The 56,281-nt window shown below is 72.3% G+C and carries 54 protein-coding genes, 1 other RNA gene and 1 pseudogene (1 of these 56 cut by a window edge); 36 read left to right on the forward strand and 20 right to left on the reverse strand.

Features of this window, described 5'->3' with window-relative positions; translation table 11 throughout:
- The 4 genes from ABZV00_RS27405 to ABZV00_RS27420 form a co-directional block, all read right to left on the reverse strand.
- The coding region (locus ABZV00_RS27405) for a DUF2637 domain-containing protein (protein ID WP_355611063.1) at window positions 1-221 on the reverse strand (221 nt) is incomplete at its 3' end.
- Window positions 222-1,099: 878 nt separating this feature from the next.
- Window positions 1,100-1,471: a hypothetical protein gene (locus tag ABZV00_RS27410; RefSeq protein WP_355611066.1), complete on the reverse strand. Its 372-nt coding sequence runs from the start codon at window positions 1,469-1,471 to the stop codon at window positions 1,100-1,102.
- Window positions 1,472-1,560: 89 nt separating this feature from the next.
- Entirely contained in the window at window positions 1,561-1,962 is a 402-nt protein-coding gene (locus ABZV00_RS27415) for a SigE family RNA polymerase sigma factor (protein WP_355611069.1), read from the reverse strand.
- An 89-nt stretch (window positions 1,963-2,051) separates the two neighbouring features.
- Complete coding sequence (locus ABZV00_RS27420; protein WP_355611072.1) at window positions 2,052-2,798, reverse strand: 3-oxoacyl-ACP reductase family protein; 747 nt, start codon at window positions 2,796-2,798, stop codon at window positions 2,052-2,054.
- A 192-nt stretch (window positions 2,799-2,990) separates the two neighbouring features.
- On the opposite strand from ABZV00_RS27420, the gene ABZV00_RS27425 reads away from it, so the two are divergent.
- The gene (locus ABZV00_RS27425; protein WP_355611075.1) at window positions 2,991-3,620 is read left to right on the forward strand and encodes an HAD-IA family hydrolase; all 630 of its coding nucleotides are present in this window, start codon (window positions 2,991-2,993) and stop codon (window positions 3,618-3,620) included.
- A 70-nt stretch (window positions 3,621-3,690) separates the two neighbouring features.
- Here ABZV00_RS27425 and ABZV00_RS27430 read toward each other — a convergent pair whose 3' ends face one another.
- Entirely contained in the window at window positions 3,691-4,626 is a 936-nt protein-coding gene (locus ABZV00_RS27430; RefSeq protein WP_355611078.1) for a phosphotransferase, read from the reverse strand.
- A gap of 127 nt (window positions 4,627-4,753) precedes the next feature.
- A complete protein-coding gene (locus tag ABZV00_RS27435; RefSeq protein ID WP_355611081.1) occupies window positions 4,754-5,383 on the reverse strand; it encodes a Pr6Pr family membrane protein in 630 nt (209 codons plus the stop codon).
- Window positions 5,384-5,439: 56 nt separating this feature from the next.
- Here ABZV00_RS27435 and ABZV00_RS27440 point away from each other — a divergent pair, with 56 nt between their 5' ends.
- Complete coding sequence (locus ABZV00_RS27440) at window positions 5,440-6,372, forward strand: phosphatidylglycerol lysyltransferase domain-containing protein (protein ID WP_355611084.1); 933 nt, start codon at window positions 5,440-5,442, stop codon at window positions 6,370-6,372.
- On the opposite strand, the gene ABZV00_RS27445 is transcribed toward ABZV00_RS27440, so the two are convergent.
- Window positions 6,257-7,552: a glycosyltransferase gene (locus ABZV00_RS27445; RefSeq protein WP_355611087.1), complete on the reverse strand. Its 1,296-nt coding sequence runs from the start codon at window positions 7,550-7,552 to the stop codon at window positions 6,257-6,259. The genes ABZV00_RS27440 and ABZV00_RS27445 overlap by 116 nt on opposite strands.
- Window positions 7,553-7,572: 20 nt before the next feature.
- Here ABZV00_RS27445 and ABZV00_RS27450 point away from each other — a divergent pair, with 20 nt between their 5' ends.
- Window positions 7,573-8,937 (forward strand): GNAT family N-acetyltransferase, encoded by a 1,365-nt coding sequence (locus tag ABZV00_RS27450; RefSeq protein ID WP_355611090.1) that lies wholly within the window; start codon window positions 7,573-7,575, stop codon window positions 8,935-8,937.
- An 8-nt stretch (window positions 8,938-8,945) separates the two neighbouring features.
- On the opposite strand, the gene ABZV00_RS27455 is transcribed toward ABZV00_RS27450, so the two are convergent.
- Window positions 8,946-9,152 (reverse strand): hypothetical protein, encoded by a 207-nt coding sequence (locus ABZV00_RS27455; RefSeq protein ID WP_328419047.1) that lies wholly within the window; start codon window positions 9,150-9,152, stop codon window positions 8,946-8,948.
- A gap of 82 nt (window positions 9,153-9,234) precedes the next feature.
- Between ABZV00_RS27455 and ABZV00_RS27460 the strand changes: the two genes are divergently transcribed.
- The 3 genes from ABZV00_RS27460 (at window position 9,235) to ABZV00_RS27470 (ending at window position 14,132) form a co-directional block, all read left to right on the forward strand.
- Window positions 9,235-9,756, forward strand: a complete 522-nt coding sequence (locus ABZV00_RS27460; protein ID WP_355611093.1) for a DinB family protein — start codon at window positions 9,235-9,237, stop codon at window positions 9,754-9,756.
- A gap of 93 nt (window positions 9,757-9,849) precedes the next feature.
- A complete protein-coding gene (locus ABZV00_RS27465; RefSeq protein WP_355611096.1) occupies window positions 9,850-13,197 on the forward strand; it encodes a DEAD/DEAH box helicase in 3,348 nt (1,115 codons plus the stop codon).
- Window positions 13,194-14,132 (forward strand): SWIM zinc finger family protein, encoded by a 939-nt coding sequence (locus tag ABZV00_RS27470; protein WP_355611098.1) that lies wholly within the window; start codon window positions 13,194-13,196, stop codon window positions 14,130-14,132. The genes ABZV00_RS27465 and ABZV00_RS27470 overlap by 4 nt, the downstream gene beginning before the upstream one ends.
- Window positions 14,133-14,136: 4 nt before the next feature.
- Here the strand turns inward: ABZV00_RS27470 and ABZV00_RS27475 are convergent, their stop codons facing one another.
- Entirely contained in the window at window positions 14,137-14,394 is a 258-nt protein-coding gene (locus ABZV00_RS27475) for a DUF3040 domain-containing protein (RefSeq protein WP_074313327.1), read from the reverse strand.
- A 431-nt stretch (window positions 14,395-14,825) separates the two neighbouring features.
- On the opposite strand from ABZV00_RS27475, the gene ABZV00_RS27480 reads away from it, so the two are divergent.
- The 5 genes from ABZV00_RS27480 to ABZV00_RS27500 are packed head-to-tail and all read left to right on the forward strand — an operon-like array spanning window position 14,826 to window position 21,090.
- Window positions 14,826-16,916 carry a DUF1800 family protein gene (locus ABZV00_RS27480; RefSeq protein ID WP_355611102.1) on the forward strand — a complete coding sequence of 697 codons (2,091 nt, stop codon included), beginning with the start codon at window positions 14,826-14,828 and terminating at the stop codon, window positions 16,914-16,916.
- Between the two features lie 8 nt (window positions 16,917-16,924).
- Window positions 16,925-18,307: a DUF1501 domain-containing protein gene (locus ABZV00_RS27485; RefSeq protein WP_328419042.1), complete on the forward strand. Its 1,383-nt coding sequence runs from the start codon at window positions 16,925-16,927 to the stop codon at window positions 18,305-18,307.
- On the forward strand, window positions 18,304-19,722 hold the full coding sequence (locus ABZV00_RS27490) for a ferredoxin reductase family protein (RefSeq protein ID WP_355611105.1): 1,419 nt from the start codon (window positions 18,304-18,306) through the stop codon (window positions 19,720-19,722). Before ABZV00_RS27485 ends, ABZV00_RS27490 begins: the two co-directional genes overlap by 4 nt.
- A gap of 11 nt (window positions 19,723-19,733) precedes the next feature.
- On the forward strand, window positions 19,734-20,318 hold the full coding sequence (locus tag ABZV00_RS27495) for an FMN-binding protein (RefSeq protein ID WP_355611108.1): 585 nt from the start codon (window positions 19,734-19,736) through the stop codon (window positions 20,316-20,318).
- Between the two features lie 49 nt (window positions 20,319-20,367).
- A complete protein-coding gene (locus ABZV00_RS27500; RefSeq protein ID WP_355611206.1) occupies window positions 20,368-21,090 on the forward strand; it encodes an FAD:protein FMN transferase in 723 nt (240 codons plus the stop codon).
- A 263-nt stretch (window positions 21,091-21,353) separates the two neighbouring features.
- Here ABZV00_RS27500 and ABZV00_RS27505 read toward each other — a convergent pair whose 3' ends face one another.
- Window positions 21,354-22,025, reverse strand: coding sequence for a bifunctional DNA primase/polymerase (locus ABZV00_RS27505; RefSeq protein ID WP_328426819.1), 672 nt, complete (start codon window positions 22,023-22,025; stop codon window positions 21,354-21,356).
- A 249-nt stretch (window positions 22,026-22,274) separates the two neighbouring features.
- On the opposite strand from ABZV00_RS27505, the gene ABZV00_RS27510 reads away from it, so the two are divergent.
- The 9 genes from ABZV00_RS27510 to mctP all read left to right on the forward strand — a co-directional run bounded on the left by ABZV00_RS27510 (window position 22,275) and on the right by mctP (window position 31,782).
- Complete coding sequence (locus tag ABZV00_RS27510; protein ID WP_328419039.1) at window positions 22,275-23,504, forward strand: helix-turn-helix domain-containing protein; 1,230 nt, start codon at window positions 22,275-22,277, stop codon at window positions 23,502-23,504.
- Window positions 23,505-23,520: 16 nt separating this feature from the next.
- Complete coding sequence (locus tag ABZV00_RS27515) at window positions 23,521-24,093, forward strand: flavoprotein (protein WP_355611111.1); 573 nt, start codon at window positions 23,521-23,523, stop codon at window positions 24,091-24,093.
- 129 nt (window positions 24,094-24,222) lie between these two features.
- Complete coding sequence (locus ABZV00_RS27520; protein WP_328426817.1) at window positions 24,223-25,059, forward strand: Nif3-like dinuclear metal center hexameric protein; 837 nt, start codon at window positions 24,223-24,225, stop codon at window positions 25,057-25,059.
- Window positions 25,049-25,786, forward strand: coding sequence for a C4-type zinc ribbon domain-containing protein (locus ABZV00_RS27525; protein ID WP_328419037.1), 738 nt, complete (start codon window positions 25,049-25,051; stop codon window positions 25,784-25,786). The genes ABZV00_RS27520 and ABZV00_RS27525 overlap by 11 nt, the downstream gene beginning before the upstream one ends.
- Before the next feature lie 3 nt (window positions 25,787-25,789).
- A complete protein-coding gene (locus ABZV00_RS27530) occupies window positions 25,790-26,914 on the forward strand; it encodes a bifunctional RNase H/acid phosphatase (protein WP_355611114.1) in 1,125 nt (374 codons plus the stop codon).
- Window positions 26,915-27,004: 90 nt separating this feature from the next.
- Window positions 27,005-27,085 (forward strand): putative leader peptide, encoded by an 81-nt coding sequence (locus ABZV00_RS27535; protein WP_350874228.1) that lies wholly within the window; start codon window positions 27,005-27,007, stop codon window positions 27,083-27,085.
- A 107-nt stretch (window positions 27,086-27,192) separates the two neighbouring features.
- Window positions 27,193-29,649, forward strand: a complete 2,457-nt coding sequence (locus tag ABZV00_RS27540) for a M14 family zinc carboxypeptidase (RefSeq protein WP_355611117.1) — start codon at window positions 27,193-27,195, stop codon at window positions 29,647-29,649.
- A gap of 241 nt (window positions 29,650-29,890) precedes the next feature.
- Complete coding sequence (locus ABZV00_RS27545; RefSeq protein ID WP_328419034.1) at window positions 29,891-30,133, forward strand: DUF3311 domain-containing protein; 243 nt, start codon at window positions 29,891-29,893, stop codon at window positions 30,131-30,133.
- The gene (gene mctP, locus ABZV00_RS27550; RefSeq protein ID WP_328419033.1) at window positions 30,133-31,782 is read left to right on the forward strand and encodes a monocarboxylate uptake permease MctP; all 1,650 of its coding nucleotides are present in this window, start codon (window positions 30,133-30,135) and stop codon (window positions 31,780-31,782) included. Before ABZV00_RS27545 ends, mctP begins: the two co-directional genes overlap by 1 nt.
- Window positions 31,783-31,983: 201 nt before the next feature.
- Here mctP and ABZV00_RS27555 read toward each other — a convergent pair whose 3' ends face one another.
- Entirely contained in the window at window positions 31,984-32,469 is a 486-nt protein-coding gene (locus ABZV00_RS27555) for a MarR family transcriptional regulator (protein ID WP_355611122.1), read from the reverse strand.
- A gap of 54 nt (window positions 32,470-32,523) precedes the next feature.
- On the opposite strand from ABZV00_RS27555, the gene ABZV00_RS27560 reads away from it, so the two are divergent.
- Window positions 32,524-33,756 carry an MFS transporter gene (locus tag ABZV00_RS27560; RefSeq protein WP_355611125.1) on the forward strand — a complete coding sequence of 411 codons (1,233 nt, stop codon included), beginning with the start codon at window positions 32,524-32,526 and terminating at the stop codon, window positions 33,754-33,756.
- Between the two features lie 35 nt (window positions 33,757-33,791).
- On the opposite strand, the gene ABZV00_RS27565 is transcribed toward ABZV00_RS27560, so the two are convergent.
- A complete protein-coding gene (locus tag ABZV00_RS27565) occupies window positions 33,792-34,553 on the reverse strand; it encodes a sulfite exporter TauE/SafE family protein (protein ID WP_355611128.1) in 762 nt (253 codons plus the stop codon).
- A gap of 152 nt (window positions 34,554-34,705) precedes the next feature.
- Between ABZV00_RS27565 and rnpB the strand changes: the two genes are divergently transcribed.
- Window positions 34,706-35,121, forward strand: an RNA gene (gene rnpB / locus ABZV00_RS27570) — RNase P RNA component class A.
- Window positions 35,122-35,186: 65 nt separating this feature from the next.
- On the opposite strand, the gene ABZV00_RS27575 is transcribed toward rnpB, so the two are convergent.
- Complete coding sequence (locus ABZV00_RS27575) at window positions 35,187-36,032, reverse strand: MOSC N-terminal beta barrel domain-containing protein (protein WP_355611131.1); 846 nt, start codon at window positions 36,030-36,032, stop codon at window positions 35,187-35,189.
- 175 nt (window positions 36,033-36,207) lie between these two features.
- A complete protein-coding gene (locus tag ABZV00_RS27580) occupies window positions 36,208-36,681 on the reverse strand; it encodes a hypothetical protein (protein ID WP_355611134.1) in 474 nt (157 codons plus the stop codon).
- 208 nt (window positions 36,682-36,889) lie between these two features.
- On the opposite strand from ABZV00_RS27580, the gene ABZV00_RS27585 reads away from it, so the two are divergent.
- Window positions 36,890-38,116, forward strand: a complete 1,227-nt coding sequence (locus ABZV00_RS27585) for an epoxide hydrolase family protein (RefSeq protein ID WP_355611137.1) — start codon at window positions 36,890-36,892, stop codon at window positions 38,114-38,116.
- Entirely contained in the window at window positions 38,117-39,070 is a 954-nt protein-coding gene (locus ABZV00_RS27590; RefSeq protein WP_355611140.1) for a redoxin family protein, read from the forward strand.
- Window positions 39,071-39,076: 6 nt separating this feature from the next.
- On the opposite strand, the gene ABZV00_RS27595 is transcribed toward ABZV00_RS27590, so the two are convergent.
- A complete protein-coding gene (locus ABZV00_RS27595) occupies window positions 39,077-39,952 on the reverse strand; it encodes a transglutaminase domain-containing protein (protein WP_355611143.1) in 876 nt (291 codons plus the stop codon).
- 66 nt (window positions 39,953-40,018) lie between these two features.
- Here ABZV00_RS27595 and ABZV00_RS27600 point away from each other — a divergent pair, with 66 nt between their 5' ends.
- The 4 genes from ABZV00_RS27600 (at window position 40,019) to ABZV00_RS27615 (ending at window position 42,891) form a co-directional block, all read left to right on the forward strand.
- The gene (locus ABZV00_RS27600) at window positions 40,019-40,591 is read left to right on the forward strand and encodes a GNAT family N-acetyltransferase (protein WP_355611146.1); all 573 of its coding nucleotides are present in this window, start codon (window positions 40,019-40,021) and stop codon (window positions 40,589-40,591) included.
- A 103-nt stretch (window positions 40,592-40,694) separates the two neighbouring features.
- Window positions 40,695-41,567, forward strand: a complete 873-nt coding sequence (locus ABZV00_RS27605) for an AraC family transcriptional regulator (protein ID WP_355611149.1) — start codon at window positions 40,695-40,697, stop codon at window positions 41,565-41,567.
- A 20-nt stretch (window positions 41,568-41,587) separates the two neighbouring features.
- The gene (locus ABZV00_RS27610; RefSeq protein ID WP_355611152.1) at window positions 41,588-41,920 is read left to right on the forward strand and encodes a helix-turn-helix transcriptional regulator; all 333 of its coding nucleotides are present in this window, start codon (window positions 41,588-41,590) and stop codon (window positions 41,918-41,920) included.
- Window positions 41,914-42,891, forward strand: a complete 978-nt coding sequence (locus ABZV00_RS27615; RefSeq protein WP_355611155.1) for a hypothetical protein — start codon at window positions 41,914-41,916, stop codon at window positions 42,889-42,891. The genes ABZV00_RS27610 and ABZV00_RS27615 overlap by 7 nt, the downstream gene beginning before the upstream one ends.
- An 11-nt stretch (window positions 42,892-42,902) precedes the next feature.
- Here the strand turns inward: ABZV00_RS27615 and ABZV00_RS27620 are convergent, their stop codons facing one another.
- Complete coding sequence (locus ABZV00_RS27620; RefSeq protein WP_355611158.1) at window positions 42,903-43,400, reverse strand: NUDIX domain-containing protein; 498 nt, start codon at window positions 43,398-43,400, stop codon at window positions 42,903-42,905.
- A gap of 59 nt (window positions 43,401-43,459) precedes the next feature.
- Window positions 43,460-44,734 carry a M48 family metalloprotease gene (locus ABZV00_RS27625; protein ID WP_355611161.1) on the reverse strand — a complete coding sequence of 425 codons (1,275 nt, stop codon included), beginning with the start codon at window positions 44,732-44,734 and terminating at the stop codon, window positions 43,460-43,462.
- A gap of 198 nt (window positions 44,735-44,932) precedes the next feature.
- Between ABZV00_RS27625 and ABZV00_RS27630 the strand changes: the two genes are divergently transcribed.
- The 4 genes from ABZV00_RS27630 (at window position 44,933) to npdG (ending at window position 48,586) form a co-directional block, all read left to right on the forward strand.
- Window positions 44,933-45,136: a hypothetical protein gene (locus ABZV00_RS27630; RefSeq protein WP_252417750.1), complete on the forward strand. Its 204-nt coding sequence runs from the start codon at window positions 44,933-44,935 to the stop codon at window positions 45,134-45,136.
- An 82-nt stretch (window positions 45,137-45,218) separates the two neighbouring features.
- Complete coding sequence (locus ABZV00_RS27635) at window positions 45,219-46,049, forward strand: histone (RefSeq protein ID WP_355611164.1); 831 nt, start codon at window positions 45,219-45,221, stop codon at window positions 46,047-46,049.
- Window positions 46,050-46,212: 163 nt separating this feature from the next.
- A complete protein-coding gene (locus tag ABZV00_RS27640; protein ID WP_355611167.1) occupies window positions 46,213-47,643 on the forward strand; it encodes an RNB domain-containing ribonuclease in 1,431 nt (476 codons plus the stop codon).
- 244 nt (window positions 47,644-47,887) lie between these two features.
- Window positions 47,888-48,586, forward strand: a complete 699-nt coding sequence (npdG, locus tag ABZV00_RS27645) for an NADPH-dependent F420 reductase (RefSeq protein ID WP_355611170.1) — start codon at window positions 47,888-47,890, stop codon at window positions 48,584-48,586.
- Window positions 48,587-48,870: 284 nt separating this feature from the next.
- Here the strand turns inward: npdG and ABZV00_RS27650 are convergent.
- The 3 genes and pseudogenes from ABZV00_RS27650 to ABZV00_RS27660 all read right to left on the reverse strand — a co-directional run bounded on the left by ABZV00_RS27650 (window position 48,871) and on the right by ABZV00_RS27660 (window position 53,193).
- Window positions 48,871-50,122 (reverse strand): annotated as a pseudogene (locus ABZV00_RS27650) (DUF222 domain-containing protein).
- 309 nt (window positions 50,123-50,431) lie between these two features.
- Window positions 50,432-51,277, reverse strand: coding sequence for a 3-methyl-2-oxobutanoate hydroxymethyltransferase (gene panB, locus ABZV00_RS27655; RefSeq protein ID WP_328419015.1), 846 nt, complete (start codon window positions 51,275-51,277; stop codon window positions 50,432-50,434).
- Window positions 51,278-51,435: 158 nt separating this feature from the next.
- Window positions 51,436-53,193, reverse strand: a complete 1,758-nt coding sequence (locus ABZV00_RS27660) for an NAD+ synthase (protein ID WP_355611173.1) — start codon at window positions 53,191-53,193, stop codon at window positions 51,436-51,438.
- A 369-nt stretch (window positions 53,194-53,562) separates the two neighbouring features.
- On the opposite strand from ABZV00_RS27660, the gene glnA reads away from it, so the two are divergent.
- The 4 genes from glnA to ABZV00_RS27680 all read left to right on the forward strand — a co-directional run.
- Window positions 53,563-54,912 (forward strand): type I glutamate--ammonia ligase, encoded by a 1,350-nt coding sequence (gene glnA / locus ABZV00_RS27665; RefSeq protein WP_328419013.1) that lies wholly within the window; start codon window positions 53,563-53,565, stop codon window positions 54,910-54,912.
- An 87-nt stretch (window positions 54,913-54,999) separates the two neighbouring features.
- Window positions 55,000-55,425, forward strand: coding sequence for a DUF350 domain-containing protein (locus tag ABZV00_RS27670; RefSeq protein WP_355611176.1), 426 nt, complete (start codon window positions 55,000-55,002; stop codon window positions 55,423-55,425).
- A 36-nt stretch (window positions 55,426-55,461) separates the two neighbouring features.
- Window positions 55,462-56,154: a YafY family protein gene (locus tag ABZV00_RS27675; RefSeq protein ID WP_355611179.1), complete on the forward strand. Its 693-nt coding sequence runs from the start codon at window positions 55,462-55,464 to the stop codon at window positions 56,152-56,154.
- A 124-nt stretch (window positions 56,155-56,278) separates the two neighbouring features.
- Window positions 56,279-56,281, forward strand: partial view of a VOC family protein gene (locus ABZV00_RS27680; protein WP_355611182.1) — the beginning only. It continues 381 nt past the right edge of the window; the window shows 3 of its 384 coding nt (coding positions 1-3); its start codon is at window positions 56,279-56,281; its stop codon lies beyond the right edge, outside the window.

Below are 56,281 nucleotides of genomic sequence, written 5' to 3' on the forward strand. Positions count from 1 at the left end.
CCGGCGGCGATCGACGTCAACTCCAGCACGACCGCGTCGGCCCAGGCGAGCCAGCCCGGCTGGCCGTGTGCCGCCGCGACGTCATGCACGTGCCGAAAGGAGGCAGCGCCGGCCGCGCCGCCGATCAACAACATGATCAGCACCTGGATGCGGTTTTCCAGCCGCTCCCGCCCCGACCGCTTATCGGCGGGGACGTCGCGGGATCGCTGTTCAGTTGTCACCAACGGCCCACCTCCCATGGTGAGGCAGCACGTGCGCAATCTTGACTACCGTCGTCGTACAGAGGCGGACCGACCTGGCAGTCGCCTTGGTGGGATTGATATGAGTTGAGGTCACGTCGTACTCCAGTTGATAGATGTTGAAGGTGCGGTGATGTGCGGTGCCGTCCGGGTCGCGCCGACCCTGCTCGGATCAGGGCCTGGGCAGGCGCGACCCGGCCGGGTGACGCCCGGCCGGACGGAACCCCTCGTGGAAAGGCGGGGGCCGAGAGAAGTCACTGTGGTCGAGTCAACGAACAAGCCAGACCCCGCGCAGGGGCAGGCACCAGGGCAGCAGGCGCCGCCACAACCTGCACAGCAGGCAGCGGTCAACAAGTCGGACACGGGGGCGGACGGCAAGTCGAACCACAACCACAGGGTCAGGACTCTGGCCACCGGCAGCGCTCGACAAGCGCCACGGTGGTGCGGCGGCTCAACTCGCCGACGAGCGATCCTTCATGTGGGGCCTCCTTCTCTCGACGGTCCCGTCGCCGTCGGCGCGAACAAGAGCAGACAACCCGACTCTGGGAGTGCCTGCCCGCCTCTCTCTGGCCGACCGCGCCGGTCGGCGGTGCGGGAACGTGTATCCAGTACGCCCCGCAGTCCGCCTGCGTCCAAGCAGCCACGGGCGAAAAACCTCCAGAACTGGCCACCTGACAGGACGGAGTCTCATCGACTGGACGGGCGTGGAATTGGCGACGAGTGCAGTCTGCCGCCATCACGGGCGTGGGTGGTGGGCCTCAGTCCTCGCTCAGCCTCAACCGCCGTCGTTGTTCGGATCGCTACGCCACAACACAACGGCCAAGTGATCCGCTGCCGAAGGTGAGGGCCCCGGCAGTGGCTCATGCGGCTGTCGCTGCCGGAGATCGCTCGAACGGCGACCGCAGCCGCGGAGCATCCACCCGCTGGACGGACAAGGTGGTGAACCAGCCGCGAAATGGCACCCGGACGACTGCTGTCGACGTGCGCTCGGGGGCCGGTCTCGGCTCCGGCCGGGCGGCGGATGGTCGGCTGGCGCGGGCCAGGGTCATGGCGCGCCGAGCGGCGCGGGCAGCGGCGCACATGCCGCGCTGGCCGACGCACTGCAGGTTGCGGCAGTTGCCGCGCTCGTCGGGCTGGTGCGCGGCGGCGACGTCGAGAGCGAGCCGCCACAGCAGCGGATCGATCACGTTGTCGGGCAGGGCGGCGAGGGCGCTGAGTCGTTCGCGGGGCACGGCGATACACCTTCCGTCGGCGGGTCGCGCCACCCCGCCCGATCAAGGCGGGACGGCGCGACACGATCGACACTCCCTATTCCTGAAGGTCAATCGAGCATCTCGGCGACCTTGGCCTCGGTGAGGTCCTCGTAGTAGCGCAGCACGATGACGGCCCGTTGGCGGGGGGTGAGGTGGCGCAGCGCGGCGGTGAGCGTCAGCCGCAGCGCGGTGGTCTCGCTGTGGTCGGCGCCGGCCCGTTCGGTCGGTTCGGCTTCGAGTCGTTCGGCGAGGCGGCGGCGTCGCCACCAGGAGACCTGCTGGTGGTACATGACGCGGCGCACGTACGCCTCCGGGTCCCCGTCACGGATCCGCCGCCAGTGCCGGTACGTCCAGGTCAGGGCGGTCTGCACCAGATCCTCGGCGAGCTGGTGGTCGCCGGTTGGCAGGTAGGCGGTCCGGGACAGGGCCGGCGAACGGTGCACCACGAACTCGTGGAACGTCTCGGTCATGCCCACCCCCTCGTCAGGGAAGACGCCTCCCACCCGGGAGATGGTTGAGGCCGGGCGCGCCGGATGGTGACCCGGCGCGCCCGGTGTCCTCAGCTGGTGAAGCCGCCGTCCACGTTGATCACCGCACCGGTCACGTAGCCGGCCTCCGGGCTGGCCAGGTGTGCGACGGTGGCCGCGATGTCGGCGGGGCGAGCGAAGCGGCCGACGGCGGTGAAGCCGGCGATGGCCGCCGCGTTCGGCCCGTCCGCCGGGTTGGCGTCGGTGTCCGTGGGCCCGGGGTTGACCAGGTTGACGGTGATGCCCCGGGGGCCCAGCTCGCGGGCCAGGCCCCGGGTCAGCCCGACCAGGGCGGTCTTGCTCATCGAGTAGAGCGCCAGGCCGGGAAAGACCGCTCGTTCACCGACGTTGCTGCCGATGCTGATGATCCGCCCGCCGTCGCCCAGGTGCCGCAGCGCCGCCTGCACGGCGACGTACGGCGCCCGGATGTTCACGGCGATCGTCTGCTCCACCTCCGCCGTGCCGAGCTCGCCCATGACGCCGACCAGGAACACCGCGGCGTTGTTCACCAGGATGTCCAGTCGGCCCAGCTCGGCGGCCGCCCGGTCGACCGCGTCCCGTACGGCGGTCGGGTCGGCGCCGTCGGCCTGGATGACCAGTGCCCGCCGGCCCAGTGCCTCGATCTGCTTCCCCACGATCGCGGCCTGCTCCGCGTTCTGCCGGTAGGTCAGCGCCACGTCGGCCCCGTCCTGTGCGAGGCGCAGTGCGATACCGGCCCCGATGCCCCGGGAACCCCCGGTCACCAGGGCGACCTTGCCGTCAAGTGTCATCGTCGTCATGCGAATGATCATGTCGCCGCGCCGACCCGCCGTCTGGCGGCCATCGGACGCCTCGCTCGCACCCCGAGGTCCGTTTTCCGCTACCTCGACGCCGTGTGGGTGGCTTCGCTGGTGACATCGGCGAGGCCGGCCCGGTCGCCGGAATTTTCGCCCCATATCCTCGTGAGACGAGCTTATTGGAGGTGCGTGGTCGTGGATCTGTCCGGCATCGACGCGGTGCTGTTCGACATGGATGGCACCCTGGTCGACTCCGACGCCGCTGTCGAGCGGGCCTGGCGTACCTGGGCGGCCGAGTACGGCGTCGCCCCTGCGGCGGCGCTGGCGATCGCGCACGGCAGACCCGCCGACCAGACCATTCGCCGGCTACTGCCCGCGCTCGACGACATCGTGGTCGCAGCGGCGGCGGCGCGGCAGTTGGCGTTGCAGTACGACGACCTGTCCGACGTGACGGCGACCCCCGGTGCCCACGAACTGCTGATGGCACTTGCCCGGTTGGGGTTGCCGTGGGCGGTGGTGACCAGCGCCGACGCCCGGCTGGCCGAGGCCCGACTCGGCGCGGCCGGCATCGTTGCGCCCGTGCTGATCACCGTGGAGGACGTCAGCGTGGGCAAGCCGGATCCGCAGGGCTACCTGCGGGCCGCCGAGCTGCTCGACGTGTCCACGGCGCGATGCCTGGTCGTCGAGGATGCCGAGGTGGGACTGCGGGCAGGGCGCGCGGCCGGCGCGATGACCGCGGCGTTGAAGGGCCTCGACGGCGATCTGCGCCTCGACGACCTGGCGCAACTGGCACACCGGCTGGAGTCGGCCCCGGCGACACCCTGACCGGTCAGGTCGAGCACATCACGGACGGTCTCCACGACCCGGCGGCGCGACAACAGCCGGACGAGCCGGGTCAGGGGAGGCGCTGGGCCAGCCAGGGAAGCAGGGCGTCGGCCTGGGCCTGCTGGAACGCGCGGACGGTGGGGATGCCGAGCGGCGGTGGACGCCGGGCGCCGTCGGCGAAGAAGCCGGCCAACCCGGCGTAGAACCCGGTGATCGTGGCCGGGTCGACACCGGCGGTCAGCGGCAACCGGCGCAGCAGCGCCTCCGTGTCGTGCCCGCCGTGCAGCCGGACGTTGACCAGCAGCAACGCGGTGTCCAGCCAGGCCGGCCCCCGGCAGGCCCACGGCCAGTCGACCACGGTGACCGTGCCGGCAGCGTCGACCAGCAGGTTGTCGGCCCGTACGTCCACGTGACAGAGCGTGTCACCGGTCAGCGCGGCGATCCCCTGGTCGGCGGCGGCGCGCAGTTGGTCCAGGTGCGCCCGAACCCATGGATCCAGCCGATCCGGCGGATCGGCGGCGATCCGGTGCCAGCCGGCGAAGTCCCAGGCCAGCCGCTCGGCTGCGGTCGGCACGTCCGCCACCGGGCTCGGGGTGAGTGCGACGGCCATCGCCTCCAGGGCCCTCAGCACGCGGGACAGTTCGTCGCTACGCCACGGCGTGGTCGGGTGCCGACCGTCCACATCCGAGAAGACCAGCGCCACCCACTCGCCGTCGTCGTGGCAGCCGAGCAGGCGGGGCGTCGGCGCCGAGACCGGCAGCGCTGCGGCGGTCCGGGCCTCCGCGCGGTGCATGACCGGGCTGTCCGGGTTCTGCGCCGGGCTGATCGCCTTGACGAACGCCCGCCGCCCGGTCGCGGTACGGACCCGATCGGCGGTGCCAGGCGAGTATCCGCCCGGCTGGGACACCGCCTCGACCACCCGATCACCGATGATCTCCTCCACCGTGGCCCGGACCCGCTCGGGCAGGTCCGTCCAACCGATCCGCGCAGTGATCCGCCCCGTCATCCCCCCACGGTGGGTCCCGCCCACCGCGCCAGACAACCCATTTCCGCGCCCACCCCACCCACCCCCGCCCCGGTGATCATGGGGTTGGCGTGCCTCACCGAGATCGAATCGCCCGTCAACCTCATGATCACGGAGGTGTGGGATCGGCCGGGGGTACGGGGGAAGGGGAGGGGGGACGAGGGCGGGTGAGGTGGACAGCGGTCAGGGCGATCAGGAGCAGGGTCAGGGCGAAGAGCAGGGCGTTGAGGACGACCGTGGGGTAGCCGAGTCGGGGCACGTCGAGGAACGGGTAGAGGTAGCGGTCCTCGTCCCCGCCGAGGGCGCCGCGGACCAGGATCACCGTCAGCCACACCAACGGATAGCCGAGCAGGCTGACCGCGTACACCGGGCGGAGGGCCGCTCGGGGACGGCGGGCGAGCCACTCCGCGGCGGCCAGCGGCGGCGCCACCGCGTGCAGCAGCAGGTTGCCGGCGTCCGAGACCGGCCCGCGGGCTTCGGTGGTCGCCACCATGGCGTAGCCGCTCCACGGGTTGGCCAGCACCAGGACGAAGACCAGCGCGGTGCCGACCAGGTAGACGGTGAGCGCGGTACGCAGCCGGTCGCCGCCGGCCAGCAGCGCCACCAGGTAGGCCAGGTTGACCTGCACGGTGAAGTAGAACAGCAGCTCGACGGGCTCGTCGCGCGCGGCGATCACGGAGAGCACCAGCCCGACGGCGACCACCACGGCGGCGCTCACCCGCAGGACCCGGCCGGACACGCGGCGGACGCTACCATCGCCGCATCGACGGACGCCACGACGAACGACTGCACCGGGTGCGCGAGATCCTGGCCGCCGACACCGAGCGGGAGCCGGATTCGGCGCTCGCGCTGCTCGGCGACAAGCGATTCCACTTCTCGCCGTCCGGGGCCAGCTTCCTGATGTACGGGGTGTGCGGCCGCTCGTGGATCGCGTTCGGCCCACCGGTCGGGCCGACCGCCGAGCGGTACGAACTGCTGGCCGACTTCTTCGTTACGGCCCGGAGGGCGGGCCGGCGCCCGGCGGTGTACCACGTCGGCGACCCGCTCCTGCCCGAGCTGCGCCGGCTGGGTCTCGCCGTGCACCCGGTGGGGGAGTCGGCGAGCGTGCCGCTGGCCGACTTCACCCTGACCGGGCCGGAGCGTGGGGCGCTGCGCCGCAACTGGCGGCGGCTGGCCCGCCGCGACGACCTGTCGTTCGCCGTGCTGCCCGGCGCCGGCCTGCTCGACGAACTGCGCCCGGTCTCCGACGCCTGGCTGGCCGGACGGCCGGACATGTCGTTCTCACTCGGCGGGTTCGTCCCCAGTTACCTGGCCGAACTACCGGTCGCGGTGCTGCGGCAGCGGGCGCGGGTGGTGGCCTTCGCCGCGCTGTTGCCGACGCCGCACAGTTGGGGCGTGGACCTGCTGCGGTACCACCCGGACGCGCCACCCACGGCGATGGACCACCTCCTCGTCGAGGTCCTGCACACGGCCCGGGACCGGGGCCTGGCCAGCGTCGAGTTGGGGTTGGCCCCGCTGTCCGGGCTGACCGGCGCGGACCCGCTGTGCCGGCTGGGCCGGGCGGTGTACGCGTACGGCGAGCGCTGGTACCGCTTCCGCGGGCTGCGCCGGTTCAAGGCGAAGTTCGCGCCGGTCTGGTCCCCGCGTCACCTCGCCGCGCCTCGGGGATGGCAGCTCCCTCTGGTGCTGGCCCAGGTGGGCCGGTTGTCGTCGCGTCCGCTGCGGTGACGGGCGGCAGCGCCGCGTACAACGCGGTCAGCTCGGCCAGGTAGCGCGGCCCGGACCAGGCCGCCACCGCCGCCCGGCCGTCCCGGACCACCGCCGCCCGCAGCTCCCGCTCGGTCAGCAGCCGGGTCAGCAACGCCCCGAACGCCGCCGCGGTGGGCTCGGCGACCGGCCGCGTGGTGCCGGTACCGGGCCGCTCGGCCAGCGCGGCGTCCACCATGGCCACCGGCAGTCCGTACGCCTCAGCCTCGCTGAGCACCAGGCCCTGGGTGTCGGTGCGGGAGGGGAACGCCAGCACGTCCGCCGCCCGGTAGTGCGCGCCGACCCGGTCGCGCGGCACCGGGCGCAGCAGGTGCAGTGCGTCGGCCACGCCGAGCCGGCGGGCCGTCCGGCGGACCGCGAGCCGGTGCCGCCGCGCCCCGAGCAGCACCAGCCGCGCCGCCGGCAGCTCGCGGCGGACCAGGGCGAACGCGCCCAGCAGCAGCTCCGGGTCCTTCTCCGGGGTGGCGCGGCCCACCGCGAGCAGCACGGGCGCGTCCGCCGCGATGCCCAGCCGGGCCCGCAGCCGCCGCCGGTCGTCGGCGTCGGCGCCCGGCGCGGCGACCGGGGTCGGCAGCACCACGATGGGGGTACGCCCGGCCATCGGGGCCATCAGCGCCGCGGTCTTCGCCGACGGGGCGATCAGCACGCTGGTGTGCGCCAGCAGGCACCGCCCGAGCGCGGCCAGCCGGGCCTGTCGGGCCGGCCCGGGGCGGGCCAGCGCCCACAGGTCCCGAGCCCGCCAGCGCAGGCCCAGCCGCAGGCCGGCGTACGCGGCGCCGATCGGCACCTCGGGATAGTGCGCCGCGTACGCCACCAGGTCGGTGTGCCAGGTGAGCACGGCGGGTACGCCCCGCCCGGCGGCCCAGCGCAGCCCGGCGATGCCGAGCGGGCCGGTGGTGTGCACGTGCACCACGTCGACCGGCACGTCCGGCGGCCTGGGCGGCGCCAGTCGGTACGGCCGGGTCGGCACCGGCAGCGACGGCACCTCACCCTCCCGGCGGCGCCGCCGGGACATTGGGCCGGGGCAGTGCAGGACGACCTGGTGGCCGGCGGCGCGCAGCAGCGCCACGGTCGTGCCGACCGAGGTGGCCACACCCTCCGGGTTGGCGAGATGGCTGTCGCTGACGTGGGCGATCCGCACCCCGCCATCATCGCGGGGTCGTGCTCGCCGGGCCGTCCCGCTGGGCCTGGATCCAGAACATCGAGGTCGATCCGGCACACCGGGGACGCGGCTACGCCCGGCGGATGATTCAGCTCGTCGAGGTGGAACTGTCCCGGTTCGGGGTCCGCGAGCCGCGCACCGGCCGGGAGGGTCTCCCCGGCAGGACTGTTCACCTACCCAGCGGGAACCCGGCCCGGACCGCACCTGGGGAGGAGCGACGGATGACGCACGGCGCCGGACTGACCATCGGTGTGCTCGGCTCGTACGGTGGCCGAAACCTCGGCGACGAGGCGATCCTCACCGGCCTGCTCACCGATCTGCGCGAGCAGGAGCCGAATGCCCGGATCATCGTCTTCTCCCGCCACCCGGAGCACACCCGGGCCGCCCACCCCGACGTGGAGGCGGTGCCGTGGGAGGGCGTCAGCCGCACCGACTCCGCCCTGGTCCTGGCCGAGCTCGACCTGCTCATCCTGGGCGGTGGCGGAATCCTCTACGACCGGGAGGCCCGCCGCTACCTTCGGGTGGTCCGGGTCGCCCAGGAACGCGGCCTGCCCCTGATCACGTACGCGGTGGGGGTCGGGCCGCTCAGCGACGGGGTGGACACCGGCATGGTCCGCGAAACGCTCTCCAGCGCGGTCCAGTTGACCGTTCGCGACCAGGAGTCCCGGATGGTGCTGGAGGAGGCCGGGCTGCTCAACCCGATCACGGTCACCGCCGACCCGGCGTTCCTGTTGCAGCCGGAGGACTTTCCGCCCCACCTGCTGGCCGAGGAGGGGGTGCCGGCCGGTAAGCGGCTGGTCGGGATCAGCGTGCGGGAGCCGGGACGGGCCGCCGAACGCCTCGACGTGGACGGCTACCACCGGCTGCTGGCCCAGATCGGTGACTTCCTGGTGCACCGGATCGACGCGTACGTGCTGTTCGTGCCGATGGAACGCGACGACATCCGGCACGCCCACGGAGTGCTGTCGCACATGGTCGCCGCCGACCGGGGACGGATCCTGCACGGCACCTACTCACCCGAGCAGGTGCTCGGGTTGATGCGCCACTTCGACCTGGCCGTCGGCATGCGCCTGCACTTCCTGATCTTCGCGGCGATGGTCGGCACACCGTTCCTGCCGCTGCCGTACGCCGGAAAGGTCTTCGACTTGGCCCAGCGGCTCGGCGTGCCGGCGCTGCGCGGCGTGGAGCGGGAGGTCGAGGGGCCGCTACTGGCTGAGGTCGACCAGCTCTGGGACGAGCGGGAGGAGCGCGCCGAAGCCACCGCCCGGCGGGTGGCCGAGGTCTGCGAGCTGGCCCGGGGCACCTCCGAGGTCACCCGCGGTGTGCTGGACAGCCTGCGCAGCCACACCCTCACCCGGGCCTGAGCCAGCGGTCACACCGCCGGGCCGGTCCACCGGTAGCGCCACTCGCGGTCGTCCTCGCGGGCGGACTCCAACTCGTAGATCTGCGCCTCGGCCAGCCCACCGGACCCGAGGTGATGGTGGGTCAGCGGTGGACGACCGTTGCTGTCCAACTCGACGGTGACGCTCTGCCCGTCCGCCGTGCCGCCGACGAGGAGGATCTGCACGGATGAAGCCATGCGCCCATCCTGCCCGTCGCGCGGCCACCTCGCAGCGGATAGCGGGGCAGCGGGACGGCAGGCGCGTGGCTAGGGTCGGCGAATGGCGGAGCCTTCCATCGATCCGACGCTCGGCCCGGTGCTCGCCCGCACCGGCGACGAGCGTGCCGTACTGGAATCGTTCCTCGACTTCCACCGCGGCGTGGTGCTGCGCAAGCTGCGCGGCCTGTCCGACGCCGAGGCCGCCCGCCGGCTGGTGCCCTCGGTGACAACGGTCGCCGGGCTGGTCAAGCACCTGGCGTTGGTCGAGCGGAACTGGTTCCCGGCCCTGCTCGCTCCCGAGCCCGGCGACGTCTACCTGACCTCGGAGCAGGACGCGGTGCTGAGCTTCACGCTCGACGAGCAGGACACCGTCGACGGCCTCGCCGAGGCGTACGAGCGGGCCTGTGCCCGGTCCCGGGCGGTCGCCGCGCGGTTCGACCTCGATCACGTGGTGCCGCACCCGCAGCTCGGTGAGGTGTCGCTGCGCTGGATCCTGGTCCACCTGATCGAGGAGACCGCCCGGCACGCCGGGCACGCCGATATCCTGCGGGAGTTGACCGACGGCGAGACCGGCGCGTTCTGAGTTCACGCGGGCGGTACGCGTCGGCCGGTGGGTGCGGTCGTTGGCCCATCGGGGCCGCCTATCCTGGGCACGGGCGGCGACGAGGGGGAGCACGTGCTGGTCATCCACGGGCTGTGGCTGCCCGGTGACGGCTCGACCACCGGCCTCGCCGTCTGGGCCGAGGACAACGCCGCCCCGGCTGCCCCGCCGCGTCGCCCCGGCCGGGCGCCCCGGGAGCGCCCGCACCCCTTCGCCGCCGGGCACGCCGCGTTGGCCACCGCCCTCGCTGACGCCGCCGAGCCGGCCCGCCCGGACACCGCGTTGCTCACCCTGCCCACCCGGGCCGGCGCGCCGACCGACTCACCCGAGCTGATCCGGACCGCCGTCGCGCCGCCGGCCCGTGGCCGGCTCACCCTGGCCGGGTGGCGGGTCCCCGTGCTGGTGTACGCCCCGGACGACGCGCTGCCGCTGCTGCGTGCCCTGGACGACCTCCCGGCGGTGCCCGGGGCCACCCTGCGCCACCTCGCCGAGCTGGCCGACTTCGCCGCCGACCTGGTGGCCCGGGGCCGTGTCCTACCCGGCGTCAGCACGACGGTGGGCACCGCGATGTCGGGTGCTGGCGTGGCCGAGCCGCCGCGCCCACCGGCCGTTGGACGCGGAGCGCCATCGGCCGACGCGGGCGCGCAGGTGACGGCGCTCGCCGTCTGGCGACCGCTGCTGACCGGCACCGACGCCGGCTGGGCGCGGTCGCTGGCGCTGGCCCTGCCGCCCGCCGCCCGAGCTGCTGTAACTGCGCCCGCCGCCCCTGCCGTTGCCACAGCACCGGCCGCGGCTGCCGCCCCGGACGGGATCACGTCGGCCGCGCCGCGCTCCGACGGCACCGAGCTGACGGCCGGTGTGCTGGTCGCGGACGCGCTCGACGCGTTGACCGACGCCGCCGCCCGCGCCGCACTCGCGACCACCACGCTGGCCCGAGGGCTGCGGCCGGGCGGCCCGGCGCCGGCCTGGCTGGCCGCGCTCGCCGGCCCCCGCCGCGACTTCACCCTCGACGCGGCGGCGCTGGCCACCCTCCGCAGCGAACTGGACGCCTGGCAGCGCGACGCCGCCGGCGGCCCGGTCCGGGCCAGCTTCCGCCTGGTGGAACCGGCCCCCGACGAGGTCACCGAACCGATCCTGGCCACCCGACCGCCGACGATCGGCCCCGCCGGCTCGGCGGGCACCGAGGCCGAGCAGGTCGCAACCGGCCCGGCCGACAGCGCCCTCTCCGACGGCGGCCCGGTCGTCGGCGAGCTGGCCGGCGGTGGGCGGTGGCGGCTGGAGTTCGGGTTGCAGGCGGCCGACGAGCCCAGCCTGCACGTCGAGGCGGGGCAGGTCTGGCGAGCGCCGCAGACGCTCGGTGGCCTGGGCGGCCGTGCGGCCAGCCCGCAGGAGACCCTGCTCGCCGAGCTGGGCCGCGCCAGCCGACTCTGGCCGGACCTGGACGCCGCGCTGCGGACCGCCGCGCCCGAGGCGATGGAGCTGGACGTCGAGGGAGCACACCGGTTCCTCAGCGAAGGCGCCCCGGTGCTGCACGCGGCCGGCTTCGGAGTGCTGCTGCCGTCCTGGTGGCAGCGCCGGTCGGCGCGGCTCGGCGCCCGGCTGCGCGCCCGCAGCCGGACCGCGCCCGGCACGGTGGCCGGCGCCGACGCCGGAGTCGGGCTGGACGCCCTGGTCGACTACCGCTGGGAGGTGGCACTCGGCGACCAGCCGCTGTCGGCCGAGGAGTTGGCCGCGCTGGCCGAGATGAAGACCCCGCTGGTGCGGCTGCGCGGCCGGTGGGTGGAGCTGGACCCGGGGCGGCTCGCCGCCGGGCTGCGCCTGCTCAAGTCAGCCGGCGAGCTGACCGTCGCCGACCTGCTCCGCCTCGGGCTGGCCGACGGCGCGGACACCGGCTCGCTGCCGGTGCTGGAGGTGACCGCCGACGGGGCGCTGGGTGACCTGCTCGCCGGTGCGGTCGAGCGTCGACTCACCCCGATGGACCCGCCGCCGGGCTTCCAGGGGACGCTGCGGCCGTACCAGCGACGGGGGTTGGCCTGGCTGGCCTTCCTGCGGTCGCTCGGCCTGGGCGGCGTGCTCGCCGACGACATGGGGCTGGGCAAGACCGTGCAGCTGCTCGCGCTGCTCGCCGGGGACACGCCGGACGCCGGGCCCACCCTGCTGGTCTGTCCTATGTCGCTGGTCGGCAACTGGCAGCGGGAGGCGGCGCGGTTCACCCCGGGGTTGCGCGTGCACGTCCACCATGGGGCGGAGCGGGCCCGGGGGGCGGAGTTCACGGCGGCCGCGCACGGCGCGGACCTGGTCCTCACCACCTACTCGGTGGCCGCCCGCGACGCCGTCGACTTGGCCGGCATCGACTGGCACCGGGTGGTGGTGGACGAGGCGCAGGCGATCAAGAACGCGTCGACCCGGCAGGCCGAGGCGGTCCGCGCGCTGCCCGCCCGGCAGCGGGTGGCGGTCACCGGCACGCCAGTGGAGAACCGGCTCGCCGACCTCTGGTCGATCATGCAGTTCGCCAACCCCGGCCTGCTCGGCCCGGCCGCGACGTTCCGCAAGCGATTCGCCGAGCCGATCGAGCGCAACGGCGACGCCGAGGCCGCCGAGCGGCTGCGCCGGATCACCGGTCCGTTCGTGCTGCGCCGACTCAAGACCGACTCCTCGATCATCTCCGACCTGCCGGAGAAGCTGGAGATGGAGGTGCTCTGCAACCTCACCGCCGAGCAGGCCGCCCTGTACCGGGTGGTGGTCGACGACATGCTCGCCAAGATCGAGTCCAGCGACGGCATCGAACGCCGAGGGCTGGTGCTGGCCACCATGACCCGGCTCAAGCAGGTCTGCAACCACCCGGCCCAACTGCTGCGTGACGGCTCGCCGCTGGACGGCCGCTCCGGCAAGTTGGCCCGGCTGACCGAGATCGTGGAGGAGGTGCTGGCGGCGGGGGAGCGAGCGCTGCTGTTCACGCAGTACGCCGAGTTCGGCGCCATGCTGCGCGGTCACCTGTCCGCACGGTTCGGCCGGGAGGTGCTGTTCCTGCACGGCGGGCTCGGCAAGGCCGAGCGGGACGCCATGGTGCAGCGGTTCCAGTCGGCGGACGGGCCACCGCTGTTCGTGCTCTCCCTCAAGGCCGGCGGCACCGGTCTCACCCTGACCGCCGCCAACCACGTGGTGCACGTGGACCGGTGGTGGAACCCGGCGGTGGAGGACCAGGCCACCGACCGGGCGTTCCGGATCGGGCAGCACCGGCGGGTGCAGGTACGCAAGTTCGTCTGCGCCGGCACCGTGGAGGAGAAGGTGGCCGCACTGATCGCCGACAAGCGCAGCCTCGCCGAGCGGGTGGTCGGCACCGGCGAGCAGTGGATCACCGAGCTGTCCACCGGGCAACTGCGTGAGTTGTTCACCCTGGAGGCCGGGGCGGTGGTGGAGTGAGTCAGCCGTCCGGTGACCGGTTCGCCGACTACGGCCGCCCCCGGCGGGTCGACGGCGGCCTGCGGGCGCGCAGCGCCCGGGGCGCGATCGGCCAGTCCTGGTGGTCGCGGCGCTTCCTGGAGGTGCTGGAGTCGTTCGCGCTCGGCACCCGGCTGACCCGTGGCCGGTCGTACGCGCGGGCCGGGCAGGTGCTCAAGCTCGACATCGCACCCGGGCTGGTCAGCGCCGTGGTCCAGGGCTCCCGGCCGCAGCCGTACCAGGTCTCCATCGCGCTGGCGCCGTTCCCGACCGGGCTCTGGTCCCGGATCGAGGAGGAGCTGGCCGGGCAGGCGTTCTTCAGCGCCCGACTACTCGCCGGGGACCTCCCCGACGAGTTGGAGGAGCTGTTCGTCGCCGCCGGTGCGCCGCTCTTCCCCACCAGAGTGGACGAGCTGACCCAGCGGTGCAGCTGCCCCGACTTCGCGGTGCCGTGCAAGCACCTCGCGGCCACCTTCTACCTGCTGGCCGAGGCGTTCGACGCGGACCCGTTCGAGCTGCTGCACTGGCGCGGCCGGGCTCGCGCAGAGCTGCTCGACCAGCTCCGGACCCGGCGTGCCGAGGCCACCGGCGCACCGGTGTCGCCCGGACCGGTCACCGCGTCGCCCGACCCGGACACGCAGTCCATTCCGGACGGAGGCGGGTCCGCGGTGGGCGTCGCCGCACCGCCAGCCGGCGCGGCCCGGGCGCTCGCCGGGCTGTCGGCCACCTCCCTGACGGAGGCGGTGGACCGGTTCTGGCTGCCGCCGGTGCCGCTGCCCGATCGGCCACCCCGGCTGGCGACCGGGCCGGATCTGCTGCTGCGCCAGCTCGGCCCGCCGGCGCCGGCAATCGGCGGGCCGGGACTGCTCGAACGGCTGCGCCGGGCGTACCGGGCGCTCGGCCCGACCGACTGGTGAGCCGTCACGTCCAGCGGCGGCGGAACCGCCACATGATCGCGGCGTTGGCCACCAGTACCACCGCGCAGATCGCACCGGCCAGCCGGCCGGCGAACACGGTCATCGCCGGTAGCGACGCCCACAGCACGATGGTCAACAACATCAGGTAACGGCCCCTGCGGGCTCGGACCCGATGGTCCAGCCGGTTGAAGAAAGCCGGGTCACTCTCGCGGAGCTGACGGGTGATCTGGTCGAACCTGCGCTGATCCTCTTTGCTGAGCATGGCGCTGCCTTCCCCTCACGCGTTCAGCGGTTCGGCGGCATACCCGCTGTTGCGGCGGCTCACGCTCACCCGATGCTGCTACTTTCCTCGGTCCCGAGGCAACCTCACGTACGGCTTATCCGGACCTTAAATTTCCCTGTGGTGGACAACGACGCTGAATGTGTCCAACACGGCGACGCGGTCCGATCCGTACCCGACTGCCGTACGTCCGCCCTGCTGGGAAGGTCCGGGTTCGGCGCCGGTACGCGGCCCGCCGCCAACGCGGCGCTGAGCGGTGTCTTAAGTGCCCTCACGGGGGTCTTCCGCCCACCTTGAAGGCACCTGAGGCCTTGGTTACTTTGCCGTAGCAACCCCCTCAGGCAACAGTCGCCGCACCTGCCGCACCTGCTCGGTCGCAGCTTTCGGCGCTCATCAGAAATCGGGATTGGTACATGGCCGACCAGAATGTGCCACCACGTCGACCGCGGGACGACCGCGGCTGGGACGGACGCCAGCACCACACCTCGGACGGGTACGGCGACCACAACCCGTCCGCGTCGTACGGGCACGACTCGCCCCACACCTACCAGGGCGGCTACCCGCAGGCCGACCCGCGCGAGCAGTACGCCGACGGGTACGCGCACGCCGGACACCCCGCTCCCGCCCCGCGTGGACCGCAGTGGGTCGGCCCGGAGGGTCTTGGCCGCCCGGCCCCGGCCCGGCCGGCCGGCACCGGACTGCCCACCTTGGACGATGACGACGAGCCGGGCCGCAAGGTCGGCCGGCGCAAGGCAATCGTGGCGCTCGGCGGCACCGCCGCCGTCGTCGCCGGTGGCGCGGCACTCGCCATGACCCCGCAGTTCCGCAGCCTGTTCGGTGACGAGGCGGCGGCCGACGCGACCGGCAGCACCGTCACCGACGGCACCGCGGCTCGGCCCAGCGGCCAGCAGCCCAGCACGGTGCGCACCTACACCGAGCAGAACGAGAGCTACATGGGCTCCCGCGCCGGCGAGGCGCTGAAGAAGAACTCGCCCACCGGTGGGCGCAGCTTCTCCGGCCCGGCCGCGGCCGCGGCGGAGACCACGGTGACCGTCAAGACAGTGCTGGCCAAGGACCCGATCCTGCACCTGGCCCGGCGGGCCACCTTCGGGGCGACGCCCGCGGTGGTCGCCGACATCAAGAAGCTGGGCATCGACGGCTGGATCCGCGGGCAACTGGACCCGGACAAGCTCGAACCCAGCAAGGCCGAGCTGAAGCTCGCCGAGCTGCCCACCCAGAAGCTCAGCGTGCAGCAGCTGCGCGACCAGCGCGACACGCTCAACGACCAGGGCGCCCAGCCGGAGCGGGAGATGGTCGACGCCACCATCGCGCGGCAGATCTGGTCCAAGCGCCAGCTGTTCGAGGTGATGGTCGACTTCTGGAACGACTTCCTGCACGTCGCCGCCGACTTCGACGGCGGCGAGGTGTACCGCAACTCGTTCGACAAGGACGTCGTGCGGGCGCACGCGCTGGGCAGCTACCCGGAGATGCTGGTCGCCGCGAACAAGCATCCCGCGCTGCTGATCTACCTGAACCAGAAGGACTCCCGCAAGGACGCGATCAACGAGAACCTCGCCCGGGAGAACCTGGAGCTCTACTCGGTCGGCGTGGACGGCGGCTACAAGGAGCCGGACGTGCGCCAGGCAGCCCTGCTCCAGACCGGCCGCGGCGTCCAGGACGGCAAGTACGTCTTCAGGCCCGAGCAGCACTACGTCGGCAAGGTGAAGATCCTCACCTTCACGCACGCGAACAACTCGTCGGACCCGAAGAAGGCCGAAGCCGCGATCGACGCGTACATCACCTACATCGCGCTGCACCCGTCGACCGCGAAGTACGTGGCGCAGAGCCTGGCGACCCGGTTCGTCTCGGACACCCCGCCGAAGTCCCTGGTGGACCGGCTGGCCAAGACGTACTCCACCAACAACGGCATGATCAAGCCGGTGTTGATGACGCTGTTCAGCTCCTCGGAGTTCTGGGCCGCGGTGGGGCAGAAGGTGCGCCGGCCGATGGAGTACCTGGCCGCCACGTACCGCACCCTGGGCGTCTCGCCGGACGCGTCGCCGAAGCACAACAACGGTGACAGCAAGCGCACCCCGTACGCCCGCGGCCTGCGGCAGATCCACGACAAGCTGCGCGAGTTGGGCCAGTACCCGATGGGCCAGCCCACCCCGGACGGCTACCCGGACGTCTACGTCGCCTGGACCTCGGCCGGCACCATGGTCAACGGCTGGAACGAGGCCGGTGAACTCCTCGCCGGCTACCGCACCGTCTTCACGTACACGGCGCCGGAGAAGCTGGTCGCCAAGCCGCCGGCCACCGCCGGGGCGTACGTGGACGCGCTCGCCCAGCGGCTGGTGAACCAGAAGTTGACCGCCCGCGAGAAGAACCTGGTCCTCGGTGTGGCCGGTGTGCCGGCGAGCGCCAAGGTCGACGCCACGTTCAACGGGGCCATCACCGCCGTCGCGCGGGCGATCCTCGCTTCCCCCCAGCACCACCTCCGGTGAGGCACCCGATGGAGAAGACTGTGTACAACTCTTTCCCCCTGCACCCTGAATGCCCCGACCTGCGGCGGCTGGCCGACAACCCGGCCGAGGCGCTGCTGCGGGCGGAGGCCGACCTCGTCGCCGCCGAGAACGCCGCCGAGGCCGACCGCTACCGCACCCTGGAGGATCTGGAGGAGGCCCAGCAGGACGGTCGCGGTGTCACCCGGCGGACCTTCGTCGCCGGTGCGGCGGCCACCGCCACCGCGCTGGCCACCGCCCAGTTCGTCACCACCTCGGCGTCGTTCGCGGCGACCAAGACCGGCACCCTGATCCACGTCTTCCTCTACGGCGGGTTGGACGGGCTGAGCCTGGTCGCACCGGACGGCGACGCGGTGCTCGCCAAGGCCCGCCCCGACCTGCTGCTCGGCAACGACTCGCTGGCCCTGGGCCGCGGCTTCAAGCTGACCAGCGCGTTCAAGCCGCTGGAGCAGTGGCTCAAGGCTGGCCAGTTGGGCTTCATCCCGGCGGTCTCCGACGAGCGGCTGTCGCGCAGCCACTTCCAGGCCGCGGACGCCTGCAACCTGGGCGGGCTGCCGAACGAGACCGGCGGCCGGGGCTGGCTGGACGGCCTGGTCGACAACCTCGGCAAGGGCACCGCCTTCCGGAGCGTCGGCATCGGCAGCACGCTGCCCCGCTCGCTGGTCGGCAACAACGGCGCGCTCTCGCTGAACAACGTCGGCTCGCTGCGGCTCAACGGCGACGAGCGGTTCCGGGCCGCCACCGAGAAGGCGATCAAGGGGCTCTTCACCGGGATCAACCACCCGGTCGAGGAGGCCGTGCAGGAGGGCATGGGCGCGCTGGCCACGGCGCAGAAGCTCGCAGCCAAGCCGTACCAGCCGGCCGCGGGGGTCACGTACGAGGGCGTCGGCAACGCGTTCAAGCAGCTCGCCCAGCTGATCAAGGGTGGCGCCAACGTACGGGTCGCCACCGTCGGCATGGGTGGCTACGACACCCACGAGAACCAGGGCACCCGCGAGGGCGGCCAACTGCACCGCCGGCTGAACGAGCTGGCCAGCGCCATGGCCGCGTTCTTCACCGACCTCGGCCCGCAGGCCGCCGACGTGACGATCATGGTGTCCAGCGAGTTCGGGCGCCGGGTCGGCTCCAACGGCGGCGGCACCGACCACGGGCACGGCGGGGTGGTCACCCTGCTGTCCGGCAAGAAGCTGGCCGGCTCGCTGCTCGGCACCTGGAACGGCCTGGACAAGCTGGATTCCGGTGACGTGCCCGAGTACAACAACATGTTCAACGTCTACGGCGCGGTCGCGCAGGGCCGGTTCGGGCTCACCAACGCGGAGGTGGACAAGGTCTTCCCCCGCCAGAAGTACGCCCCGATGAAGCTGTACGCGTGACGCATTCGCACACCCACGCCGCCGGCCGCCGCACCGGGACCTCGTCCCGGCACGGCGGCCGGACGGCTGAGCCCGTACCCCCGCCGATCCCGGACCGGCGCGGACCCGGCGGGCGGCGGCTGCTGGCCGTGCTGCTCCTGGTCGGCCTGCTCGCCAGCGTGCTGCCGTGGTGGCTGGGCACCCCCGCCGGCTCGTTGAAGACCACCGCGGCCACCGTGACCGCGGCCGGCCGGATCACCGGCCTGGTCGCCGGCTACCTGCTGCTGGTGCAGGTGCTGATGATGAGCCGGCTGCCGGTGCTGGAGCGGTGGATCGGCGGCGAACAACTGGCCCGCTGGCACCGCGACGTCGGTGCGACCCTGCTGGTCGCTGTGCTGGCGCACATGTCGCTGATCCTGGTCGGCTACGCGGACCTGCGTAACCACTCCGTGTTCGCCGAGGTCGGCGTACTGCTCGGCGACTACGAGGACATGGTCTCGGCGTTCGTCGCCACCGGCATCATGATGCTGGTCGGGTTCAGCAGCGTGCGGGCGATCCGGCGGGCGTTGCCCTACGAGCTGTGGCACCTGCTGCACTGGTCCAGCTATCTGATCCTGCTGCTCGGCTTCGGGCACCAGTTCAGCCACGGTGCGCAGCTGTACAAGCCCGGGCCGGTGCGTACCGGCTGGATCGCCCTCTACGTGCTGGTGGTCGCCGCCCTGCTCTGGGGTCGGGTGATCGCGCCGCTGGCGTTCAACCTGCGGTACCGGCTGCGGGTCGCCGACGTGGTCGCGGAGAGCCCGGACACCATCTCCATCTACCTCACCGGTGAGCGGCTGGGCCGGCTGGCGATGCTCGGCGGGCAGTACTTCCGCTGGCGCTTCCTCACCCGCGGCTGCTGGTGGCAGTCGCACCCGTTCTCCGTCTCCGCCGCGGCCAACGGCCGCTGGCTGCGCCTCACCGTCAAGGTGGTCGGCTCGCACACCGCCGACCTGCGCGACCTGGACCCGGGCACCCGGGTCTGGGCGCAGGGCCCGTCGGGCACCTTCACGGCGGCGCACCGGGTCGGCGACCGGGCGCTGCTGATCGCCGGCGGCAGTGGCATCACCCCGATCCGGGCCATGCTGGAGGAGTTGCCGCCGGGCGCCGCGCTGATCTACCGGGCCCGCACCCCGGCCGACGTGCTGCTCAGCTATGAGCTGGACTGGCTGGCCCAGGCCCGGGACACCTCGGTCTGGTACGTCATCGGCTCCCGCGACGACCCCGGCCCCCGCCAGTTGATGAGCCCGGACGGGCTGCGGCAACTGGTGCCCGACGTGGCCCGGCGCGACGTCTACCTGTGCGGGCCGCCCGGGCTGGTCGAGCAGTCGGTGCGCGCGTTGCGCCGGGCCGGCGTCCCCCGCCGGCAGATCCACCTGGCCACCTTCGAGTTGTAGGAAGGCATCCCATGCGTCGCGCGTTCCTCGCGATCACCGGTCTGGCCGCCAGCACCACCGCGCTGGTGGTGCTCAAGGGCTCGCCGGGCACCTCCCAGGTCGCCCAGGACCTGCCTGCCGGCCAGTCGGTCAACCCCACCCCGCAGGGTGTCGACCCGAGCGCCGCCCCGGTGGGCGTCGCACCGACGCCGTCGGTGGCTCCCAACGCGCCGTCGTCGCCCAAGCCGAGCAAGAGCACCGCCCGCCCGTCCGGCACCCGCACCACCGCGAAGGCCCCCACCGCACCGCGGACCACCACCAAGGCGCCGCAGCCGACCACCCGCCGGGTCACCGGGCCGGGCGTGGACAACGAGTACGGGTACGTGCAGGTGCAGATCGTGGTCTCCGGCACCCGGATCATCGAGGCCATCTCGCTGTCGCTGCCCAGCGGGGGCGAGTCCGACATCCACAGCGGCGACGTCCGGGACAGGTACAACGGCACCGGTGGGGAGGTGGTGCAGAAGCAGAGCGCCAACCTCAACACCGTCTCCGGTGCCACCGAGACCAGCAACTCCTACAAGCAGTCGCTGCGAGGCGCGATCGAGGAGGCGTTCTGACGTGCCGGCGACGATGACCCGACCCGGGCTGTGCCAGGTCGAGCAGATCATGGGTACGGCCATCACCCTGGACCTCGCCGACGACCTGCCACCGGCGCGGCTGCGCGAGCTGGCCGACCAGGTCTTCGCCTGGATGCGCGAGGTGGACGCGCGGTTCAGCACGTACCGGACGGACAGCGAGGTGTGCCGCTTCGACCGGGGCGAGGTGCTGCTCTCCGAGGCGTCGGCGGACCTGCGGTTCGTGTTGGAGGCCTGCGCCGACCTGTGGGGCGCCACCGATGGGTTCTTCGACGCGTACGCCACCGGCCGGCTCGACCCGTCCGGGTTCGTCAAGGGCTGGGCGGCACAGGTCGCCTCGGACCGGCTGCTCGCCGCCGGCGCGGCGAACCACTGCGTGAACGCCGGCGGTGACGTGCGGGTACGCGGCTTCTCCCCGTCCGGCGAGCCGTGGCGCATCGGTATTCGGCACCCCTGGGACCCGATGGCGGCCTGCCTGGTGCTGGCCGGGACCGATCTGGCCGTGGCCACGTCCGGGGTCTATGAGCGGGGTCGACACGTGCTGGACCCGCGCCGGGGCGCGCCGGCCGGTGGGCTGCGATCCGTGACCGTGGTCGGCACCGACCTCGGGGTGTCCGACGCCTACGCCACCGCGGCGCTGGCCATGGGGGTCGCCGGGATCGGCTGGCTGGGCCGCCTCCCCGACCACACCCACGCCGTCATCACCGACGATGCCCGCCAGTTCGTCTCCGCCGGCATGCCCCGCACGGACTAGCGGAGCGGGCGGTGGGTGCCAGCGGGACGGGAACCGGTGGGGCGGGGACGGCCGGGGCGCGAGCCGGACGGGCGGGTGCCGGCCCACCGGTGTCGTGGGTGGCTACGCCGGGGCGGTTCGGTGCCGCCGGGATGAGGCGCTCGGTCGTCCGTGGACATCGTTCCCCCGTTCGTGGCGCGCGTTCGCGCCGTCTCACTGTCAACGAGGACCGACGCCTCGGCGACGCTGTCGGTCACCGGATGGAATCGCCCACGGGGGCCGGTTCACATGCCCCGCCGGGGCAGCGGCAGGTGACCGGGGAGCAGGTCGGGGGCGAGGGTCACCCCGGTGGCGCGCAGCGCCTCGATCAGCGTGTTCTGCACGAGGTAGGAATCCGGAAGCTGCCAGCGGGCCTGCTCCGGGGCGACCGCCCAGCGCACCGTCCCCTCTGGCAGCCGGGTGGGCGGTGCCGGGATCCACGACCCCGGCCCGTGCCGGACCACGTGGAAGCAGTGCTCCAGCTCCGGCCGGAGCGGATCGCCGGGGCGGACCAGGAACATCCACCGCCCGGTGGGGGTGACCAGCACCGGTCCGCGTACGCCGGTGCCGGCCGGGTGGGTCTGCACCGCGTCGAGCACGAGCTGGCCGAGGTGGGCGGGCACCTCCAGCACGTCGAAGGCCCGACCGGTCGGCAGCAGCACGCCGTGTGGGCGGGCCCGCCACCAGTTGGCCACCCGGGCCGGGTCGGCGCTGGCCGCCAGCTCCCAGTTCTCCAGGGCGGGATGGCAGCCCACGGTGGGGCAGCCGGCCCGGCCGCACACGAACCGGCTGCGGGCCAGACAGGCCCCCGGGGTGACCTCCCACCCGTGCGCGGCGTACCGCACGGCGACCCGGCGCAGCCGGACTCTTTCCAGCGGCGACAGTTCGGCGACGCGCGGTGCGACGTTCCCCCACATGTTTGCCATCTCCCCTCGTCGGGCCCGGCGAACGCCAGGTCGCATGTCGAGCACCGTCACTGCCGTAACCCACGATCGTTGAGGTTGACGAAACGGCTCGTGCAACTTGCACGAAAAGTACGAGGACTGGCTGTATGGCTGACGCACTAGCTGTGCGACCAGGCAAAACCTAAACATGGATGACTTTCGCCACGCCCGCGGACATCGCCCGGGCCTGATTGGCCGGGGCGGCAGGGGAGGGATGGGGAGATGGACGAGCTACCCGTAGGGCGGCGAGTGGCCTACTGGCGGGGGCGACGCAAGATGTCGCAGCAGGTCTTCGCGGACCGGTTGGGCAAGTCGAAGAGCTGGGTGGACAAGGTCGAGCGGGGCGTCCGTCGGTTGGACAAGTTCTCGGTCCTCTACGAGATCGCCGACATCCTCCAGGTGGACGTGCAACTGCTGATGGGCAAGGACCCGGAGCGGCGCACCGATGCGCTGAACTGCATCGACCAGGTCGAGGTGCAGGAGATCCGGGCGGCGCTGGAGCGGTACGACTCGATGAGCGCGTACTTCGACGCGGCGCCGTACCCGCCGCCGCTGGACGACATGCGCAAGGCCGTCAACCACGCCTGGCTCACCTACCAGTACGGCCGCTACGGGATGCTCACCCGCGCGCTGCCGAAGCTGCTGCGCGACGCCCAGGCGGCCGACGCCAGCTACGGCGGGGAGCAGGCCGCGGAGGCGGCACACCTGCTCGGGCAGGTCTACCAGATCGCCTCCTCGGTGCTGCGCAAGCTCGGCGAGTGCGAGCTGGCCTGGCTGGCCGCGGACCGGTCGATGGCGGTGGCCCAGCGGGCCGATGACCAACTGCTGGCCGGCATCGCCACCACCCGCGTGTGCAACGCCCTGGTCGCGATGGGCCGGGCCCGCCCGGCGCTGGAGCTGAACGTCAACATCGCCAACCGGCTCGCGCCCGGAGGTGGCAACGACGCCTCCCCGGCGCGGCTCTCCGTCTACGGCATGCTGCTGCTCCAGGGCGCCATGGCCGCTTCCCGGATCGGTGACTCGGCCACCGTCGACGACCTGATCAACGGCGCCGAGGAGGCTGCCACCCTGCTCGGCGGCGACCAGAACCACTACTGGACCTCGTTCGGCCCGACCAACGTCGAGCTGCACCGGGCCGCCGCCGCGGTGGAGCTGGGCGACGGGGGTCGGGCGGTGGAGGTGCATCAGTTGCGCATCGTGGAGCCCTCCTTCAACGCGTTGCTGCCCGAACGTCGCGCGCACCACCTGCTCGACATCGCCCGCGGTTTCGCCCAGATGGGCGACGTGGCGAACGCCGGCGAGATGCTGCTGCGCGGCGACCGGCTCGCTCCGTCGGAGATCCGCTGCCGGCCGATCGCGCACGAGGTGATGTCGGACATCCTGCGTCGCACACGTGGTGCGCCGCCTTCTCCGGTAGCGGAGTTGGCTGAGCACATGGGAGTAGGGGTATGAGCGTGGAGCCGGTTTGATGGCCGGTTCACCGCACATCAGCGGGCACCGCGAGGTGCTCTATGTCATCGCCTGCGGTTCGCCGCTGGCCCGGCACGTCGGGCGCCTGGTCGACCTGGCCCAGCAGGATGGTTGGGAGGTGTGCGTGGTCGTCACACCGGACGGCGCCAAGTTCGTCGACAGGCCCGCCCTGGCCCGGCAGACCGGCCACCCGGTGCGGACGCACTACAAGAACCCCGGTGATCCGGACGTGCTGCCGCCCGCCGACGCGATGATCGTCTGCCCCGCCACCGTGAACACGGTCAACAAGTGGGCGGCCGGGATCGCCGACACGTTGGCGCTCGGGTTGCTGGTCGAGGCGCAGGGCAAGGGCCTTCCCATCGTGGCGGTGCCGTACACCAACGCCGCGATGGCCGCCCACCCGGCGTTCCGGGCCGGCATCGCCCGGCTGGCCGAGTGGGGCGTCACGGTGCTCTTCGTTGATCACGTGGTCGCCCTGCATCCGCCGGGTACCGGCGAGCAGCACCTGCACGCGTTCCCCTGGTCGATGCCGCTGACCACGCTGCGCGCCATCTCCTGGAGCGCCGCCTAGCGGTCAGACCGCCCGCCCGGCCCGCCACCCGACCGGCGAGGCCGGGCCGGGCGTCGCCGCCCGATGGCCTCCGCGCCGGTAAGCTGGCCCGCCGTGAGCGTATGCGGATCCACCCCCACGGTGACCGACGTGGTGGCCGAGCTGGAACGGCGCTACCCGCCGGTCTGGGCGGAGGAGTGGGACCGGGTGGGCCTGGTGCTCGGCGAGCCGTCCGCCCCGGTCCGTCGGGTGCTCTGCGTGGTCGATGTGGTGCCGGAGACGGTCGCCGAGGCGCTGGCCGCCGGCGTCGACATGATCGTTGCGCACCACCCGCTGCTGCTGCGCGGGGTCTCCTCGGTCGCCCCGACGACGTTCAAGGGGCGGATCATCCACCAGCTGATCCGGGCTGGGGTGGCGCTCTACGTGGCGCACACCAACGCCGACGTGGCGTCCCCGGGGGTCTCGGACGCCCTCGCCGCCCGGTTCGGGCTGACCGGCCTGCGGCCGCTGCAGCGGCCCGCGCCCGGGTCGCCCGCGCACGGCGACGACCGGGGCATCGGTCGGATCGGCGAGCTGCCCCGTCCGATGACGCTCGCCGAGCTGACCCGGCACGCCGCCGCCGTGCTCCCCGTCACGTCCTGGGGAGTTCGCGCCGCGGGGGATCCCGGGCGTATGGTTCGTACCCTCGCCGTCAGCGGCGGGTCGGGGGACAGTTTCCTCGGCGCCGCGACCGCCGCCGGGGTGGACGCGTTCCTCACCGCCGATCTGCGGCACCACCCGGCAAGCGAGCACCTCGCCGCCGACGGTCCCGCCCTGATCGACGCCGCCCACTGGGCGACCGAACGACCGTGGCTGGACGATCTGGCAGCCCTCCTGCGGGAGGCGCCGGGCGTCGAGACGCTGGTGTCCGACCTGGATACCGACCCGTGGACCGTACACGCCGCCGCACCCGCTGTGGACGACAAGGAGCCCGACCGTGAAGGCTGACCCCCAGGTGCAGCGCCGCCTGCTCGACCTCCAGGCGATCGACACCAACCTCGCCCAGCTCGCCCACCGCCGGCGTTCGCTGCCGGAGCGGGCCGAGCTGGAGGCGCAGGCCCGGGAGCTGTCGTCGCTGGAGGACGAGCGGGTCCGCGCCCAGGTGGCGGTCGACGACCTGGACCGGGACATCGCCCGGTTGGAGAAGGACGTCGAGCAGGTTCGGGCCCGCAAGGAGAAGGACCAGAACCGGCTGGCCGCGGGCACCGGCCCGGCCCGGGAGCTGGAGGCGCTCCAGCACGAGCTGGTCTCGCTGAACCGGCGCCAGGGCGACCTGGAGGACGCCGAGCTGGAGCTGATGGAGCAGCGGGAGACCGCGCAAAGCGTGCTGGACGGCGTGGAGCAGCGGCTGGCCGACACCCGGGAGAAGCGGGCCGCCACCGAGAAGCGCCGGGACGACGCGCTGGCCGAGATCGCCAAGGAGGAGGAGTTCAAGCGGGGGGCCCGTCAGCCGCTCGCCGACGACCTCCCAGGCGAACTGATCACCCTCTACGACAAGATCCGCCAGGACACCGGCCTGGGCGCGGCGCTGCTCACGGCGGGCCGCTGCGGCGGCTGCCGGTTGGAGCTCTCCGGCGCCGACCTGGCCCGGATCCGCAAGACCGCCCCGGACGACGTGGTCCGCTGCGAGGACTGCCGACGGATCATGGTCCGCACCAACGAGTCGGGTCTGTAGGTCGTGGCGCCGCGCGTGGTCGTCGTCGAGGCCGACGGCGGGTCCCGGGGCAACCCGGGCCCGGCCGGCTACGGCGCGGTGGTGCGTGACGCGGAGACCAACGAGGTGCTCGCCGAACGCTCCGAGTCGCTCGGTACGGCGACCAACAACGTCGCCGAGTACCAGGGGCTGATCGCCGGGCTGACGGCCGCCGCCGAGCTGGGTGCCGCCGAGGTGGACGTCCGGATGGACTCCAAGCTGGTGGTCGAGCAGATGTGCGGCCGGTGGCAGATCAAGCATCCCGGTCTGCGACCGCTCGCCGCCCAGGCGGCCGGGCTGGTGGGCCGGTTCGCCGCGGTCCGGTTCGCCTGGATCCCGCGCGAGCAGAACCGGCACGCCGACGCGCTGGCCAACGCCGCGATGGACGCCGCCGCCGGCCGGCCCGCGGTGGCAACCGCCGCCCCGGTCGCCGGCAGCGACCCGGCGACCGCACCGGCCTCCTGGGAGCCGCGACCGAGCTTCACCGCCACCCGGCTGATCCTGGTCCGGCACGGCGAGACCGCGTACACCGAGCAGCGGCGCTACTCCGGCCGCGGCGACGTGCCGCTCTCCGAGCGCGGCCGGGCCCAGGCCGGGGCCACCGCCGCCCGGGTGGCCGCGCTGGCCCCGTCCGTCGCGGCTGTGCTCAGCTCACCGCTGTCCCGGTGTACGCAGACCGCGGCGGCGATCGCCGGGGCGCTCGGTGACGTGCCGGTCCGCACCGAGGACGACCTGATCGAGTGCGACTTCGGGGACTGGGAGGGGCGCACCTTCGCCGAGGTGCGCCAGCAGTGGCCGGGGGAGATGGACGCCTGGCTCGCCTCCCCCCGGATCGCCCCGCCGGGTGGCGAGTCGTTCACCCACGTGGCCGAGCGCTGTCACCGGGTCATCGCCGGGCTGCTCCAGGCGTACCCCGCTGAGACCGTGGTGGTCGTCTCGCACGTCTCGCCGATCAAGCTGATGCTGCGCGACGCGCTCGCGGCCGGCGACGGTTTCCTGCACCGGCTCTTCCTGGGCGCGGCCGGCATCTCGGTGCTCGACATGTGGCCCGACGGCGGCGTCGCGGTGCGCACGGTCAACGACACCGCACACCTCGCCACGATCGACTAATTCCCACCTGTCGGGAGGGTTTTAGCTCGGCGGCTCCAACCAGTGTGGAAACTGTTGACAGTGGATGCCGCCCGGCTCAAGATCGGTTTCGTGCGAAGCGTTCATCTGACGAAGCGGGGTCACATCGACCTCCTGCGCGTCGCCAGCGCCGCCTGTCGACGCTCCATCTGACGCCGGGTTCCTCCCTTCCTCGCACGCTGCAGGCGTTTCCCTTCACCGCTGGTCTCCGGCCCCGCGGCGCGTCCGCCTGCGCGTACCTCCCGACAGGAGATCCGTCCATGTTGTCCACGAGACGTTTACCCCGGCTCACCGCGACAGTGGTGAGCGCCGCGCTGCTCGCCACCGTGGCCCTGACCGGGCCGGCGTCCGCCACCGCGCTGCCCACCGTGCCGCCGCGCGCCGTCGACCTCTCCGACGTCCGGGGCTACCCCCGGCAGAGCACCCTCCCGCTCTGGCCGGACAACCCGGCCGACGCGTCCATCCCGATCGGCGTCCTCCCGTACGACGAGATCGCGCCGAAGCTGAACGCCCTCCAGCGGACCAGCGACCGGGTCTCCGCCCGGGTCGCCGGGAAGTCCGCCGGCGGCTACGACCTGTACGCGGTCACCGTGACCGCGCCGGAGAGCCGTGCCGAGGCCCGGCAGCAGGAGACCTGGAAGCGGCTCATCGAGGACGAGCCGGCCCGGGCGCAGCGGGACCGGAAGCTGCTCGCCGGCTACAAGACCCCGCTCTTCGTCAACGCCAACATCCACGGCAACGAGTGGGAGGGCACCGACGCGGCGCTGCGGGTCATCGAGGACCTCGCCACCGACCGCAGCCCCGAGGTGGCCGCGCTGCTGCGGCGCAACCGGCTGGTCTTCAACATCACCTCCAACCCGGACGGCCGGGTGGCCGGCACCCGGGCCAACGCGGCGGGCTACGACCTCAACCGCGACCTGACCATCGTCGCGCAGCCCGAGACCAACCTCATCCGCGACCTGATCATCGACACCAAGCCGATCATCACGCTGGACCTGCACGGGTACGTCAACCCGACCCTGCTGCACCCCAGCACCCCGCCGCACAACGTCAACAACGAGTACGACCTGTACATCAAGCACGGCCTGCCGAACGCCCTGGCGATCGAGCAGGGCCTGCGCGGTCTGGGTTACGCCGAGACCCAGCGGGCCCGGATCCCGTTCCGTGACGACGAGCCGGGCGTGTGGGACGACTTCCCGCCGATCTACGTGCCGTCGTTCGCCATGCTGCAGAGCAGCATCCCGTACACCATCGAGGCGCCGCTGAACCCGCGCGGAAGCACGCTCACCCCCGCCGAGCGGGTCCGTCGGTCCGGCATCAACACCGACGTGCACGAGGTGGCGATCCGCACCTCGCTGCGCTACATCCAGGACCACCGGGCCGAGGTGCTGCACGACCAGGCCGAGGTCTACCGCCGTGGCCTGGCCGGTGAGCCGCTGCGCGACATCCCCGACGGCTACGTGCCGGGCTGGGGCCCGGAGGACAACTACAACACCACGTTCCCCCGCTCGTACGTGATCCCGACCGGCACCGGGCAGCGCTCCGAGCCGGCCGCGGCCCGTCTGGTCGACCTACTGATCGGCAGCGGTGGCCGGGTGTGGCGGGCGAAGAAGGCGTTCACCGCCGGCGGCAAGAGCTACCAAGCCGGCTCGTACGTCGTCGACATGCACCAGCCCAAGCGCGGCCTGGTCAATTCGCTGCTCGAACCGGGCGCGGACATCACCGACCGGGTGGACGACCTCTACGCCGGCCCGGCCGCCTGGAGCCAGGGGCTGACCTGGGGCGCCACCGTGGACGTCCTGTGGAACACCCTGCCCGGGGTACGCCTGGAGCGGACCTACGATGGGCGGGCCGAGGGCACGCTGCCCGCCGGCCGGTCCGACCTGCGCCTGGACCTGCGGGACGCCGCCGACCTGCTCGCGGTGAACTCGCTGCTGGCCAAGGGCGTCGTGGTGTACCGGCTCGCGGACGGGTCGGTGGTCGTCCCCGCCACCCCGGCCAACCGCAAGCTGGCCCGCGCCGAGGTGCAGGCCCGCGCCGTCAGCTTCGAACCGGCGCCCAGGGGTTGGCGGGGCACCCCGCTGGACCGGGTCGTGGTCGGCTACCTCGGCTCGGTCGAGGAGCGGGACACCCTCGCCGACCTGGGATTCGAGGCGCGTGCGGTGACCGCCGCGACGTTGGCCGGCACGCTGACCGAGGACGTCGACGTGCTGCTGGTCGCCGACAACGTCAACCTGGCGAACCTGACCGCCGAGAACCGGGCCGCCCTGGACGGCTTCCTTGCCCGGGGCGGCGGAGTGGTCGGCCTGGGCACCGCCGGGGCGTCCTTCGGTAACGCCGCCGCGCTGCTGACCGTGACCGCCACCGCGGCGCCCAGCCTGGCCAGCGGGGTGGCCAACATCGTGAACAACGGGGGACCGGTCACCACCTCGGCCATCCCGCACGCGTTCATCAGCCAGCCCGTCTGGTTCACCAACCTCGGCGCCAACGTCGAGGTCGAGCAGTCGTACGCCGCTGACCCGCTGCTGTCCGGCTGGTGGGCCACCGACGGCGCCAACGGGCAGGCTGCGGCCGCCAACCAGGCCAGCATCGTGCGGGGCGTCTCCGCCGCCGGAAACGGCGTGGTGCTGTTCGGCACCGACCCGACGTTCCGCCTGCACCCCAAGGGCCTTCAGTCGCAACTCGGCCGGGCCCTGCTCTGGGCGGCCCGGCGGTGACCCCGACCGGGTGAGCTGACGACCGGCCGATGTGGGGCCCGGGTGCCGACCGCACCCGGGCCTCACGCCGTCGCCGGGCCCGCCAGTTCGGTCCGTCACCGGGTACTCCGGTTGATGCCGCTCGGCGCACTACGGACGCCGTTCGGCGCAGCGCTTTCCGCGCACCGATCGTGACAGCGGTCACAGGGTCGTAGCCTCCGGCCGTTACATCGCTTGTTACGACTTCCCGGAGGTGTGTCAGATGGCTGCACCCGAACCGGAGGCGACCACCACGGCGCCAACCAGGGCGAAGGACCACAGCCCCTGGAACTGGTTGCTCTTCATCCCGATCGTGGTGCCGCTGATCCCGGTCTTCTTCAATGGCGACTCACCCCGGATCTTCGGGTTCCCGCGTTTCTACTGGCTGCAGTTGGCCTGGATCCTGCTCGGCGTTTCCACCACGACGCTGGTCTACCAGTTGACAAAGAAGCGGGGTGAGCGGTGATGTGGCGTGATCATCTCACCGAGATCATCGTCTTTTCCCTGTTGTTCCTGCTGGTCAGCGCGATGGGCTTCGTGGCCGCCCGCTGGCGGGCGCCGAAGGACATGGCGCACCTCGACGAGTGGGGGCTGGGCGGGCGGAGCTTCGGTGGCTGGATCACCTGGTTCCTGGTCGGCGGTGACCTCTACACGGCGTACACCTTCGTGGCGGTCCCCGCGCTGATGTTCGGGGCCGGTGCGGCCGGGTTCTTCGCCGTGCCGTACACGATCGTCGTCTACCCGCTGGTCTTCCTGGTGCTGGTCCGGCTCTGGTCGGTCTCGCACCGGCACGGCTTCGTCACCCCGGCCGACTTCGTCCGTAAGCGCTTCGACTCCCCGGTGCTGGCGCTGCTGATCGCGATCACCGGCATCGTGGCCACGATGCCCTACATCGCGCTGCAACTGGTCGGCATCGAGGCGGTCCTCAAGACCATGGGCGTGACCGGGGAGAGCACCCTGGCCCGACACCTGCCGATCATCATCGCGTTCGCCATCCTGGCCGCGTACACCTACCAGTCGGGGCTGCGCGCGCCGGCGCTGATCGCGTTCGTCAAGGACAGCCTGATCTACATCGTGATCCTGGTGGCGGTCATCTACCTGCCCTACAAGCTCGGCGGTTGGGGAGACATCTTCGACGCGGCGGACGCGAAGTTCCAGGCGTCACCGAACCCGAACGACGGCGTCCTGCTCAACGCCAACAACCAGCTCCAGTACGTCACACTGGCGTTCGGTTCGGCGTTGGCGCTGTTCCTGTACCCGCACAGCATCACCGGCGTGCTGGCCAGCCGGAACCGGAACGTGATCAAGCGGAACATGTCGGCGTTGCCGGCGTACAGCCTGCTGCTCGGGCTGATCGCGCTGCTCGGCTACATGGCCATCGCGGCCGGGGTGAAGCCGCTGCCGGGAGCGTCGGACGGCAGTGTGGACAACAACACCATCGTGCCGCTGCTCTTCGACCAGCAGTTCCCGGACTGGTTCGCCGGAGTCGCCTACGCGGCGATCGGCATCGGCGCGCTGGTGCCGGCAGCGATCATGTCGATCGCGGCGGCGAACCTCTTCACTCGCAACATCTACAAGGAGTACCTGAAGCGGGACGCCAGCCCGGCGCAGGAGGCGAACGTCTCGAAGATCACCTCGCTGGTGGTCAAGGTCGGCGCGGTGGCCTGCATCGTCTTCCTGGACCCGCAGTTCTCCATCGACCTCCAGCTCATCGGCGGCGTGATCATCCTCCAGACGCTGCCGGCGGTGGCGCTGGGCCTCTACACGCGCTGGTTCCACCGGACCGCGCTGATCGCCGGCTGGGCCGCCGGGATGGGGCTCGGCATGTGGATGCTCTACCAGGTGGCCAGCCCGACCCGGAAGCACTTCGGCGGCTCGGCGTTCCCGCTGGAGAAGTTCGGCTTCGACACCCCCAAGACGATCTACGTCGGCATCGTGGCGGTGTTGGTCAACCTGGCGGTCGCGGCGTTGCTGACGCTGGTCCTGCGGGCGGCCAAGGCGAACGAGGGAGTCGACGGGACCACTCCGGACGACTACTCCGCGGACGAGGGCGACCCCCGGGTCACCCCGGGCACCGAGCGCGGCGCCGACTCGGCCCGCGAACCGGTCGCCTAGCGCCCCTCGCGAAGGACGGGCCCCTCATCGACGCCAGGCGTTGATGAGGGGCCCGTCCTTTCTTGTTGGCCTGGTGCGTCTGGGGCCTGTCCCTTGTTGTCGGCCTGGCGCGTCTTGGGCCTGGTGCGTCCTGGGCCCAGCGCGTCTTGGCCTGGCTTGCGGCGGGGCTCAGCGCGTCTGGGGCCTGGCTTGCGGCGGGGCTCAGCGGGGGCGGTTGCGGGATTCCAGCGCCTCGTTGAGGCGGCGCAGCATCAGCGCCAGGGTTTCCCGGTCCTCGGTGGGCCAGTCGGCGAGCATGTCGCCGTAGAGCCGGGTCCGTGCGGCCCGCACCGCCGCCATCCGGTGCAGGCCCGTGGCGGTGGGGGAGATGACCGTGCCCCGGCCGTCGGACGGGTCCGGGCTGCGGGTGATCAGACCGTCCCGCTGTAGCGCGGACACCTGCCGGGTCACGGTCGAGCCGTCCAGGTTGAGCCGGGCGGCGAGCGCGGAGACGTTCTGCGGACCGGCGGCGTCCAGATGGCGCAGGATCACGTACGCCGCCCGGTCGAGGACCCGGTGCTCGGCGGTGCCGGTGGCCCGCCGGGTCGCCTCGCCGAGGCGCAGCAGCAGGGCCACCTCGGTCTCGATCTGGCCGAGGGTGACCTCGTCGGCGTCGGCATCGCTGGCCCGGTAGGGGTCATCGCTCATAGCTGTATGATACAAGATAAGTATCTGTATCATACAGCTAGTTGAGGAGTCGGAGTGGATCGGCGTTCCGAACCGAACCGCAGTGCCATCTACGCCACCACACTGGTGGCCTTCCTCGCCATCGCCGGCATCGCCGTCGTCGACCCGATCCTGCCGGTCATCGGCGACGCGATCGGGGTCACCGCCTGGCAGGTCGAGCTGCTGTTCACCGCGTACATCGCGGTGATGGCCGTCGGCATGATCCCGGCGACGCTGGCCAGCGGCCGGTTTGGTTTCAAGCCGGTGCTGATCACCGGCGTCTCCGTGGTCGGCGTGGCCGCGATCCTCGCCTCGCTCAGCAACAACATCGTGCAGCTGTCCGTGCTGCGCGGCGTCTGGGGGCTGGGCAACGCGATGTTCTTCGCCACCGCCATGGTGGTGCTGGTCAACCTGGCCGTCGACCGGGAATGGGTGGTCGGCCTCTTCGAAACCGCCCTCGGTCTCGGCTTCGCCGTCGGCCCGCTGATCGGCGGCCTGCTCGGCGAGGTCAGCTGGCGGCTGCCGTTCTTCGTCTGCGGCGTGTTCATGGTCCTCGCCCTCGGTGTGGCCGCCCGCAAGCTGCGCGAGCCGACCAACCGGCAGCCCCCGGTACGCGTCGGCCAGATCTTCTCCACCTACCGCCGGCCGGCGTTCATCGCGCTCTGCGTGGTGACCGCCGCGTACAACTTCGTCTTCTTCGTGGTGCTCGGCTACACGCCGCTCTTCCTGGGCCTGGACGTCATCCCGCTGGGGCTGGCGTTCACCGGCTGGGGCCTCGGCCTGGCCGCCGGCATCCTGGTGGTCGGCCACCGCCTGGCCCACCGGATCGGCGCGGTGCAGACCGTCGGCATCGCCATCGCAGGCCTGCTGGTCTGCATGGTCCTCTTCGCCACCTCGACCAGCACCGCCGAGGCGCTGGTGGTGCTGGTGCTCTCCGGGCTCTGCATGGGGCTGGCCAACGCCAACCTCACCGACCTGGCCCTCGGCCTCGGCTCCAGCGACCGCCGGGTGGCCACCGGCGCGTTCAACCTGATCCGCTGGGGTGCCGCCGCGCCAGCGCCGATCATCTCCGGCAAGCTCGCCGAGCACTCGCTGTCACTGCCGTACTGGGTCGGCTTCGGGGTGCTCACCGTCGGCGTGCTGGTCTACCTCGCCTTCGCGCACCTGATGGCCGCCGGCTACGGCGAGCGGGTGCTCTGGTCCCGCTGGAACCGGACCGCCGCCGACACCGAGCACGCCCCGGAAGAGCCGGTCGGTGAGGCGTACTGACCGCCGGCAAGGGTCAGGCTGATCGCCGGCCGGGGTCAGGTCAGCGCGCGCCAGAGCAGGTAGAGCCCGATCACCGTCCCGAACACCACGATCAGCGTCTTGAGCAGCGCCGGCGGCAGCCGGCGGACCACCCGGGCGCCGGCGTACCCGCCGACCAGCGTGGCCGGGGCGACCACCGCGACGGCGGCCCAGTTCACCGGCCCGAAGAGGGCGAACACCACCAGCGTGGTGCACCCCACCACTGCCGAGAGCAGATTCTTGATCGCGCTGACCCGGGCCAGCGTCGCGTCCAGCACCAGGGCCAGCCCGGCGACCAGCATCACCCCGAGCGCCGCGCCGAAGTACCCGCCGTACACCGCACCCAGCGCGACCATCGTCTGCACCGCGACCGTCCGCTGGCGCGGCGACAGATCCCGGGGGTGACCGACCAGCCGGCGCAGTGGGTCCTGGAAGGCGAGCAGCGCGGTCGCGCCGAGCACCAGAAACGGTACGGCCAGCTCGAACGCGCGGGCCGGGGTGGCCAGCAGCAGCAACGCCCCGAGGATCGTGCCGACGACCGTGGTGGGCACCAGGGTGGCCAGGGCCCGACCACGCGGCAGATCCGCCCGGCTGCCCGCCACGCTGGCCAGGTACCCGGGAAACACGGCGACGGAGTTGCTGACGTTCGCCGGCACCGGAGGCAGCCCGATCGCGATCATCGCCGGAAAGGTGATCAGCGAACCGCCACCGGCCACCGCGTTGACCGTGCCAGCGGCGAGACCGGCGGCGAGCAGCAGCGCGGCGTGGGAGAGATCCATAGCCCCACGAGGCTAGCCCCCGCCTGGTCGGGCGGGCACGCCGGACTCCCCGGCCCCGCGACCTCCCCAACCGCCCCTGACCTGCGCGATCTTGCCCAGGCGGGGCGGCAATACCGGCGGACCGTTCGTCGTTAGGATGAGAGCGCGACGGACGAGTCGACCGGGCGGCCGCGTCGGCGGGCTTCGGCCCGCCGCCGAGGAACGTCCGGACTCCACAGGGCAGGGTGGTTGTTAACGGCAACCCGGGGTGACCCGCGGGACAGTGCCACAGAAAACAGACCGCCGACCCCATCGGGGACGGTAAGGGTGAAACGGTGGGGTAAGAGCCCACCAGCACCCCGGGTGACCGGGGTGGCTAGGTAAACCCCACCCGGAGCAAGGCCAAGTAAGGGCCGTCACCGCAAGATGACGACCCCGCGCAGACGCTTGAGGGCTGCCCGCCCGATGTCTGCGGGTAGGCCGCTGGAGCCTGCCGGCAACGGCAGGCCGAGATGGATGGCCGCCGCCGGCGCAAACCCTTCGGGGTACGCGCCGCGCACAGAATCCGGCGTACAGGTCGACTCGTCCGTCGCCCACCAGCTCAGAGCCGCACCACCCGCAGCAGCGCAACAACGTCCGAGCGGACCGTCCCGGTCAGTCGAGCACCTCCACGGTGTCACCGACGCTGACCGTACGACCTTCGCGGGACGGTCCGCCCGGTTCGGCCCGCACCGTCATCTGGAGACCGAAGAGGAGCTTCTGGCCGATGTTCCGCCGTGCGGCGAGCATCCATAGCGGCTCCCGACCCCGCTCCCCGGTCTCCTGGTCGATCGTCGCGACCAGACAGCGGCCACACTCGTTGGCACCGTGGAACACGGCCCCGCCGATCCTGATCCGCCGGCCGACCCAATCGCCCTCGGCCCACGGCGCGGCACCGCTGACCACCAAGTTGGGGCGGAACTGGATCATCGGCAGCGGCCCTTCGGTGCTGCCCGAGTCCAGCAGCCAGCCGTTGAACGCGTCCAGCGACGCGGTGTTGGCCAGCAGCAGCGGAGTGCCGTCGGCGAAGCTCACCTCGGCGCTGGAGCCGGCCGGAACCGGCCAGGGAACGAGGTTGCCGGTGGGGTCACCGAGCCAGACCAGCCGGGCGGTGCGCCCCAACAGCCGGTTGAGCCAGTCGTCCGCCTCGGGGCCGGCGGCGCGTACCGATGAGGGCGGCCGCCCCCGGAACACCCGGACCTGGATCGCCTCGCCGCTGGTCGGTTCGGCCAGATCGAGCGGGCCCAGGCCCGGCGCGTCCAGGGTCAGCCCGCCCGGCCGGGATACCGCCCGCACCGTCACCAGTTCCCGGTGCTGGCGCTGGGTCAGGCCGAGCCCGTGTTCGTCCACGATCAGCCAGCGCCGGTCGCCGTCCAGGCCCCACGGCTCGACCCGCACCCTGTCGCGGTCCATCCGGCGGCACCCCTTCACCGGGTACGTGTGAATCGAGGCGACCCGCATCCGGTCAGGATGACATGACGCGGCGTGACGCCGGTGCCCCGCTCCGGCGGCCGCCCGTTACCAGGCGACCCCGGTTGTCGTCAGGTTCCACCCCTGGTCCCGGCTCAATCCGACGTCCAAGTTGACTCATCCGTCGCACCCAGCCCAGAACCAACTGGCTGTCAGGCTGGCCCGGTCATCGCAGGTGTGCGCGCTCGTCGACGACCCGCCGGGGTTCGGTGAGGAAGATGTCGACGGGGACCGGGCCGTGCGCGATGTTCAACGTGTCCAGCCGGTAGTGCCAGTTACCGCTGCGATGGCCGGTGAAGCGGTAGTTGATGTGCCAGCGCGTCCACTCGCCCGGGGCGAGTCGTACGGCGGGTGGACGGCGATGGCGGCGGGGCATACCCCAGGAGGACGGGACCAGGTCGACGCGGAGCATTCCGTCGGCCAGGTCGAGGCGGACCACGTCGCGGGACGGTGGCCCGGCGCGCAGGTCGGCCTGTGGCTGGAACCCGTCCGCCTCATGCATCGTGACCTCGTGAGTGCAGGGTGCGCCGCTCTCCGGTAGGGCGAACGCGACCGGCAGACGGTTGCGGCGGACGGCCTGTTGGCCTCCGCGGGACTGCTTGGTCCACGAGGCGCGGACCCACTGGGCGACGACGTACACGGCTTGGATGTTTCAGGCTTTCCGGGCTCCTGGCAATCCGGTTACGGGCGGGGGACTGCTCGTATGGCCACGAGGCCGGGGTGCCGCGTTCTAGGCTCCGAGATATGGCGGCGGCGTGCCCATCTTGAGCTGGCACATAAGTCCGGGCAGTGCCTTCACCTCATGATTCCCCTCGCGAGGCGCGAACTCAGACAGAGAGGAAGCACGCATGGCTGTCAAAACCAAGACGCGTCCAGGCACCACGGAGATTCGGCCGTTCACGGTGGAAATCCCCGAGGCGGACCTTGATGACCTGCGTAGGCGCATCGGAGCCACGCGCTGGCCGGAAAAGGAAACTGTTGACGACCAGTCGCAGGGCGTGCCGCTAGCGACGATTCAGGCCGTCGCGCGCTATTGGGAGAAGGAGTACGACTGGCGCAAGATCGAGACGAGGCTGAACGCCCTACCGCAGTTCATGACCAATATCGACGGGCTGGATATTCACTTCATCCACGTCCGCTCGAAGCACGAGGATGCGCTGCCGCTCATCGTCACGCACGGGTGGCCCGGGTCGGTGATCGAGCAAATGAAGATCATCGAGCCGCTCACCGACCCCACGGCGCACGGCGGGAGTGCGTCGGACGCCTTCCACCTGGTGATCCCATCGCTGCCCGGCCACGGCTTCTCGGGCAAGCCGACCTCGCCGGGCTGGGGTCCGGAGAAGACTGCGGCTGCCTGGATCGAACTGATGAAGCGTCTCGACTACACGCGATTCGTCGCGCAGGGCGGCGACTGGGGTGCGGTCGTGGTGGATCTGATGGGGCTGCAGGCACCACCGGAACTGCTCGGCATTCACACCAACATGGCTGGCGCGGTGCCGCCCGAGATCGACAATCTGTTCCAGGGCGATACCACCGGAGCGAACAACGCCATGGGTTCGCTGCCGTCCAATCTGTCCGCCGACGAGATGCGTGCAGCCGAGGAGCTGGACTACGTCTGGAAGCACGTCGCCTATGCCCTCATGATGGCGACGCGCCCGCAGACGCTGACCGGCTTGGCGGATTCCCCTGTCGGCCTGGCGTCCTTCCTGCTCGACCACGATGCGGCCAGTATGGCGCTGATCGCGCGGGTCTTCGAAGGAGGCACCGAGGGCCTCACCCGCGATGACGTCCTGGACAACATCTCGCTCTACTGGCTGACGAACACGGCGATTTCCGCGTCTCGTCTCTATGCGGAGAACAAGCTGTCCTTCTTCGCCGCCAAGGGCGTCTCCATCCCGGTCGCCGTTAGCGTCTTTCCCAATGAGCTCTATGAGGCTCCGCAGAGTTGGGCCGAGCAGGCGTATCCCAACCTCATCTACTACAACAAGCTCGACAAGGGCGGGCACTTCGCGGCCTGGGAACAGCCGAAGATCTTCTCCGAAGAGCTTCGCACCGCTTTCCGGTCGCTTCGCTAGATGGCGGTGTCCGACCGTCCGCACATGCCGTCGCTCGGCGGGGCGACCGGGTGGCTCAACTCCGAGCCACCCGGCCCCGCCGAGCTGGGTGGCCGCGTCGTCCTCGTGAACTTCTGGACCCTGACGTGCATCAACTGGCTGCGCCAGGAGCCGTACGTCCGCGCCTGGTCGCAGGCATACCGAGACGACGGTCTGGTCGTCATCGGGGTGCATACGCCGGAGTTCTCGTTCGAGCACGACGTCGACTGGGTCCGCCGGGCGGTCGCGGCGCGATCAATCGACTACCCGGTCGCGGTCGACAACGACTACGCGATCTGGAGCGCCTTCGACAACCACTACTGGCCGGCGCTCTACTTCGTCGACGCTGACGGTGTCATCCGCGACGACCACTTCGGCGAGGGGCGCTACGAGCAGTCCGAGCGCGTTCTCCAGCAACTGCTCGGCATCGAGCGCGAGCCCGTTCCCGTCGAAGGCCTCGGCCCGGAGGCAGCGGCCGACTGGGACAACCTGCGTACGCCCGAGACGTACCTCGGTTTCAGTCGCGGCGAGCACTTCGCGTCGCCGAACGGCGCCGCGCTCGACGAACGCCGCGTCTACGAGCTGCCGGAGAGCCTGGGCCTCAACCAGTGGGCCTTGGCGGGCGAGTGGACGATCGGGCCGGAGAACGTCGTGCTCGACCGGCCCGGCGGCAGCATCGCCGTCCGGTTCCACGCACGCGACGCGCATCTCGTGCTGTCTCCCGGGGCGCGACAGCCGATCCCGTTCCGGGTGCTTCTCGACGGCGAAGCACCGGGCGCGTCACACGGCGTCGACGTCGACGAAGACGGCAACGGCGTACTCCAGGACGGCCGCCTCTACCAGCTCGTACGCCAGCACGACGCGGTCCGCGAACGGAGCCTGCAGATCTCGTTCGGCGAGCCCGGCGCCGAGGCGTACGCCTTCACGTTCGGGTAGGCCCGATCAGCGACGCAGGTCGACCGTGCTGACGGTGCCTGAGAACGGTGAGATGGTACGGATCTGAGAGCCGGGGCGCAGGCGGGTGTCGGTTGCGTACCGGTCGGCGAGCGCCTTCTCCGCGGCCTCGTCGCCGTCGTCGGCGGCGAGCAGCAACGCGGCGATCTCGTCGACGAGCGTGAGGTCGGCATCGGCGAAGTCGTCGGTCATCGCGTCGAACCCGTCCCAGAGCAGCAGCTCGTCCTTCTGCCGATGGGCGAGCTCGTGCAGGACGTAGTCGTAGATGAACCACGCACCGCGGATCGGCGATTCCGGGGCCACGCCGTAGACGTCGGGGTCGATCGCCCCGGCCCGGTACGCCGACCACACCCGCGCTGCCGAGTCGAAGAGCCCTGCCGCCGGGTCGATGTCGTAGCCGTCGAACCGCCAGTCGCCGGCCGGATCGATTTCCGGGTCGGCCCAGACCCAGCGTTCGCCGTTCCAGTACTCCGCCAGCACGTGATCGTGGTGCCAGCCGGGCGTGAAGTAGGAGGCGAAGCCGACCCGGCTGCGGCTGGGGATGCCGTGCTGACGGAGCACCGCGACCGAGAGCAGCGTGTGGTCCCGGCAGCAGCCGGCTACCCGGTCAGCGGTCGGACGCTCGGCGCTGAGTGGCATGGAAAATCGGGACTGGTCGGTGTCGAGGATGCGGTCCACCCAGCGGCAGTTCACCTCGTCGAGCCGCTCGGTGGGCAGCTCGACGCCGCCGGCCCGGTAGTGGACGATCACGTTGCGGGCGGTCGCCGCCACGGTGGCGATGTCGGGGGGCACGGCGTCGAGCAGTGCGGCGTGCCGACCGGGGTCGCTGTACGGGGAGTGTCTCCGGTAGTCGTCGATGTTCATGAGACGAGTCTTCGTCCTGCCACCGTGTCAGGGTCAAGGTGCCGGACCGGGATAGGGTCGACTGCTGTGACAGCGCCCGAGATCACCATCGCCAGCCCAGCGGACCGTGACACGGTGGTCGGCTCGCTGGTCGCCGCGTTCATCAAGGATCCCGTACTGCGGCACCTGTTCCCGGACGAGGAAACCTATCCGCGGTACGCCGCCGCCTTCTTCGGGCACCTCTTCGACAAGCGGGTGCACAAGGCGACGATCTGGACGATCGGTGGCGGTGCCTCGGTCGCCATCTGGGAGCCACCGGCAGCCGGCCACGAATCGCCGGACGGCGACCTCGCCGCTCACTACCCCGCCGAGGTGCTGGCTCGCGTTCAGGCCTACGACGAGGCCGTGCACGCCGCACTGCCGGCGTTCCCGTTCTGGTATCTCGGCGTCCTGGGCACCCACCCCGACAGCGCCGGACGTGGTTGGGGCCGTCTCGTCATGAGGGCGGGGCTGGATCGCGCCTCCGCGGACGGCCTGCCGGCGATCCTGGAGACCAGCAACCCGGCCAACGTCGAGCTGTACCGCCGCGCCGGCTGGGAGGTGGTGCGTTCCGTGGCAGACCCGCTGCCCACCTGGATCATGCAGCAGCCGACCCGCTGACACCGGCGACTCCGCGCGCACCCGACCGTTGCGGGCACCGGATGTCGGGTGGGCGGCCTGCCCCGCCGCCTAGCGTCGGTGCTCGAAAGGGAAGGAGACCCGGGTGCTGGAGCGGCTCAACGAGGCCATGGCGTACATCGAGCGGCACCTCGACCAACGGATCGAGGTGGCCAACCTGGCGCGGATCGCGCTGACGTCGGAGTACCACTTCCGACGGCTGTTCTCCGCGCTGGCCGGCATCCCGCTGTCGGAGTACATCCGTCGGCGTCGGCTCACCGTCGCCGGGGCGGACGTGCTGGCGGGGGAGCGGACGCTGCTCGACATCGCGGTGCACTACGGCTACGGCTCGGCAGAGGCGTTCGCCCGGGCGTTCCACGCCGTGCACGGCGTGGCACCCGGCGAGGCCCGGCGTACGGGGGCCGCGCTGCGCGCCCAGCCCCGGATGTCCTTCCGACTCACCGTTGAAGGGAGCGGCAGCATGGAATATCGAATCGTCAGCAAGGACGCGTTCGCCCTGGTGGGGCGCAGGGCCCGGGTTCCGCTGGTGCACGAGGGGATGAACCCGGCGATCGTCGCGTTCATCCGGAGCATCGACCGGGAGACGGCAGAGCGGATCGAGGCGCTCTCGGATCAGGAGCCGGCCGGGATCGTCAACGTCAGCGACAACCTTGCCGACAGCCGCGCGGAGGGCACCGAGTTGGACTACTGGCACGGGGTCGTCACCGCCGCCGCGCCGCCGGAGGACCTGGACGCACTGCCCGTGCAGGCCGGGACGTGGGCGGTCTTCACCACCTCCGGCGCGTTCCCGCAGGCGGTGCAGTACCTGTGGCGGGACGTGTTCACCCAGTGGTTCCCGTCCAACCCGTACCGCAGCCGGCCCGGCCCGGAGATTTCGCGGGTGCGGGTGTCCGCGGACGGCGGTCAGGCGGACGCGGAGCTGTGGATTCCCGTCGAACGGGTACCCACCCCTATGTAGAATTTCGATACAGTGTTGGGATGCGGATCACCATTCCGGTCGCCAAGGTGCTGGCGGCGTTGCTCGCCGAGCCTGAGGCGGAGCGGTACGGGCTGGACCTGATGCGGATGACCGGCCTGGCCAGCGGCACCCTCTATCCCGTGCTGCACCGGTTGCGGGCGGCCGGCTGGCTGGCCGCCGACTGGGAGGCGATCGATCCGGTGGCGGCGGGCCGGCCGGCCCGCCGCTACTACCGGCTCACCGCCGAAGGGGTGGCCGAAGCCCGCCGGGCGATTGCCGACCTGCGGGCCGCCATCCCCGACGTTCGTCCATCGTGGGGCGGCGCCGGGCCCACCGAGGCACCGGCATGGTGACCCGCCGCGCCGCCGAGGTGTTGCTGGCGATCGCCGCGCGACGCTGGCCGGCCGACCTGCGCGACGACCTGCGCCGCGAGTGGGACGCCGAGTTGCACGTGCTCGCCGCGAGCGGTCACCGGACGAGGATGGTGGGCTTCGCCGTGAGTCTCGCCGTCAGTCGGGCCGGCGCCCCGCTCGTCGACCGCGCCATGATGCACCGGCGGGCCCGCCGTACCGCAGCCGCGTTGCTCCTGGCCCCACTCGCCTGCATCGGGATCGTGGTGGCCAGCGCGCTGGCGATGAACCCGGTCGAGACCTGGCTGATGACGATGGGAGTGAGCTGGTCGACGCGGGCGCAGAGGCCGCTCTGGGCCGCGCTCACCGTCGGGTTGGCGGTGCTGCTGGCGGTGTTCGCCGCGCGCTGGGCCCGACACACCGCGCTCGACGGCTCGCTGCGTATCGCGCTCGGCGTGGTGCTCCCGGTCGGTGCGGCCGCGGTCCTGCTCCTGTACGCCACCAACGCCGACAGCCTGGCCAGTTCCGTACCCGGTCTGCTGCTCTGGCTCGCCGGGCTGACGCTGGTCCTCTGGGCCGCGGCGGGTCTCGCCGCGCGGGACCGGGTCCGGGCCGCCTGGGGGCTCGGGGTCCTCGGCGCGCTCGTCGCCGCCGACCTCGCGGTCATCCTCGCCGTGTTGGACAGCATCCCGGGCGGCACCGGCGCCGGCCCGGGGATCGGTGAGATGCCACCCGGCACCGTCGACCGGATCTCCGCGCCGCTGTGGCTCTTCGCCTGCTGGACCGACTGGAACTTCGGCCTGCCCCGGCCCATCCCGTGGGAGATCTTCCTGATCACCAACGAGGTGCTGGTGGAGCCCATGATCTACCTGGCGTGCACGCCCTACGCGCTCGCGTACACCATCCGGGCGGCCCGGTCGGCGCCCACCGCGCCGGTCGCCCTCGCGCCGGCCCCGACCTCGTCGCCGGCCTGACCCGCGCAGACTCAGCTGGGCACGTCGTCCCACGTGGTGCCCAGCGGCAGGAAACCGGCCGACTGGTTGTCGCGCAACGCGTAGGCGATGACCAGCAGGGCGTGCGCGTCCAGCTCGGGCAGCCGGTCCATCGGGAACCACCGCACGGCCAGCGACTCGTCGTCATTGACCCGGGCCGTGCCAGCGACGACCCGGCAGACGAAGCCGAGGTTGAGGTACTCGCAGCGGTCCCCGTTGGGGTAGGTGTGCGGGTGCGAGACGGCGCTGGACAGCCGCACCGGCACCACGTCCAGACCCGTCTCCTCCCGCACCTCGCGGACCAGCGCGGTGGCCGGCTGCTCGCCCGGCTCGACGAACCCGCTGATCACCGACCAACGCCCGTCGTCGGCGCGCTGACCGAGCAGCAGCTCACCGGCGTCGTTGCGGACCACCGCGCTGACGCTGGGCAGCCAGAGCAGGTCGTGACCGACGTGCTTGCGCATCCGCAGGATGTAGTCCGGTACCGCCATCCGGCGATCATAGGCCGCGACTCCGCGGCCATCGCCGTCCCGCGACCCCGCGTCGAGTGTCAGGCCGACCAGTTGACGGTACGGCGGAAGCGCTCGTACTCCCTGGCGAGTTCGGCGTCGATCCGCTCCATTCGGGCCTCGGTGAGCACCACCGCCGGGTCCTGCCACGGTCGGCCGGTGAGCATCCGGCGGCGCAGTCCGGTCGGCGGGTGGGCGGCGAACAGCGACGCCTCGTCACGGACCGACAGTTGGCGCAGCAGCGGCAGCCGATCGGCGCTCGCGGCGCGGGCCTGGGCCAACGCCGAACGCCACCGGTCCGGGCCGTGTCCCGCCCGGGTCTCCCGGCGCACCGCCAGCGCCATCGACTCGGCGGCGAGCAGGGCGTCGAGCAGATCGGTCGCGGCCGTCGAGCCGGCCACCCGCGCGGCCAGTTCGTCGGCGAGGTACTCGGCGCGCTGGCTGTCCCGCAGCGCCACGCTCACCAGCAGCAGGTAGGCGACGAACAGAACCCGGGACACCACCCACTGGAACGCCCGGCCCAGCGCGTCGCCCACCATCTCCACCAGCCCAGCGCCGACACTGGTTCGCACCGGCCGGAACAGGTCGGCAGCCGAGCCGAGCATGGTGAATGCGGGCTGGGTGAGCAGGCCCCGGCGTGGGTCACCGTTGACGAAGTGACCGAGCTCGTGGCCGAGCAACGCCACCCGCTCGCCGGCGGTGAGTGAGCCCCACAACGGCAGCCCGAGGCAGAGCACCTTCCGGCGGCGCAACCCGACCGCACCCGCGTACGCGTTGATGTCGCCGTCGACGCCGACCACGTCCGGCATCGGTGCCCCGATCGCCGTGGCCACCTCACCGATCAGCGCGAACAGCTCCGGCGCCCGGTCCAGGGAGAGCACCTCCAACTCCGGGTCGAGCCGGCCGAACCGGGGCCGCAGCGCGACCGCCAGGCCGACCATCGCGACACCCGGCAGGATCGCCAGGTTGGGAAACGGGAACGCCACGATCAGCCATACGCCGGTGACCGCGAGCGCGAGTACCGCCGCGACCAGCACCAGCGACGCCACCGCGGTCACCGTCCGGGCGCCACCGGACCCGCTGGTACCCAGCGGCCGCCCGACCAGCCGGGTGAACTGCCGCCCGGTCGCCCGGAACGCCATCCGGTAGGTCCAGCGGTCGACCCAGGGCCAGCCGAACTCGCGTTCGCGCCGCATCAGGTCGTACGTGTCCAGATTCCACTCGCAGTTGGGGCACCAGGGCAGCGCGTCGCGTACGGACGCCGTCGTGGCCCCACACCCCGGGCACGCCCCCGTGCCGGTCACCGTGTTGATCACGGGGACCGATCCTGCCCCGAGCTGCCGTACGCGGGAACTGGCCGTTCAGCCGACGGCCGGTGGCGGGCGAAGTGTCCCGGCCTGGGCTTTCTTTCGGTGTTCCGGCCCGGGGCGCCGTAACCGGCTCTACTGTGGAGAAGGTCGGTGACTTGCGTGATCCGGTGGCGGCCGGTCGGTTCGCGGTGCACAGTGATTCCCATGAGCGACAGCGGACGTGGTGGGCAGTTCTACTGGTGCACCCGGCACCACCGGGTTGAGACGGACGCCGACGTGTGCCCGGCGAAGCACGTCCTCGGCCCGTACGACTCGGCGGCCGACGCGGAGAACGCCCTGCAACGAGTGCAGGAGCGTAACGAGGCGTGGGAGGCCGAGGACGCTCGTTGGGCCGGGGAGGACAGGTAGACGGCGCGGGACGGCCCGCGCCGAGGTACTCAGTGCTCCGCGAGGAGACACGCGAGAGCACGTCCCCAAGGAGGGAACCGAGATGGCCGAAGCACAGCAGGCCACCACCCGCCCGGCCGCCCGGCGTACCACCGCGAAGAAGACCGCCGCGGCGGAGCGGAACACGGGAGCGAGCCGGACCACCCCCGTGCGCAAGTCCACCGCGGGTGCGGCGGCGGCGAAGGCGCCGGCCAGGAAGGCAGCCGGCGGGGCGGGGCGTGCCCCGGCCAAGAAGACCACCACGGCCGCCAAGGCTCCCGCGAAGAAGGCCACCACCAAGGCCTCCACCGCCGCCAAGAAGGCGCCAGCGAAGACCTCGACCGCCACCCGCAAGACGACCGCCACCGCGAAGCGGACCCCGGCGTCCGCTGCGAAGAAGACCACCGCCGCTGCGAAGAAGACCACGGGTACGGCGAAGAAGACCACCAGTGCCGCGAAGAAGACCACCAGCGCCGCGAAGAGGACCACCGCCTCGGCGGTGAAGAAGGCCACCACCGCGGCGAAGGCACCGGCGCGTAAGACCGCGACCAAGGCTTCCACCGCGAAGAAGACGGCCGCCAAGAAGGCTCCGGCGAAGAAGACGACCGCTGCGGCGAAGAAGACCACGGGTACGGCGAAGAAGACCGCGGCCACCCGCCCTGGCGGCGGCGCACGCAAGGCCGCGGCAAAGAAGGCCCCGGCCGCGAAGTCGACCGGCACGTCGTCGACCGCCGCCCGCAAGGCGGTGGCAAAGAAGGCCCCGGCGAAGAAGACCGTCGCGGCCAAGGCGCCGGCCCGCAAGGTGACCGCCCGCAAGTCGCCGGCCCGTCCGACCGCCGCCCGGGCCACCGCGCCCCGCGGTACGCGGACCACCGCGCGGAAGGCGACCGGCTGACCGCAGGCCGTCCGGCACCGGATCGCCCGGCAGGGCCGACGCGGTTCTCCGGCAGGCCCGACGCGGCACTCCGGCGGGTCTGCCGCGGTTCGGCCGGTGCGCCGGCGGATATCTCGGCCGGTCACCGGAAGCGGATCACCGGCGGCACTGTCAGGATTGACCCGTGGTCATCCGACGCGTACTCGCGCCCCGCATCGACTTCGGCACGCTGCGCCGCGAGCTCGGCCTGCCCGAGGGTTTCCCGGCCGCCGCGCAACACGAGGCTGACGAGGCGGCCGCCGCGCCGCCGCGACCGCCCGTCGACCGTACCGACGTACCGTTCGTCACGGTCGACCCGGCCACGTCCCGGGACCTGGACCAGGCGATGCACCTCGCCCGCCGCCCGGGTGGCGGCTATCGGGTGCGGTACGCGATCGCGGACGTCGCCGCGCACGTCGGCCCCGGCGGCGCGCTGGAGGCGGAGACCTGGCGGCGAGGGCAGACCATCTACCTGCCCGACGGCCACGTGCCGCTGCACCCGCTGACGCTCAGCGAGGGCGCGGCCAGTCTGCTGCCCGACGACGACCGGGCCGCGGTGGTCTGGACCATCGACCTGGACGCCGACGGCGGCACCGTGGCCGTCGAGCTGGAACGCGCCCTGGTCCGCAGCCGGGCCAAACTCGACTACTCCGGGGTGCAGGCGGCGGCGGACGGCGGGCGACTGCCCGACCCGATCGCGCTGCTGCCCGAGATCGGTGACCGACTGACCGCTCGGGGACTGCGTCGTGGCGCGATCAACCTGCCCTTGCCCGAGCAGGACGTGGAACCCGACGGCGAGGGCTGGCGGCTGGTGTTGCGCGGGCCGGTGCCCATGGAGGAGCACAACGCGCAGATCTCCCTGCTGACGGGGATGGCCGCCGCCGACATCATGCTGGCCGGCCGGGTCGGCCTGCTGCGCACCATGCCGGCTCCGAAGCCGGAGGCCGTGCAGCGGCTGCGGGCCGCCGCCGCGCCGCTGGGCGTGCACTGGCCGGACGGTGTTGGCCCGGGCGAGGTGATCGTCGGGCTGGACCCCGCCCAGCCGCGCGCCGCCGCGTTCATCGACCAGGCAGCCGAGCTGATGCGCGGCGCGGCCTACACCGCGTTCGACGGGACGCCGCCGGAGCAGCCGGAGCACGGCGGGGTGGCCGCCGCGTACGCCCACGTCACGGCGCCGCTGCGGCGCCTGGCCGACCGGTACGCCACCGAGGTCTGCCTGGCCCTGCACGCGGGCCGGCCGGTGCCCGACTGGGCGCGCGCCGCGCTGCCCCGGCTGCCCGAGGTCATGGCCACGACCGACCGGACCGCCTCGGCGGCCAGCCGGGGTGCGGTCGAGCTGGCCGAAGCGGTGCTGCTGGCGGACCGGGTGGGGGAGACCTTCGACGCGGCGGTACTGGACGTGGACGCCCCACCCAACGGCCGCTCCCGCCCCCGCCCGCCCGGCGGCACGGTCGCCCTGGACGCCCCGCCGGTGCGCGGCCGCTGCCTCGGCCAACTGCCGCTCGGCGAACGAGTCCGGGTCCGGCTGGTAACCGCCGACCCGGCTACCCGCACGATCCTGTTCGAGCTGGTCTGAAGGGGTTGCTGGCGGCCCTTTTCGCGCTGGTGGGCCGGTTGCCGGCGGGTCCTGTTCGAGTTGGCCTGGAGCGGCAGTTCGCTCCCGGCTTGGGTCGTCGTCGGGGCGCGTGGGCGGTGTCGGCCGGTGGTGGCGTCCGGGTCGGATCCCGAGCCGACGAGTTGGCAGCGCGGCGGGCGGGCAGCGGGAATTGTCACAGCGGCTGACGCTGCTGCCGGACCGGGCGGTTTGCGAGGATGAGCCCATGGCATACGACGCGAGCACGCTGCCCGACGTGTCCGGGCTGACGGTCGGCATCATCGGTGGCACCGGCGATCAGGGGCGGGGTCTCGCCTACCGCCTCGCCCGGGCCGGGCAGACGGTGCTGATCGGCTCCCGCTCCGCGGAGCGGGCCGCCGAGTCCGCCGCCGAGATCGCCGCGCTGCCCCGGATGCCGGCCGATGTCAGTATCACCGGTGCGGCCAACGACGAGGTGGCCCGGCGCAGCGACGTCGTGATCATCGCGGTGCCGTGGGACGGGCACGCCGCTACCGTCGCCTCCCTCGCCGAGCCGCTCGCCGGCACGATCGTCATCGACTGCGTCAACCCGCTCGGCTTTGACAAGCAGGGCCCCTACGCGCTGAACGTCGCCGAGGGCAGCGCCGTGCAGCAGGCCGCCGCGCTGCTGCCCGACTCCCGGGTCTGCGCGGCGTTCAACCACGTCAGCGCCCCGCTGCTGGCCGACCCCGAGGTCGACCGGATCGACCTGGACGTGCTTATCTGCACCGAGGACCGCGAGCTGGTCGACGTGGTCGGCGCGCTCGCCGCCCGGATCCCCGGGATGCGCGGCATCTACGCTGGCCGGTTGCGCAACGCCCACCAGATCGAGGCGTTCACCGCCAACCTGATCGCCATCAACAAGCGCTACAAGGCCCACGCCGGCATCCGCGTCACCGACCTATGAGCCCGCCGCGGCCCTGCTCTGCGCCTGTCCGCCGGCGGGCTTGGCACCGGCGAGCCCGTTGCCGGCGACCCTGCCCTCCGGGAGCCTACGTACCGGCGAGTCTGCCCACCGGCGAGCTTGTCTGCCGGCGGCCCGCGTACCGGTGAGCTAGCCAGCTCTGGGCGCGGTTGCCGGTGCGCCCGCTGCTGGACCGCTGAGTCGGTCCGATCGCGCGGGCTGGTCTTCGACGGGCGGTGTCCGGAGCGTTGGCCTGGCGAAGGTGTCAGCGTTGCTGAACGGTGTGCTCACGTCCGCCGGTGGTACTGGTTGCGGCGGGGGAGTTGGTCGGGATCGAGCCAGGCTGGCGGGACGAACTCCGGGTGGCCGTCGCCGCCCAGAAGGACGGTCCAGTCGCCGCGATGGATGTGCCGGTGGTGGTGTGCACAGAGCAACACCGCGTTCTGCAGGCTCGTCTCGCCGCCGTTCGCCCAGTGGCGGATGTGGTGGGCGTCGCACCAGCGGGGCGGGCGGTCGCAGCCTGGGAAGGCGCAGCCGCGGTCCCGTAGGACCAGTGCGCGCCGGAGAGGCCCGGTGACGAGTCGGCGTTGGCGGCCCACGTCGAGCACCTGGCCGGTGCTGCCAAGGATTGCGGGCAGGATGGCCGCGTCGCAGGCGAGCCGGCGGACCGCCTCCGGGGTGAGCTGGAGGCCGGTGTCCAGGGCTGCGGCGTCGAGCTGCCGGAGCAGGCTGTCGAGACTGGTGGTGACGACGATCTGGGCGGGCTCGCCGCCATGTACGGGTAGCTCCCCGGTGCGCAGGGTGAGCCGACAGAGGTCGGCGAGCGCGTCGTGTCGGCGTTGCCCGGGGGTGCGCGGGTCGTCCGGGCCCGACGGTGCGGTCAACGGCTCGATCGCGGCGCGCAGCAGGCCGGCCGCCTCGGCGTCCAGGCTGCCGGTCAGCCGGAGGCGGCCATCGTGCAGCTCGGACAGTGTGACGTGACGGTCTCGGGCCGACCGGTGGGCCTCGGCCTCCAACACGGCTTGGGCGGCGGCCTCGGCGACCTCCGGAGCGACGTGGTCGAGAATCCGCGTGCCGAGCCTGCGGAGCAGTGCCGGATCGAACTGTCCCGCCCACTCGACCAGCACGCCGACGGCCTTGTCGGCAGCGCCGGCGCCGGCGGCGGCGTGCACCGTGCTGACGGTGTCGCCGATGACCCGGGCCTGCTCGAGGCTGATGTCCCCGTCGGCCAACGCGCGACGTATCCCGGGGGCGGCGGCGTCCAGCGTGCCGGCGAGGTCGACCAGCTGACGGGCGGCGGGGACGGTGAGCCGCAGCCGGTGGCGCAGCCAGACCGCCGTCGAGGACGCGCCCTGTGCGACGGCGGTGCCCCGACCGTCCAGCTCGCGCACCAGGGCCAGCTGCATCGGCCGCCAGGCGCTGCTCGAGCCGGTGCGCGGCGTCGAGCGCCGCGACCAGCTCATGCTCCGCGACGGCCCAGGTGGCCACATCGAGGCACGCCGCCACCGCGCCTTCCGCCTGCGCCAACTCCTCGACCACGACCAAAGACTAGAACAGGTGTACGACAGTTTCAGCGGTGGTGATCGATTGGCGGCCCGGCGGCTTCCGCCCGTTGCCGGTGCCCGTTAGCGGTGCGGCGGCGGGGCTGGCCGGCCGACTGAAGCGTCGTGCCGGCCGGCCCTGCCGCCGTGGACCGTCCGAGCCGCGGACCTACGCGAGCCGCGGACCTACGCGAGCCGCGGACCTACGCGAGCCGCGGACCCACGCGAGCCGCGGACCGTCCGAGCCGCGGACCTACGCGAGCTGTGGACCGTCCGAGCCGCGGACCCACGCGAGCCGCGGACCGTCCTAGAAGGTGTGCTCGGCGGCTGGGAACTCGCCGCCGCGGACCTCGTCGGCGAACCGGCGGGTGGCGTCGGTGAGGGCGCCGGACAGGTCCGCATACCGCTTCACGAAGCGTGGTGCCTTGCCGGTACGCAGGCCGGCCATGTCCTGCCAGACCAGCACCTGGGCGTCGGTGTCGGGGCCGGCCCCGATACCCACGGTGGGGATCGACAGTTCGTGGGTGATCTGCTTGGCCACCTCACCCGGCACCATCTCCAGCACCACCGCGAACGCGCCCGCCTCGGCAACCGCCCGCGCGTCGGCCAAAACCTCGGTGGCCGCGTCGCCTCGGCCCTGCACCCGGTAGCCGCCCAGGGTGTGCTCGCTCTGCGGGGTGAAGCCGATGTGCGCCATCACCGGAATGCCGGCGCCGACGATCGCGGCGATCTGCGCGGCACAGCGGCGGCCACCCTCCAGCTTCACCGCGTGGCAGCCACCTTCCTTCATGAACCGCACGGCGGTACGCAGCGCCTGCGTCGGGCCTTCCTCGTACGAGCCGAACGGCAGGTCGCCGACGATCAGCGACTGTCGGGTCGCCCGTACCACCGCTCGCACCAGCGGGAGCAACTCGTCGGCGGTGACCGGCAGGGTGGTCTCGTAGCCGAACACGTTGTTCGCGGCTGAGTCGCCGACCAGCAGCACCGGGACGCCGGCCTGGTCGAAGATCGCCGCCGTGTACTGGTCGTACGAGGTGAGCATCGGCCACCGTTCGCCGCGCTCCTTGGCGGCGATCAGGTCGCGGGTACGGACCCGTCGGGTGGCCGGGCCGCCGTACAGCGCGGTCACCTCGTTGGGCGTGGACTCCACCATCACTGTCTCCTTCCTCGAGGCCGCCTGCGCGGTCCCCGGGTTCTGTCGCGATCGTCGCATCGCAGGCAGGGATGACGGCAGGGCGCAGTGGAAGATGTCACTCCACCGCGGCGAGGGCGCCGGACCGGCCCACCGACCCGGCGCTCACCCCGGACGGCTCAGCCGTGCTCGCGCCACCGGTTGGTGATCGGCAGCCGGCGGTCCCGGCCGAACGCCTTCATCGAGATCTTCGTGCCCGGCGCGGACTGCCGTCGCTTGTACTCGGCGGTATCCACCAGCCGCAGCACCTTGTCCACCACGGCCGGGTCGTGGCCCGACTCGATCAGCCCGTCCCGGCCGAGGTCGCCGTCGACGTAGCCGATCAGGATCGGGTCCAGTACGTCGTAGTCGGGCAGGGTGTCGCTGTCCAGTTGGCCCGGGCTCAGCTCGGCGCTCGGCGGCTTGCCGATCGAGTTCTCTGGGATGGGTGGGGTCGCGCCCCGCCGGGCCGCGTCCGCGTTGCGCCACTTCGCCAGCCGCCAGATCAGTGTCTTCCACACGTCCTTGACCGGGTTGAAGCCGCCCACCGAGTCGCCGTACAGCGTGGAGTAGCCGACCGCCAGCTCGCTCTTGTTGCCGGTGGTCAGCACCAGGTGGCCCTCCTGGTTCGACAGCGCCATCAGGATCACGCCGCGTACCCGGGCCTGGAGGTTCTCCACCGCCACCCCGGACAGCGACAGGTTGGCCAGGAAACCGTCCACCATCGGCTGGATCGGCTCGGTGCGGTAGTCCAGCCCGGTGCGCTTGGCCAGGTCGGCGGCGTCCTCCCGGGAGTGCTCGGAGGAGTGCTGGCTGGGCAGCGACACCCCGACCACCCGGTCCGGACCGAGCGCGTCGACGGCCAGCGCGGCCACCACCGCCGAGTCGATGCCGCCGGAGAGGCCGAGCACCACCGACGGGAACCTGTTCTTGTTGACGTAGTCGCGCAGGCCGAGCACCAACGCGTGCCACACCTCGGCCTCGTCGGCCACCGGCTCGATCAGCCCGCCGGTGGCGGCCGGGCCGGACGGCGTGGGCGGGATGCCGTCCAGGGTGCTGTGCACCACCCGCATGCCGTCCGCGACGGTCTCCTCGGCCGGCGGCGCGCCGGCGGCCGGCAGTTCCACGTCGTGCACGAGCAGGTGCTCGACGAACTGCGGGGCCCGGGTGAGCAGCTCACCGTCGGCGGCCACGATCATCGAGTCGCCCTCGAAGACCAGCTCGTCCTGCCCGCCGATCATGTTGACGTACGCGATGGCGGCGCCCGCCTCGGCGGCCCGCCGGCGGACCAGCGGCAGCCGGATGTCGTCCTTGTTCAGCTCGTACGGCGAGCCGTTGATGTTGACCACCAGGCCGACCCTGGCCTGCCGGGCGGCGGCGAACGGGCCGCCGGCCTGCCACAGGTCCTCGCAGATGGTCAGCGCGACGTCCACCCCACCGATCCGCACCACGGTCAGCATGTCGCCGGACAGGAAGTAGCGGTCCTCGTCGAAGACGCCGTAGTTGGGCAGGTGGTGCTTGAAGTAGCGGGCGGCCACCACGCCCCGGTGCAGCAGCGCGGCGGCGTTGCGGGCGCCCCGACCCGGCTCGGCGTGCTCGCTGACCTGGGGCGGCCCGTCGGCGTCCAGGTAGCCGACCACCACCGGCAACTCGCCGAGGCCGTCCGTGGCGAGGTCGGCGGCGAGCTGCTCCAGGGCGGCCCGGGACGCGGCGACGAAGGAACGCCGGAAGACCAGATCCTCGACCGGGTACCCGGTCAGCATCATCTCGGGGAAGAGCACCAGTTGGGCGCCGGCATCAGCGGCCTGGCGGGTCCAGCTGCGGACCAGGTCGGCGTTGCCGGCGAGGTCGCCGACGCTCGGGTTGACCTGGGACAGGGCGAGACGCAGGGTGGGCATGTCCTCATTTTGCCCCAGCCCGTCGGGGCGGACACGATGCCAACGGGAGACGGCGGCCACGCTCGCGCCGGGCCGGCCGACCGCCGGTGGGCCAGCGCTCGCGGCCGGGCCGCCGCCCGCGGGCACCTGCGGCGCTGCCGCCGCAGCAGGACGACCGCCACAGCAGGACGACCGCCACAGCAGGACCACCGCCACAGCAGGACCACCGCCACAGCAGGACCGTCGCCGGTCCGGCCGCTGCCGCGGCGGGCAGCCGGGACGGCAGGCGGGCGTTGGCGTAACGTCGGCGTAACCAGGCACATGAAGACTGGTCGGTCAGGCCGGGCCGGCCCGGCAGGCGATGGCAAACAGGTGTTGCGAGGGGTGGAAGTGGACCGTCAGCAGGAGTTCGTCCTCCGTACGCTGGAAGAGCGGGACATCCGGTTCGTCCGGCTGTGGTTCACCGACGTGCTGGGCACGCTCAAGAGCGTCTCGGTGGCACCCGCCGAGCTGGAGGCGGCCTTCGAGGAGGGCATCGGCTTCGACGGCTCGGCGATCGAGGGCTTCGCCCGGGTCTTCGAATCGGACATGGTGGCCATGCCCGACCCGACCACCTTCCAGGTCTTCCCGTTCGAGGGCGGGGTCAGCGGCGAGAGCGCCCGGATGTTCTGCGACATCCTGCTGCCCGACGGCGGGCCATCCTGGGCGGATCCCCGGCACGTGCTGCGCCGCGCGCTGTCCAAGGCCGCCGAGAAGGGCTTTACCTTCTACACCCACCCCGAGATCGAGTTCTTCCTGTTGGAAAACGGCCCGCAGGACGGCTCGGTGCCCATCCCGGTGGACACCGGCGGCTACTTCGAGCACACCACCCACGCCGTCGCCCGGGACTTCCGCCGGCAAGGGGTGCTGGCGCTGGAGCGGATCGGCATCTCGGTGGAGTTCAGCCACCACGAGGTCGCCCCCGGCCAGCAGGAGATCGACCTGCGCTACGCCGACGCGCTCACCACCGCCGACAACATCATGACCTTCCGGCACGTGGTCAAGGAGGTGGCGCTCTCCACCGGCGTGCAGGCCAGCTTCATGCCGAAGCCGTTCACCGACCAGCCGGGCAGCGGCATGCACACCCACCTGTCGCTGTTCGAGGGGGAGCGCAACGCCTTCCACGACGGCGGCGACCCGATGAAGCTCTCCAAGGTGGCGAAGTCCTTCATCGCCGGCCTGCTGGTGCACGCGCGGGAGTACACGGCGGTCACCAACCAGTGGGTCAACTCGTACAAGCGGCTCTTCCCGCAGGCACTGCCCGACCGGATCACCGAGAGCCCGGCGTACGTCTGCTGGGGTCACCTGAACCGGTCCGCGCTGGTCCGGGTGCCCGCGTACGGCAAGCCCAACTCGGCCCGGGTGGAGGTCCGCTCGCTGGACTCGGCGGCCAATCCGTACCTCGCCTTCGCGGTGCTGCTCGGCGCCGGCCTGAAGGGCATCGAGGAGGGCTACGAGCTGCCGCCGGGCGCCGAGGACGACGTCTGGTCGCTGACCAGCGCCGAGCGGCGCGCGATGGGGTACGAAGCTCTGCCGGAGAACCTCGCCGAGGCGATCGACGTGATGGCCGGGTCCGAACTGGTCGCCGAGGTGCTCGGCGAGCACGTCTTCGACTTCTTCCTGCGCAACAAGCGGGCCGAGTGGGAGCAGTACCGCCGCGAGGTCACCCCGTACGAGCGGCAGCGCTACCTGGCGCTGTAACCGCGGGGCTGACGCGGTTGCGTGCTGCCGCTATCGTCTCGATCACCGCGCCGGTACCCCTCCGGGCGGAGATTCGGGAGGCAGTCGGTGCTGGAGGATCTGCTCAGCGGTGCCTGGCAGAGCGTCGTGTTCGGGATCGTCGGCGTAGGGCTGATGGCGGCCGGCTTCGTGCTGGTCGACCTGCTCACACCGGGGCGGCTGCGGGAGCTGATCTGGGTACGCCGCAACGCCAACGCGGGGCTGCTGCTGGCCGCCAACCAGCTCGGTATCGCCGGGATTGTCTTCACCGCGATCCTCACCAGCTACAGCGACTTCGGCAAGGGGCTCGCCTCCACCGTGGTGTTCGGGTTCGTCGGGCTGGCCATCATGGCGCTGGCCTTCTTCGTGCTCGATCTGCTCACCCCGGGCAAGCTTGGCGAGATCATCTGCTCGGACGACCCGCATCCGGCGGCCCGGGTCAGCGCCGCCACCCATTTTGGAGCGGCGCTGATCGTCTGCGCCTGCATCGCCTGAGCGCGGTCGTCGTACCCCGTCCGTAGCGTGCGGGGCATGAACCGCACGGACCGCCTCTACGCCCTGGTCGAGGAGCTGCGCGCGGTCTCGCCACGCCCGCGCAGCGCCCGCTGGCTGGCCGCGCGCTTCGAGGTCAGCAGCCGGACCATCGAGCGCGACATCGGCGCGTTGCAGGAGGCCGGGGTGCCGATCTGGGCCGAGCCTGGGCGCACCGGGGGCTACGTGGTGGACCGCGCCCGCACCCTGCCCCCGGTCAACCTGACGCCCGGCGAGGCGGTGGCCATGGCCGTCGCGCTGCACCGGCTCGCCGGCACGCCGTTCGCCGCGCCGGGCGCCACCGCGCTGCGCAAGCTGGTGGCGGTGCTGCCGGCCGCCGACGCGGCCGAGGCGCACCGGCTCGCCGGCCGGGTGCACCTGATCGGCGACGGGCCGGCCACGCCCGTCCCGGCCATCGTCGCCGACGCGGTCGTCGCGCGGCGGGTGCTGCGCATCCGGTACGCCGACCGGGACGGCGCCGATTCGGTACGCGACGTCGAGCCGCTCGGCTACCTGGGCAACCCCCGACACTGGTATCTGCTCGCCTGGTGTCGGCTGCGCGATGAGCTGCGCTGCTTCCGCACCGACCGGATCCGGAGTGTCCGGGTGTTGTCCGAGGTGGTGGCCCGGGAGTTGCGCCCGGCCGACCTGGACATCCCGCGCGAGCGGGTCCGGGCGCTGAGCCTGGTCTGAAAACTGGTGGTGGATCTGTCCGCACTGCCGGGGAAACACCGACAGGACGGTGTCGCGGGCGGGGTCGAGGCTGACTCCTGACGGCGTCGCCTACCGGCCGGCGCGCGGAAACGAGAGGCCAGACATG

It is taken from the genome of Micromonospora sp. NPDC005173, assembly GCF_040608515.1.
GTDB lineage: Bacteria > Actinomycetota > Actinomycetes > Mycobacteriales > Micromonosporaceae > Micromonospora.

What these genes read in the sequence shown, in the direction of transcription:
- ABZV00_RS27415 (WP_355611069.1), bottom strand. Translation starts at nt 1,962, where the DNA reads ATGACCGAGACGTTCCACGAGTTCGTGGTGCACCGTTCGCCGGCCCTG.
- ABZV00_RS27420 (WP_355611072.1), bottom strand. Translation starts at nt 2,798, where the DNA reads ATGACGACGATGACACTTGACGGCAAGGTCGCCCTGGTGACCGGGGGT.
- ABZV00_RS27430 (WP_355611078.1), bottom strand. Translation starts at nt 4,626, where the DNA reads ATGACGGGGCGGATCACTGCGCGGATCGGTTGGACGGACCTGCCCGAG.
- ABZV00_RS27455 (WP_328419047.1), bottom strand. Translation starts at nt 9,152, where the DNA reads ATGGCTTCATCCGTGCAGATCCTCCTCGTCGGCGGCACGGCGGACGGG.
- ABZV00_RS27460 (WP_355611093.1), top strand. Translation starts at nt 9,235, where the DNA reads ATGGCGGAGCCTTCCATCGATCCGACGCTCGGCCCGGTGCTCGCCCGC.
- ABZV00_RS27475 (WP_074313327.1), bottom strand. Translation starts at nt 14,394, where the DNA reads ATGCTCAGCAAAGAGGATCAGCGCAGGTTCGACCAGATCACCCGTCAG.
- ABZV00_RS27480 (WP_355611102.1), top strand. Translation starts at nt 14,826, where the DNA reads ATGGCCGACCAGAATGTGCCACCACGTCGACCGCGGGACGACCGCGGC.
- ABZV00_RS27485 (WP_328419042.1), top strand. Translation starts at nt 16,925, where the DNA reads ATGGAGAAGACTGTGTACAACTCTTTCCCCCTGCACCCTGAATGCCCC.
- ABZV00_RS27495 (WP_355611108.1), top strand. Translation starts at nt 19,734, where the DNA reads ATGCGTCGCGCGTTCCTCGCGATCACCGGTCTGGCCGCCAGCACCACC.
- ABZV00_RS27500 (WP_355611206.1), top strand. Translation starts at nt 20,368, where the DNA reads ATGGGTACGGCCATCACCCTGGACCTCGCCGACGACCTGCCACCGGCG.
- ABZV00_RS27505 (WP_328426819.1), bottom strand. Translation starts at nt 22,025, where the DNA reads ATGTGGGGGAACGTCGCACCGCGCGTCGCCGAACTGTCGCCGCTGGAA.
- ABZV00_RS27510 (WP_328419039.1), top strand. Translation starts at nt 22,275, where the DNA reads ATGGACGAGCTACCCGTAGGGCGGCGAGTGGCCTACTGGCGGGGGCGA.
- ABZV00_RS27515 (WP_355611111.1), top strand. Translation starts at nt 23,521, where the DNA reads ATGGCCGGTTCACCGCACATCAGCGGGCACCGCGAGGTGCTCTATGTC.
- ABZV00_RS27540 (WP_355611117.1), top strand. Translation starts at nt 27,193, where the DNA reads ATGTTGTCCACGAGACGTTTACCCCGGCTCACCGCGACAGTGGTGAGC.
- ABZV00_RS27545 (WP_328419034.1), top strand. Translation starts at nt 29,891, where the DNA reads ATGGCTGCACCCGAACCGGAGGCGACCACCACGGCGCCAACCAGGGCG.
- mctP (WP_328419033.1), top strand. Translation starts at nt 30,133, where the DNA reads ATGTGGCGTGATCATCTCACCGAGATCATCGTCTTTTCCCTGTTGTTC.
- ABZV00_RS27555 (WP_355611122.1), bottom strand. Translation starts at nt 32,469, where the DNA reads ATGAGCGATGACCCCTACCGGGCCAGCGATGCCGACGCCGACGAGGTC.
- ABZV00_RS27565 (WP_355611128.1), bottom strand. Translation starts at nt 34,553, where the DNA reads ATGGATCTCTCCCACGCCGCGCTGCTGCTCGCCGCCGGTCTCGCCGCT.
- ABZV00_RS27575 (WP_355611131.1), bottom strand. Translation starts at nt 36,032, where the DNA reads ATGCGGGTCGCCTCGATTCACACGTACCCGGTGAAGGGGTGCCGCCGG.
- ABZV00_RS27585 (WP_355611137.1), top strand. Translation starts at nt 36,890, where the DNA reads ATGGCTGTCAAAACCAAGACGCGTCCAGGCACCACGGAGATTCGGCCG.
- ABZV00_RS27590 (WP_355611140.1), top strand. Translation starts at nt 38,117, where the DNA reads ATGGCGGTGTCCGACCGTCCGCACATGCCGTCGCTCGGCGGGGCGACC.
- ABZV00_RS27595 (WP_355611143.1), bottom strand. Translation starts at nt 39,952, where the DNA reads ATGAACATCGACGACTACCGGAGACACTCCCCGTACAGCGACCCCGGT.
- ABZV00_RS27610 (WP_355611152.1), top strand. Translation starts at nt 41,588, where the DNA reads ATGCGGATCACCATTCCGGTCGCCAAGGTGCTGGCGGCGTTGCTCGCC.
- ABZV00_RS27615 (WP_355611155.1), top strand. Translation starts at nt 41,914, where the DNA reads ATGGTGACCCGCCGCGCCGCCGAGGTGTTGCTGGCGATCGCCGCGCGA.
- ABZV00_RS27620 (WP_355611158.1), bottom strand. Translation starts at nt 43,400, where the DNA reads ATGGCGGTACCGGACTACATCCTGCGGATGCGCAAGCACGTCGGTCAC.
- ABZV00_RS27630 (WP_252417750.1), top strand. Translation starts at nt 44,933, where the DNA reads ATGAGCGACAGCGGACGTGGTGGGCAGTTCTACTGGTGCACCCGGCAC.
- ABZV00_RS27635 (WP_355611164.1), top strand. Translation starts at nt 45,219, where the DNA reads ATGGCCGAAGCACAGCAGGCCACCACCCGCCCGGCCGCCCGGCGTACC.
- npdG (WP_355611170.1), top strand. Translation starts at nt 47,888, where the DNA reads ATGGCATACGACGCGAGCACGCTGCCCGACGTGTCCGGGCTGACGGTC.
- panB (WP_328419015.1), bottom strand. Translation starts at nt 51,277, where the DNA reads ATGGTGGAGTCCACGCCCAACGAGGTGACCGCGCTGTACGGCGGCCCG.
- ABZV00_RS27660 (WP_355611173.1), bottom strand. Translation starts at nt 53,193, where the DNA reads ATGCCCACCCTGCGTCTCGCCCTGTCCCAGGTCAACCCGAGCGTCGGC.
- ABZV00_RS27675 (WP_355611179.1), top strand. Translation starts at nt 55,462, where the DNA reads ATGAACCGCACGGACCGCCTCTACGCCCTGGTCGAGGAGCTGCGCGCG.